The sequence below is a fragment of the Mycobacterium sp. E342 genome, from assembly GCF_001667665.1.
In the GTDB taxonomy this organism is placed as follows: Bacteria; Actinomycetota; Actinomycetes; order Mycobacteriales; family Mycobacteriaceae; genus Mycobacterium.
This window is the reverse complement of the sequence record NZ_LZJM01000250.1, coordinates 110,195-164,921: the sequence shown is the minus strand read 5'-3', so window position 1 is coordinate 164,921 and position 54,727 is coordinate 110,195. Positions and strand designations below refer to the sequence as shown.

The window sequence follows — 54,727 nt, the reverse complement described above, 5'->3', positions numbered from 1 at the left end:
TCCGGCGCCCGGGTGGGCGCTCGGGCACCGTGGTCCGAATTGGGTGGCGCTCGGCAACGCCGACGGCAGCGCGCAGCTGCGAGTGGCGGTCAAGCAGGCTGGCAGTACCGATATCGGCGCGGTCCTGCAGGACGACATGAACCAGTACGCATCCGCGTCCGGGCTGGGCAATCTGAGGAACCTGGCCGCGCCCGATATTCAACCGCTCGAAAGCGCCAACTTTCAGCAACAGGCCTCGGTGAATTACACCGCGGACGTGCCGACAGCAGAGGGACCGATTCCCGTCCTCGGCACCTTCACCGAGTTGCTGAACACGTCCAACCAACGGTCGGTCTTCATCGATTTCAGAGAAAACAACAACGCGACTCCGCAGGCCGTCGACGACGGCGGGATGATGATCCGGTCGATGGAGTGAACGCTGAGGCTCGCTGAAACATGAACGGGCGCAGCATCAGCCGAGATTCTCCTCTCTGCCCGGCACCGACGCGTCGAACGCGTTCAGCGTGACGCCGACCATCGAGAAACATCCCACCAGAAAGGCGATCTCGGCGACGCCCTCCGCGCCGAAAGCCTGGCGCGCTGCCTGGTACGTCGTCTCCGGAAGCGGGCCACCCCGGTTCAGCGCGGCCGCCATGTCGTAGGCCGCACCCTCGTCGTCGTCGAGGTCGTGGGGGCGTTCGCCCGCGGCGATCGTCGCGATCTTGCGCTCGGCCAGACCCGCTCGCCTGGCGAAGTGCTCGTGGCCATAGATCTCGTAGCGGGCGCCGAGTTTTGCGGCGGTCACCAGGATCACCAACTGATGGATGGTGTCGGGCAGCACCCTGTGTTCCCAGAGCGCCTTGTTGAACGCCCAGGCCGGCTTTCCGAACTGCGGAAAATGCAGCCAGCCGTTGAAGGGGCCGATCAGGGCGCCGTCCTCGCGCCGCGCGACGAGGCCGCCGAAGTTGCGTTCGATCACCACCGCCATGTCGTCATAGAGACACTTCTGCTCCGGGGTCAGGCTGGGCGGTGGCAACAGCGGCAGACGCGTCGTCTCGGGCATAGCCTGATCGTGCGCCGACGCCGGTGCGCGCGCCAGGACTTGTTGGTGACCACTGGTAGGCGGAGGCTCCCAGTCAAACGGAGGGCCGACGTGGCGTGCGCGGACGTGACCGCGTATCACATAGTGGAGCAAATCGAACTCGGAGGGGTTTCATGCCACCAGCCGACACCACGGCGAACACGACCGAGACACTGGCCGGATTCGTCGACCGGCACGCACAGCAGCGGCCCGACGCCGTCGCGGTCCGCTACGGCGAACGGCACTGGTCCTGGGCCGAGTGGGCCGCGCGGATCCGTCGCGTGGCCGGGGCGCTGCGCGCCGCCGGTGTGCAGCGGGGGCAGTGCGTGGCGTTTCTGGACAAGAACCACCCCGCCTGCCTCGAGGTGCTGTTCGCCGCCGCGTCGATCGGAGCGGTGACGACGATCGTCAACTGGCGCGTCATCGGCGACGAACTCGTGCACGTGCTCGACGACAGCGGGGCGCGGCTGCTGTTCGTCGGCGCCGAGCTGCAGTCGGCGGCCGAGGCGGCCGCCGCACGGGTGCCGGGCGTTGAACGCATCGTCGTGGTGGCCGACGAGTACGAATCCCTGCTCGCCGCGGCGGCGCCCACCGAGGGCGACGCCGGCGTCGACGAGAGCGAGACCGCGCTGGTGATCTACAGCTCGGGCACCACGGGGCGACCCAAGGGCGTGCTGCTGAGCCAGCGCGCGCTGGTCAATCACGCGGCGAACCTGGCGCCGGCCTTCCCGTTCGGCGACGGGGACGCGAACCTGGTGGCCATGCCTCTTTTCCATGTCGGCGGAATCGGCTACGCGCTCTTCGGAATTCGTGCCGGTGTCCCGACCATCATGACCCGCGAACCCGACGCCGCCGCCCTGATCGGCGCAGTGCGGGCCGGCGCCACCCATGCGTTCTTCGTCCCGCCGGTGATCGCCCGGTTCCTCGATGCCGGTGAAGCGGCCCACGCCACGGTCGCGGGCCTGCGCTACATCGTGTACGGGGCGGCACCCATGCCGCTGCCCCTGCTGCACCGGGCGCTGTCCACCTGGCCCGACACGCGCTTCGTTCAGGTGTACGGGCAGACGGAACTGTGCGGCGCGGTCACCGCGCTCAGCGACGCCGACCATCGCGACCCCGCCCGCCCGCACCTGCAGCTGGCGGCCGGAAAGGCGGTGCTGGGCACCGAGATCCGAGTGGTCGATCCCGAAACGGGTGTCGAGGTGCCCGCCGGGGAGCCCGGCGAGATCTGGGTGCGCAGCAATCAGAACATGAGCGGCTATCTGAATCGGCCGGAGGCGACCGCCGAGACGATCACCGGCGACGACTGGGTGCGCACGGGTGACGTGGGGCGCCTGGACGCCGACGGCTACGTCTACATCGAGGACCGGCTCAAGGACCTGATCATCACCGGCGGGGAGAACGTGTACGGCCCCGAGGTGGAAAGCGTGCTCATCGAGCACCCCGCCATCGCCGACGCCGCGGTGATCGGGGTGCCCGACGACTTCTGGGGCGAATCGGTCAAGGCGATCGTGGTGGCTTCCGGCGAGGTCGACGCGGAAGACGTCATCGAGTTCTGCCGCCGGCACCTCGCCGGCTACAAATGCCCGCGAACCGTGGAGTTCGTGGAGGCGCTGCCCCGTAACGCGAGCGGAAAGATCCTCAAAACCCAGCTGCGCGAACCGTACTGGCGCGACCGGACCCGAGCGGTATGAGCGCGCTGGTGGACGCGCACCGGCGCGACTGCGCGATCAGCGTGCTGGGCGGCCCGACCACGGTGGTGGACATCGCGGGCCACCGGCTGGTGATGGATCCGACGTTCGACCCGCCCGGCGTGCACGCCTACCTGACCAAGCTGACCGGGCCCGCGGTGCACCCCGAGGCGCTCGGCCGGGTGGACGCGGTGTTGATCAGCCACGACCAGCATCCCGACAACCTCGACGACGACGGCCGCCGGATGGCCCTGGCCGCCCCGCTGGTGCTCACCCACCCCGGCGCGGCGGGCCGGCTGGGACCGCCGGCGGTGGGGGTGGCACCCTGGCAGACCCACGAACTGTCCGGATCGCTTGACGTGCAAGCCGTTCCGGCCGTGCACGGCCCGGCCGACGGACAGCGCGACGAAGGCGGCCACGTCAACTGCGAGGTGACCGGCTTCGTGCTGTCCGGGCCCGGCCTGCCCACCGTGTACCTCAGCGGCGACAACGCCTCGATCGCGGCGGTCAAGGACGTCGCCGACCGGGCGGGCGTCATCGACGTCGCGGTGCTGTTCGCGGGGGCGGCCAGCGTGCCGGCCAAAGAACGCGGGCGACCGCTGACCCTGACCGCGGCCCGCGCGGCGGCCGCCGCCGAGATCCTGGGCGCCCGCATGGTGATCCCGGCCCACGTCGATGGCTGGGCCCACTTCACCGAGGGTGTCGACGAGTTCGCCGCGGCGTTCGATCAGGCCGGGATCGGCGAGCGGTTACGGGTCGCGCCGCACGGGGAGTGGATCGACCTGTGGTGATCTAGAGCCGCCCGTCGACCCGCAGGCCCGGGTGCACCCAATCGGGCGAGCGGCGCTCCTTGAACGCGCGGAAGCCCTCGCGCGCCTCGGCGTCACTCAGGCTGCTGGTCATGCCGATGCGGTCGTAGAGGCCCAGATAGCTGTCGATGCTGGACTTGATCACGCCGCGGGCGCGCGGCGCGGTGCGACAGCATTGCGCCAGTAAGTCTTTCGCCTCGGTGAGTAGGTGGTCGTGCGCTACCACGCGGGTGACCAGGCCCCAGTCCAGCGCCTCGGCCGCAGTGAGCACGCGTCCGGTGAACATCAGGTCGCGGGTGCGCACCGGCCCGATGACGCGGGTGAGCATCTGGCTGTAATAGGTGTCGGCGTAGCCGCGGAACAGTTCGGGCACCCGGAAGGTGGCCCACTCGCTGACGACCGCCAGGTCGCTGCACAGCGCGATCTGGAACCCGCCGCCCTGGCACAGGCCGTTGACCGCGGACACGATGGGTTTCGCGGAGGTGCGCACCGCGTCGAACGGGGTGACGTCCATGCCCAGCGCGCCGCCGAAGGTGATCCAGTTGTCCGTGGCTCCCCCGCCGCCCATGTCGCCGCCGGGCGCGAAGACGTCCCCGGTCCCGGTGAGCAGCAGCCCGGCCAGGTCCGGGTCCTCGTTGACACGGCCCACGGCGTACCGGATTCCGAAGTACATCGCGGGCGTCAGGGCGTTACGCGCCTCGGGGCGGTCGATGGTGCACACCGCGATCGACCCCTGGCGTTCGAAGGTCAGATAGGGGGTGCCGAGCCAGTCGCCCTCCGGAGGCCGGGGCGTGCTCCGCGATGTCGGGGGGATCTGCGCCACGGGACTCCTCGTGTGTCGGTCGCTACTGTCGCTCTTACAGTAGCCCCGCCGGCCGGTCAGGCATACGGCAGCGTCGCCGTGGCGCTGGTGGTCGCCGCGTCGTCGAGCAACGTCGCGAGCGCGCCCTGCAGCGTGGCCGTGGCTTGCACCACCGGCCGTTCGCAGTATCTGCAGGTCGCCTTGAACTGCGGCTGGTCATCCTCGTCCGGCCAGAACCGGCGCGGCCCCGCCTGCGCGCCGGGGTCGTAGGCGACTGCCTGATGAGGGGCGTCCTTGAGCAGCCTGCCCACCGGATGGCCTTGCGGGCATTCGAGTTTGAGGATGCCGATGCCTTCTTGGTTTCCTGCCATCTCCACCGTCCTCGTCGGGATAGGTTGCCTACCGATTGTCACCCGCTGGTCCGCCCGCGGCGTCCCGGGGGTTCATTGCAGAATCTCGGGCACTCGACCGACAAGCGGCTCGGGAAGTGGGATGCTCGTGTCAGGCGAAGGATTGGGGGCGATATGCCAGCCGCCATGGCGGACACCGAACTCGTTGAGGACGCGGTGCGGTCAGCATGCCGCGCGCCGTCCCTGCATAACAGCCAACCCTGGCTGTGGATGGCCGGCCGCGGTCAGCTGCAGCTCTTTCTCGATCCAAGCCGGGCGATGGTCTCCGATCGGTCCGGCCGGGAGGCGCTGATCAGCTGTGGCGCGGCGCTCGACCACCTTCGAGTGGCGCTCGCCGCAGCGGGGCGGCAAGCCCGGATCTCCCGGCTCCCCGATCCGAAGGATCCCAACCATCTGGCAGCCATCGACTTCACCCCGGTGGGAAACGTCACCGACATGGAACGGCGGCGCGCCGGCGCGATCTGGGCACGCCGAACCGACCGATTGCCATTCATCGCACCGATGAACTTCGAAGCCCTGGAGCAGTCGCTGCGCGGTGCCATCGACAACGATGCGGTGCATCTGGACGTGATGGCCAACGACGTACGCGACAGGCTGGCGCGGGCCTCGTGGATGGCCGAGTCGCTGCGCCTGTATGACGCCGCCTACCACAATGAGCTGCATTGGTGGACAACGCCGTTCGAGGGAACAGAAGGCGTTCCGTACAGCGCTCTGGTCTCGCCGGCCGAGAGCGAGCGCGTCGACATCGCGCGGACGTTCCCGATGACGCATAACCGGGAACGGCGGACCGAGATCCCCGAAGACGAGTCGACGATTGTGATGCTGTCCACCGACGGCGACACTCGACTTGACGCGCTGTTGTCCGGCGAAGCACTTTCGGCGCTGTTACTGGAATGCACGACGGCGAACCTGGCGACGTGCCCGGTAACCCACGTGACCGAGCTCAAAGTCACGCGCGAGATGATCGCCGAACTCGTGGAAGAGGGCAGGAGGCCGCAGGTTCTGGTCCGGGTGGGCGTGGCGCCTCCGGCGGCCGAACCACCGAGGTTTACGCCTCGTCGGCCGCTCAGCGAGGTTTTGCGGTTCGCAGGTTGAACGCGGTCCGCCCGATCCACTACGTTCAGCGCGACGGCCGCGCCAGAATGAGGATCGCTTGTTCGGACAGCTCGCGTGCCGCAGCGGTGGTTTCGGCGCAGGCCAGCAATTGAACGCCCCGCCCGGCCTCGATCTCGACCGGGCTCAAAAGGATGATGCCCTGTCGCCCGCTTCCCGGTTTGAAGAGCAGACCATCAAGATCACGAACAGCATCGCCGAACGGCCGCGGCGGTTGACTCTCTCCAACGCGTTGTGCGACTACGACTTTCGCGTGGATAGGATCCCGGCTCAATCGGTTCACGATGGTCATCGGAATGGAGACACCGCCCCAGCGACCGTTGCACTCGATCCAATGTAAGGACGCGGATTCGAAGCTCTGCCCTACCAGTAGCGCGTCGAGACTGCATCGGCCGAAGTATCCGAGCAGTTGCAACACCGCCGCCAGCCGCATCGCCTCATTGGCCAGTTGGTTTCGCCAGCGCTGCGGAAGCTCCGCCGGCGCTGACCCCACAAACGTCCCCTCGCTACCCAGCAATTGCTGCTCGAACAGGCCCTCGATGAGAGGCAGGCCATCGCCGATAGCGGGGATCCACAACTGGATGGAAGGACTGCTCAACGTCGGCGCCTCCCATAACCCGACAAGCAGCGGATAAACGTCGTACCAGCCGAGCGCGTGCAGGGTGTCGACAATGTATTCCTTGATGTCAGACAGCGAAGCCTCAGCCACTCGATTTGCCGCAACACTCACATTCCCGGCCCCACCCGCGCTGTAGGGCACCTTGACTACCACTCGCGCCGCCGATCGGGCGAGCGCGCGAATGCGATTTGCCAGCGCGGCTGGACCATAAGCGGCGCACGTCGGAGGCAAGGCATTCTCACCAAGCACCTCGCTGATCAATGTTGCGAACCAGAGCTTGTCGTTCACGCACCGCGTGAGCCGTGGGGGCGGGCTCGCAACGTGAACGGCAACGTTCGCCGCCTCAGCGACGGCTGCGCCGAGTTGCCATGTGCTGCCCATGCCGATATGCGGGACGATGGTCAGACTGCCCTTGCGCATCGTCGCTTCCACGATTCGCTCGAACGCCTCGCCATCGAGTCGACAACGCACCGCCAGTGGGAGCAAAGGGCTGCCATCCCCGGAGGGCAAATTGAGGCTGACGACCGGTCCGGTCCCGAGGACATGCGAGCGGTAATGCTCGAAATCGGGGTGGGGCGCACCACCGAAAGCAACCAGGTCACCCCGCCGAGCGAGAAGTGAGAGCCGATATTCGTAAGTCGGGGCCTTCTGCGCTGTGGAAAGGCCGATTTCTCGCGTGTCACCGATGACCAGCCACGGGCCCGCCGCCAGACCCGGCCGCACACGGTCTCCAAACGCACTGGTTGCCGCCAGCGCCCCATCCTTCGCGGCTATCTTCTGCGCTACCACCTGGACATGACGCAACTCGAGCTCGCCCAGCGTTGCGGCGATCCGCGGGACCAACGGAAGTAGCTGCGTGTCCATTGCCGGTTCTGAGTCTACCCGCCGCGATTTGTTCGCATTCCGGTATCGTCTGCGCTATGGCTGCCGAAAGCCTTGGGAGCCAGCAATTTACAGTGGCTCACTGTGAAATCTGAAATCCTCGGTCACCCGATACACAGAACGTTCCGGGACCTGGCTCCACTGCTCATGGCTGATCGGTTCGGAGGCGACGACCACCGCTCGGTAGAGCCGATCGGTGTGATGGCGAATATGCGGGAAGCCGCAGATCTCGCAATCGTGCACGCCTTCACGCTGGACGTAGTAGAGCGTACGTCCGATGCGGCTGCCGACCATTTGTTCGCCGTCCGTCAGGATGACGTTGAGACCAATCGCTGCGGTCGGCTCGATTTCGCCGCACCACTGTGCGATCTGACGGATCCCTTGGCGTAGCACCTCCAGCAGTGGAAGGTCCGGCGAACGCGCTTGCAGAGTGCGCAGGTAGTGGAAGAAATGTTCGCTGTCCGTGTCACCGCGGATCGCGTCGCGTCGCTCTTCCGGCAAAAGCTCGAGCAGCCGGGGGCGCAGCCGGTCGAAGCCGGGAACCGTGCCGTTATGGATGAAAGACCAAGGGCCATCGACGAAGGGATGGGTGTTTTCGATCTTCGGAGCACCAACCGTTGCGCGGCGCACGTGGGCGAGCACCTGCTGTGAGAAGATTCGCGAGGCCGCCCGTCGGAAATGCTCTCCTTGATAGGCAGCCCAGGCTTGCCGCTCGACACGCGGGCAATGATCTTCATAGGTCGCAATACCCCAGCCATGTGCGTTCCCTCGGCCGGTCACGTCTTCGCGGCTCTGCACCATCAGCGCGTTTTGCGCATAGACGAGTGTGCACTCCACCTTCGTGGGCTCATTCGCGCGAAAACCGTACAGGCGACACATTCTTGTGATTGCCTTTCCCGAGCGCAACTATACTGTCGCCGATGTCGATGAAGAAGTTTGTTCGATGACAAACGCTTGGGGCCCATCGGATCTGGCCGATGCTTTCAAGGAGGACCATGCTGTCCTCGGCCGCGGCCTGCACGAGGTCTCCGAACACCTCAGGGCGGGCGACGATGGGGCGGCCAAGGCCCGTGGCGAGCGCCTCGACCGCGAAGCGGGCGCGCACATCGCCTTCGAGGAGCAATTCTTTTATCCGGCCTTGCGTCGCATGCTCAGCGATGCAGAGGTCGACGATCTTTACAAAGAGCACCGCGAAGGCCTGTCGGTCATCAAGGCCCTCGCGGAATTGCCAGAAGGCGCGGAGTTGACCGAAACCGACCGTCAGAGCCTGCTGCGAGCCTCCGAGTCAACCGAGGTCCACGTTGCCGAATGTGGCGAATTGTTCGGCGTCATGGGGCGCATTCCACTCGAGGAGCAGAAGGCGCTCTATCGCGAACTTGTCGCCTTGCGAGAAAGGGCGCCGCGCTGGACCGACTTCGCAGCGCGAGGAAGAAGTAGGTAACTCACGGCGCGTTCTGCCGTTAACCGAGGCCGGCGTCGGTGAGCAGCCGCGACAATCCGTGTTCGGTGCACAGGGCGCGCACCGCCGCGATGTCGTCGCGCGCGTCGGCGGCGCATCCCGCCGCGGTGAGTGTTTCGACGAACAGCAGGCGGGCCTGCAGGGCGGCCATTGGGCGGGCGGCCGGGTCGATTCCGGCCAGTAGGGCGCCGGCGCGTCGGCACGCCTCGTCCCGGTCGTCGCTGGCGTGGCTGCGCGAGAGCAGTCGGATGCCCGAGGCGGCGTCGAGCTCGGCGGTGAGGATGGCGATGCCGTCGCCGCCGCGGGGAATGTCGCCGTCGGCCCGCAGCCGGTCGGCCTCGGTGGGGTCGATGGGTAGCCCCAGCCTGACCCGCTCGTGGGTGATGGCGGCGGCCAGGCGCGGCAGCCGCAGCTTGTCGGCCACCGCCATGCCCGCGTCGAGGCGGTCCACCGCCGCCTCGCGATCGCCCTGCGCGGCTTTGATTTTCGCGCCGACGACGTAGCGTGCCACCAGGTAGTCGACCCCGCCCCCTTCGGGGCCCAGATGATAACTCTCCTCGAGCAGCTCGGCGGCCTCGTCCAATTCGCCGGTTTCGTAGAGCATTTCGCCGAGCACCGCGCCGGCGATCCGCGCCGCATACGAGTGCGGGCCCACCGCGGTGCCGGTCTCGAAGGCTTCGCGGAACCTGCGCAACGCGAGCGGGATGTCGAGCTGCTGGCGGGCGGCGATGCCCGCCCAGCTGCGGGCGTAGACGGCGCCGGTCGCGCCGACCTGCTCGTTGAAGGGCTCCGCCCACTCCAGGAGTTGTTGCGCGGCGGGGAGGTCGAAGCGCTGGATCGCCGCGAACGCCAGCGTGGTGGCGGCGGCCTGCGGCAGCACGGGACGCAGTTCGTGCGCCCGCGACATCACCTCGGCCAGCATCTCCTCGAGGCCTTCGGTGCGGTCGGCGTAGATCTCGGCCACCGCCCGCACCACGCTGGCTTCCAGGGTCAGATCCGCGCGGCGCGCCTCCGGAAGGTCGGACTTGGCGATGGCGGCGGCGAAGCGGTCGAGCGCCACCTCGGTGGCCTGGGCGCGGTGCAGCAGGATGTTGGCCCACGACATCGCCAGTTGCAGCAGCGGTCTGGTGGTCACGAGCTGCGGGGGCAGCTTCTCGACCAGGCCGAGGAAGGTCGTCATGCGGGACTGGTTGATCAGGGACCTCGTCTCGATGTCCTCGACCAGGTCCACCGCCCGGGCGGTCTCCCCCGCCGCCAGGGCGTGGTCGACGGCCTCGCTGATGTGGCCGCGCTCAGCGAACCACGCCGACGCGGCGCGGTGCAGGTCGTGGAGGCGGCCGGGGTCGTCGCGTTCGAGGCGGCGCCGGAGGAATCCGGCGAACATCTGGTGGTAGCGAAACCACTGCGGGTCATGGTCGATGTGGCGCAGGAACAGGCCGCGGCGCTCGACCTCTTCCAGCATGGCGTGTCCGCCGTCGACGCCGGCCAACACCGATGCCAGCTCACCGCAGATGCGTTCGGTGATCGAGGTCGCCATCATGAAGTCCACCAGTTGCGGGTCGAGGATGTCGAGGACGTTCTCGGCCAGGAATTCGCCGACCTCCTCGCTTTCGCCCGACATCCGACTCACCAAGGCGCCGGGATCGCCGCCGCCGCGCAGCGACAGCTTGGCCATCTGCAGGCCGGCGACCCAACCGTCCGTCGATGCGGTCAGGGCCGCCACGTCGCTGCCCGCCAACTGCAGCCCGACGGTCTCGTTGAGCAGCGACCGCGCCTCGTCGGCATCGAATCGCAGTTTCTCGCAATCGATTTCGATCAGCTCATCGCGAAGTCGTAACTTACTCAACGGCAATCCGGCGCGCGACCAGCTGGTGACGATGATCTGCAGGTGATCGCAACCGTGGTCGATCAAAAATCGCAGGGCGTCGATGGTTTGGGCGTCCGAGACCCGCTGCCAGTCGTCGATGACCAGCGTCACGGGTTCGCCGGCCTCGTCGATCGCGTCGATCAGCGAGGTCAACACGTAGCGGGTCGCCTCGTCACCGCGCTGCTCGATGATCTGCTCCAGCGGTTCGGCGAGCGCGGGACGCACCCGCCGGATGGCCGCGAGCAGGTGGGCCAGGAACCAGACCACGTTGTTGTCGTCGTCGTCGACGGTCAGCCAGGCCACCGTCACGCCGGAGGCGGTCAGTTCCGCGCGCCACTGGGCCACCAGGGTGGTCTTGCCGTATCCCGACGGCGCGTACAGCAGGATCAGCCGCCGCCGCCCGGCCGCGCGCAGCAGCGCCATCAACCGGTCGCGCGGGACCAGCGACTGAATCGATGCGGGGGGACGGTATTTCGTCGACGGCGCCGGGGGCGTCGTGGTGGCCTCGCGCCGATGATCCGACGATCCGGCCGGCGGCGAGCCCGCACGCTTGAGCTCGACCGGCACCACCATGTCGTCGACCGGGAGGTGGTGCCGGCGCTGGACCTCGCGCAGCTGCTCACCGTATTCCAGAGCCGACGCCGGCCGGCGCGACGGATCGCGAGTCATGGCGGTTTCGATGACGGCGATGACGTCCTCGGGCACGCGCTGCCTGGCCAGCATCTCGGGGATGGGCCGACCCATGGGCGGGTGGCCGGTCAGCGCGCAGAACAGCGTCGCGCCCAGTGAGTAGACGTCGGATCCGGTTGTGGGAGTCGCGCCTTCGAGGAGTTCGGGGGCGATGAACGCCGGCGAACCGATGACCACACCCGAGCGGGTCTCGAAGCCGCCGGCGATGCGGGCCAGCCCGAAGTCGGTCAGCTGCGGTTCCCCGTAGTCGGTCAGCAGGACGTTGCCGGGCTTCACGTCGCGGTGCAGGATGCCGGCCCGGTGCGCGGCCTCCAGCGCGCCGGCGAGCTTGACGCCGATGCTGAGCGCCTGGCGCCAGTCCAGGGGCCCGTGGCCGCTGACCTGCCCCCACAGCGACCCCGTGCCGTGGTAGGGCATCACGATGAACGGCCGGCCGCCGCGGGTGGTGCCGACCTGCAGGACGGTGACGATGTGCGGGTGTCCGGAGAGCCGGCCCATCGCGCGCTGCTCGCGCAGGAACCGGTCCAGGTTTTCGGGGTCGAGGTCGTTGGTCAGGACCTTGACGGCCACCATGCGGTCCAGCTCAGGCTGCGCGCAACGGTAGACGACCCCGAATCCGCCGCGTCCGATCTGCTCGACGCCCGCGAAGTCGAGTTCCGCGGCGACCCCGGCGATCAGATCCTGCTGGATCGCCTCTGCATCCACGTCGGCCATCGACGGTCACTGTCCTCGCGCGTAAAGAGGGTGGCCAACCCACCGGTCGTGTCACCATAGCGCGGAATGACCTGGGGCGATGGCGGTAATTTTTCGGGGGTCGTAGGGCGGAGCGATGATGAAGAGCGCCGCCGACAGGCCGGTTTGCGCAAAGCCGTATCCCGTGAACAAGGCGTAGCAGCAGTCACGAGGCGCTTAGAGCTTGGCACTGATCGGAGTGATCGGAGTGGAGCTTCATACCAGGTTCACTTGATCCGGTGATCCGACATAAAACCGGACACGGAGCTTGCACCCCGATGCTGGGCATCGGAATACCTGCTCTCCGGGAATCCCAACGTTGCTCATCTACGGACAAACAGCAGGCGAGAACGTTCCTTGAGGGGTCAGACTCACACTCTGACGTAGCGCGCAGCAACTTGGCTGGCCCGGCGTTTCGAGTTGGGATTTGAGAGCTTCCTGGCGGCGAGCTAGGGACTTTCGACACTAGGTGCATCGGGCCGTTTACGCGTTGGCTTTGCATAAGTATCGCGGCCGGTCTGCGTCGCAGCCGCCCACGGTCCTGAGGAGATCAGGGATGAACATCACGGACAGTTTCGCCGTAGCCGCCACCTTCGCCGCTATCACGGTGGCGGTTGGGTGTGCCGGCGGGAAGGGCGGCGGCCACAGCGCAACGCCGGCGGCACCAACGGGGACAACCACGGTGACAACCACAGCGCCACCTCCGCCTCCACCCACGATGGCGCGCACCAGCATCGACTCGCTGATCCTGGCGCCGGACACCGTCGGCGATATCGTCGGGACGAAATTCGACTATGTCGCCAAGCCTCCGCCGGGCTTTCTCTCCCCTCCGAAACCCGTTGCCGTCGTCGAGGGTAACCCCGAGTGCGGGGCGCTATACGGGCCGAACACCGACTCGTTTGGCGATTACACCGCATACCGGGGCAATTCTTATGAGCACGACATGACGCACCCTCCCCTGGTCAATCAGGACGTTGCGATGGTCGCCGACGCGAAAACAGCGATGCAGTTGCTGGACACCGCTTTCGCCAAGCCATTGAATTCCTGCGACAATGTTGTCACCAAGAATTCTTTCAATATGTACACGAAATGGCAAAAGATCGACGTCACCGCTACGGATGTGCGTTGGACGGCAACAGGATTGAAGAACGGTCAGGTCGTCGGTTCGGTCTGCGCCAAAGAGGCCAGGGCAAAGAACAATGTGGTCATCTATGCGCAGGTTTGCGAAGAGGGCAACGGCGCTCCGACGGCCCTAGCGACAATCGTGGACAAGATATCGGAGAAGATACCCGGGTAGGCCCGGCAGACAAGATATTCCGTAGGAGAGAGCCGCTGCCCTGCAACATTGGTCGCAGCGGCTGTGCATGATCCAGCGGGCTCGGTCGACGGTCAATCCGGTATCGAACCATGCGGCGACGACCCGCAATCGGGGACGCCAATTGGCGGATCTATCAAGAGAAGGACCGTGCCGCCCATCCCCGCGTCTACTCGCCCGCTTCAGGCAAGCCGCAGGAGTCGTGCCACCAATTTCCTGACCTTTTCCCCGACCGCGCAAAGCACTCACTCGACAAACACGACGAACTGCTCCAAGCAACCGCCGACCGCGACGTCCCAGCGTGCCCATTCCAGTGCCGAACGTCACGCGCTGCAAGCCGATCGGACCGTGCTCGTGCAGTTCAGAAGGGTGGTCCCGGCTGGGATCGAACCAGCGACCTTCCGCGTGTGAAGCGGACGCTCTCCCACTGAGCCACGGGACCGGCGCCAAGAGGCGAACGACGTCGAAGACTAGCACGAGCCTGGCCTCGACAGTACCGGCCCATATCCCCCTTCAGGGCCCTGCGTTAGCCTGGACACGGCTCGTACCGAGAAATTTGTATGTGCCCGCTCACGTGGACTATCGTCGTGCTTCGCACCGGACGACGATCTCGTCCGAGGCGCGCGGATGTAGCGCAGTTGGTAGCGCATCACCTTGCCAAGGTGAGGGTCGCGGGTTCGAATCCCGTCATCCGCTCGAAGGTGCAAGTGGCATCAATCCAGCGGTGGAGTGGCCGAGTGGTGAGGCAACGGCCTGCAAAGCCGTGCACACGGGTTCGATTCCCGTCTCCACCTCCAGCTTTTTGAACCCGGCGCGATTAGCTCAGCGGGAGAGCGCTTCCCTGACACGGAAGAGGTCACTGGTTCAATCCCAGTATCGCGCACCAGAGTTTCTGCAGATGAGAGCCGGTATCTAGGCAGACTTACCAGTGGTCATGCAATAGTCATGCAATAGCCACCCTCCGGGTAACTCGACCCGCGAGAGGAATCGTCATGGCCGCAAACTCCCCCACCCCCGACAACGCACGACGTCGCACGTTCCGTTTCCTGCCGACTACGAGTGGCTGATGCGCGCGATAGTCACGGGCGCGCTGGTTCCCGAAAATGCGGCGCAGGCCCGCCAGCTCGGCAAGGCGCTGATCGCGGCTGCCGATGAGCTGAACGACGTTGACGGGGCATCGAAATGACCAGCGATGCGCAGCTTTTGCACGCCACGCTTTGTTTTCTCGCCGACCGGATGGGCGCCGATCACCCGGATTTGTGGATGGCGCGTGCGGTTCTTTCGGCGACTGGCGGACCCCGGCCTACACAGGCCGGGGTGAGTGCCCTCTGCCGTGTGGCAGACGAGCAGCGACGCTTTGAGGAATTAGCGAGGGCCGATCTGGCCCTTCTCTAAAGCGCTGACCCCAGAGGCCACGTGGTAGAGGGCGGGCCGAGCGCCTGGCCGCGCTCATTTCAGTTGCGTGACGGGATGCGGCGACGTGAATCGTTCTGCACGACTGTGCCGTCGGGCGTCGCTACTTCAATCCATTCGTACTCGTTCAACTGACGGGCTTTCCGCCCTGGCTCGGTAATGGTTAGAAGCCAAGCTTCGTTGATGTTCACGCTGCTGTCCGCCGAGAAATGGGCTACCTCGCCATTGACACGTCTGACGCGTATCTCAGCTGGCCCGAACGGCTTCTTCTCGATCATTGCCCGGTTGTCGCACTCACCACCGACACCATGCATGGGGCGTGAATCGGCGAGTCGCGCGACAAGTTGCGCAGGTCGATCAGAATTCAAACTCACCAGAGTAGGGCGGGCCAGGCCGACAGCGCGACATTTACGGTTACTCGGCGTTTCTTACCGGGGTATGTCGGTGCGCTGGTCTACGTTCGAACCGGCATCCCTTTGGGCGCCCCCGGACGGGGAAGTCCGGGTCCAAGTATCTCGGAGGTAAGAGAGATGGCAACAGGTAGTAAAGATGCGAGCAAGGCCGGCAAGTTGCTCAGCAACCCGAAGACGCCGAAGGCGGTGAAGAGCGTTGCCGCCAGCGACTTAGCCCAGACGCCCAGGAAGAGAGGCAAGTAACCTGACCGGCAGAAACGGCCCTCAGTGGGAAATTCTGGGGGCCGTTTTCCCGTGAGCGAAGCGTCCGAGAACACATCGGCCGCGCAGCCCGAGCCGTCGCGCAACTGGTATCAGCGGGCAGTGTCGTGGTGCTCGACCAACGCGACTTGGCTAGTCCCAGTATCCGCGGTCCTGGCGCTGATCTTGATCCTGATCGTCGTGAAGCAGACCGTCGAACTCCACGGGCAATACACACAAACCAACTGGGGCAACGTAGCTGAAGCGTTTGGCGCAGCCGGCACGCTGCTCGCGGTCGTGGTTGCCTTGTGGCAATCGCTGGTCATCCGCCGCCAGGCCGAGCAGGCACGGATCGATGCGGCCGAGCAATTCGAGAGAGAGCTAAAGTCGGCACGCGATTTGCACGCCGCGGAGATGAAAGCCGCCGACGATCGACACAAGGCCGAGCTAGACGCCCAGCGTGAGATCGCCCGAGTCCAGCGCCTCAGTCTGCGTGAGCAGGAGTTCAAGCTTGCCCTCATCAGGGTGTCGCGAGCCGCCAACGCCTACGCGCACGAACTGGCAACCCTGGTCGCGGAGACGCCGCGCATCCTAAGTGGAACCAGTCGACAGGATCGCGACGATGTGCTCAAACCGATTAGCAAGCAGCTCGCCGTGCTCGCAAGTGATCTCTCCGCGGAAATCTCAGGTGCACACATGCTCACCAATAACAACCAGCTACACGACGCCCTGGACCGAGTTACCGCGGCCGCGCTGAATGGCCCAAGAGCTGAGAGTGACTTCCGGAACACCGCCGTCATGGCGGGCCAGCAGCCTAACGAAGCCCCCATCTTCATGGTGATGGAAGAGTTGCAACGAATTATCGGAGACGCACGCCGTCTCGCCGGGACACTGCTCGTCACTGGATTTGACTAACATTTCACGCAGTACACCCGGTAGGAACCCGGTCGGCTAGCTGTGCCGCCGGCTCGGGCACGGCTCTGGTGGCGCGTCAGGACAGTCGCGGCGTCGCCGCTCCCAGCGCTGCACGCGGATCGGCCACAACCGGCACTCAAAGCAATCGCAGTCCCGTGGTGGCCCACCGCGCAGCCTCGCCATCACGCACACCCGGCGTCACGGCCCCATCGGGCACCGGCCGCCGCCTTCTGCTGCGGCGACCGGCGCCGGCCCACCTGCTCGCCGGGCAACGGCAACGCCAGCTCGGCAACCAGCCGGCTCACTGTCTTCTGCGCCTCGGTCAGCGCGTAGAGCAACGGGTGCGCTCGCGGTAGTTGCCCACGGCTGCCGGTAAGGGTCAGGCCGTCGCGAGCCAGCTCGGCCTCGATGGCGTCGATGCGGTCGAGAGTCTTACAAGCCTCCGTGAGGAGGACGCATTCAGCCGGGTCTAAGGCATAAATCGCCATAACTTCGCGGAAAAGTGCCTTTCCTCGCGCTTTTAGTCCGTTTGGTGCGCGGGGTGGTTTGGATTGACTCATGCTCTCTCTGCTTCACGAATTATATTGGCTACCAACATGTTTCGATGCCATAATGATGTTGGCGCGCAGGGCTTTTCCGATTCCGCGCCCGATCGCTTGAAATAGCCTGACCAGCGCAAACGCATTTTCGGCCCTCAGCGCATCGCGGGGGGTTCCGTCGCTGACAGGTGTCACCACGGCTAACGGCCGCGCGAACTTTTGAGGGGGCCTTAGGGCTGGATGGCCATAACCTCGATATTACGGTAATGAAGTTGCCCTACAACGGATTTCGACGTATGACCAAGCATGTCGCCAGAGCCGCGCCCCCTACCATGCGATGTTCAACTACGCAGAGCTGTTGCGTAGCAGGTCACTGAATCCTGTCGCGCTTCGCAATGTTGTGGCGTGCGCACATGAGTTGGATGTTCGCCGCGACGAGCGAGGAGCCGCCGCGCGAGTACGGGATGATGTGGTCGAAATGCAAATTTTCGGTGCTTCCGCACTCGACGCACTTTCCTTGGTCTCGTTTCCACACGGCCAACTTCACTTCAGTTGGGATAAGCCGGTTCTGTTCGAGGCGCGGCTCTCGTGAGTCGACAACTGGTGTTGCATCGGGGTCGACCTCCAGCCGAAACTTGAACACACGTCGCCGATTAGACTCTTCCGGCCAGCCATCGACAAGCTTGAATGTGCCATTGAAGGTCCAGATACCGTCACGCATTTTCTCGTAAACGCGGACACGCTCGGCTGGCGCCCCCAGTTCGCGGTGTTGTGCGGCCGCTTGGAGGAACAATCCGTTCTGGGTGAGCTTCCCCCGAGGGGTGCGCTCAAGCTGGTCGACCGTCTTCGGGTCCGGGCCGCCGCGCGCTTGTGGCCTATTGTGTCCCTCATAGATCAGGACCCGGCCATCATCTTCAACACGATCGTCGTAGGGTGCGCCCGGGCGACGGCTCATTAGAATTACGCTCCGCCGACCGCTACTGGCAAAATTCATACCTTGCTGCAGGCTCACTCCCTCCTCGCTGCACATTTCGAAGTAGGAGATCACTTCCCCGGGCACCACCACACGAAAGATCCTATCCGCGGCGCACAGACCAGAGCGTAGCCACCGCGGACCCACCTCGAATGCTCGAATAAGCTGCGGCACCGATTGGGTGAGCTGGCGATCGACTGGGAGTTTCACAAATCCTGATGTAACTAACGGCGCGAGTGCTTATGCTCCCGTCGACGAATCAGGCCACGTCACCAAAACACGGAGGTTTGGCGGCATGTTGTTCCGTGCAGTGTTTGTCGCAACGACTATCGCGTTGACCGCCGTTGGCTTACCCGTTACCGCACATGCCGACCCATCGTTCTGCGACTTCAATAGCTTGGATTACGACCCTGGGCGCTGCGCCGATGTGCAAGACATCCCATATTCGTGCGACCCGGCATACCCCGGATACAACTCAGCTGTCTGCGAGGGCGACATGGGAGCCCTCAGGGGGTGATGGCTCAAGTGTGCGAAAGCGACGGGCCATGCATATCCGTATAGCCGCTTTCATGGCGGCAATCATCGCCACTACTGGCATCATGGCCATTATTCTGGCGCCGCCGGCAAGCGCGTGCCCGTCAGGTTATTACCGAGCTGCCTCAGGCAACTGCGTCCACCGCCCGGTCTGCAATGTACCCACACGACCACCGGGTTCCACCGTTCAATGCCCTGATGGCTGTTGGTCATTCAGTGAACACCCCGACGATGATTACACGTGCCATGGGCATACCAACGCTGCCTAGCTCTCTTAATTGCGATTGCGGCTGCTGTCGCTGGGATCGCGTTCGGGACCTCTGCCCGGACAATTTGCACTGATGATGCCCGGCCTACGCCAGCTAAAGCGGCGATTGCCCCTAAGCGAGCAGGCACGGGATCGACCGGCGCGGATAGTGGCCTGGTTGTTGGTCGCCGTCATTGTTGTCTGCGTGGTCATCCTAATCGTGGCCCTGGCCGAGCGAGGTGTGTCCCTTCCGCGATCCACCCACCCGCCCACTACCCAAACTCGGCCACGGGTCATCTACAAAAACTGCACCGAGGCGCATAAAGATGGACGATGGAACATTCCCGCGGATGACCCGGCCTACCGGCCTGCCCTGGACAAGGACCACGACGGCATAGCGTGCGCGTCCGCGCCCGGCGATGAGCCGGTCGGCAGGCCGGGATGCGGTGAGCCCTCGCAGTTGACTCTCGCTGCGCCAACGCCGTTCAACGCTCTGCATGCTCGCTGCGTGGGCGCGCCTGGTTGACGGGCATGCGTTCCTGTCGATGTTAAGGGCCGCCGCGGCCCCGCCGACAACGGGCGCGCTCCCTACAGACGAAGCGCTGCGAACCGCTGGCACTGTCGGCGGGCTGGCCGGGTCAATGGCCCCGGCCCACTACCGCGGCGGCTGTGGTCCGGCGGAACGGAGATAAACCGCCGGACGTTGAATTCGTGACCGGGGTCCGGCCCTGGCATCGCAGGACCCCGGCCACGAAGTTCTTACTTGCTGGGCGTCGTTACGGCGCCGTGCAGAATCGCCGGTTCGACGAGCAGCTCACCGGCTGCCACCGTGCACCGCAGGGCGTGAATGCGGACCAGTTCCATGACGGCGGCCTTGCTCAGATTCATTCGCCGTGCGGCCTCATCAAGGTCGACAAACGCAGGCTCGTCGTTGAACCCGCGCTCGTCGTCGAATTTCACCCAACTGTGCCGTGGTTCGCGCTGCATCACGAAAGAGCAATTACCGCAAAGGCGCTCGGACGCAGCAAGCCCATGCCGATGCGCATCTCCGACCGCAAGCGGGTGGTGTTGGTCGCGAATCCAGAGAAGGGATCGAGCTGGGTCATGACACCGCCGCGGGTGAACAGCCGAACCTTGGTCCAGTCCGCAAGCAACGCCTTTCCGGCCGGAACGCGCGGGCTCACCAGGCGCGGGATGGTGCCAAACACGTTGTTGCTGTCTGCAGGTCCGTTCTGGTAACCACCGCCCAGGACGAACATGTCCGGCGTGCCACCTTCACGCAGAAGGTCAAGCGCGGCAGCGTCCGTGGGGTTGAGCACCCAGCCCGTCGGCTGGACACCGGCCGTTTCGAACGTCGACAGTGCACCCCGCAAGGTGGTTGGGACGTCGGTGTTGAATGCGACTGCGGTGGTGCCGGATGCGTGCAGGATGCCGGTGAAGTTTTCCCCGGTGCCGTCACCGTTGAGGACCTGTCCCTCAAGAGCATCCAACAAGCCCTCGTAAAGTTCGGTGATTAGGAAAGCCCGCAATTCGTCATAGTCGAGCCACAGGCGGTTCGGAATTTCCTCGGATAGATGCGCCAGCACCCGCAGGCGGTCTTCTACCGGCGTCACGGTGAGCACGCTAGTGGGCTTGGTGGCGAAGTCAGCGACCATCGCGGCGTTGTTGGTGCGCGTGGTCTGAGTCCAGTATTCGAATGCGTTGGACGGTGATTCGGCGCGATCCACCAAAAGATCGATGATCCGTTTTGGCCGTTCCATCGGGACGACCTGCGGCAGCACCAGGGCGGGCAGATCGATGGAGCTGGCGGTGATCGCGCGGGTTTCCCCGTCGAAGCTGTTGGCCTTCCAGATGGCGTCGGCCGCCCGCGAGGCCCAATCGCCAGCGCCAGCGTGATCGCCGATTCGGGTACCCGGGTCGGCGCCGGGTCGGTTGCAGTTCGTCGCCCGGGCTATCGCCCCGGCGACCGCCCGGGATGTCGGGTTGTCCTGGCCGGCGCGCACGGCCTCCTCGATCTTGTCGTTGAGGGTCTCGATTTGCTCCGTGAGCCGTCGGAACATCTCGGATTCCTTGGGATTGGCGTGGGAAGCGCCTCGTGCCTCCACTGCGCTGGTAATCGCTGTCCGCGCGGCCGCGAGCTTGGCGCGCGTTTCACGCAATTCGGTGATGTCTTGCATTTGAGAAATTGAATTCCTTGCGTTTGTGTGATCGGGGAAATGCGCCCGGTGCCGGGGCGTGCCGCCTCGCGGTGCCAGCGAGTCAAGCAAATGGGTTCCGCGCTTCCGCTGTGCCAGCGGAGCGGATAGGGGTGTGGGGCGTCGTCGGTGCCGGAAGACGCGGGTGTTCGATCCCTCGCCAACGGTGGGTGACTGAGGGGCCCACCGTGGCGTGGGAAGCTTCTATTGGTTACCTGACCTCGTGAGCGCAATCGACAAGGGTGCGACCTAGGTGCGCGGCCAGTGGTGCGGGCATCGAGAATATCTGTCCATCATCAAAGCGCAGGCCAATATGGCCATCATTATCGAACATAATGTCTGCGTACGTGACATTGTTCAAGGTCTCCTACTTTCAAACTGCTCCACTCCGCCAACGAAACGTTGGATGCGGGGCACGGTTAAATCTGTCAACTCTGCGGCCAACGAGGCGGCCTCGGCGTCGGTCAATAAGATATGCCTGCGGTTTCGCCCGATGCCCACCTCAATCGCGAAGCCGCCATTCGGGCGGCTCGCAACAATGATGTCGCTATCCCTGATTGCCCTAATCATTCCAGTTCCCTAGTTGAACGGTGCTACCGGTTGTAACTTGTTCCCATTGTTGGCATTGCGCTCGCGCCATTCGGCTTGACGCTCCTTGTTCTTGCGACGCGTCACGGCCATCCGCTCGATTTGTTCGCGGGTACTCTGCCACTGCCAAGACTCGCCAGTCATCAGACAATTCGCGTCATCGTCTGCCTCAATTAGGCCAAGCGCAATAAACCTGTGGAGCGTGGGCCGGCCCAAGTGCGGGACCAGCAACTCGGCCTGATGACCGTTAAACGACCCATCGCTCACTAGGGACACGACCCAACAGGTGAGATTCACGAACGCGCGGAACTCGTCGCCAGTCAGCTCCGCCTGCAGAACCGGATCGGTCAGCACGGAGTGCTTAATTCGGGTGTCCAGTGCGGTTCCCTTGATACCCGCAACTTCTGTCATTTTCTTCTTTCCGAACTTCTTTCCTTTGGCCTGGTCCTCGGCCTAGGCCTTGGGCCTAGGCCTGATTCACTTGGCCTGTGCCTAATCCTGAATAGCCTTAGCCTTATCCTTATCCTCCGTCACTGGTGATGTAACGCGTGACATGACAGCGGGCCGAGCCTTGAATGGACTGCCGCGAACGTCGAACATGCTCTTAATGGGATGTTCGTCATCCGCAAAGAAGAGCCTGTTATCGAGAGTGGGTCGGCGCCGGGGATCGTGGGGGCGGAGCTGCATAATCGTTTCGCAGCACCGCAACTCATGTTCGCGGGCTTCATGGTGGTAAGCCGGCACTCGTTTCAAGTTGGACCGCGAAAAGTCTCGGCGATCATCGTTTAGGTGGATTACCTCGGAATACTCCTGGCCGCAGATGACGCAGCAATGACTGTCTCCGGCTGCTGGCGGTCCGAAATATTCCATGGCGAGAATGTCACGTTTTGGAAGAATCTTCCGGCGGCTGGACCCGTACATCCTCAGAATAACGCGGGAGTCTGGGCCGTAGTCGCCAAGCACATTCCTGTGCTTGTCACGAATCCGTCCGTCGTCGGTGTATTGGTAATCCCGCGCCCATGATATGCGAGCAAACGGGGTCCAAATTTGTGGCCGTCCTGCCACCATTTTGTCCTTCTACTCTGATTCTAGAGAATCAGTATCCTTGAATTACGATAAATCCTGGACTGGCGGAAAAGGGGCGATCACTCCCTTTTGTCCTCGCACTCGTCGTCATCGAAGTCCTCGAAAAGGGGCCGGATCGCGTTCCACTGCTCGGGGCTCAGCATGAATTCGTCGCTGAATTCGTCGCTCATCGCGGGCCCCCCGACCGCCGCTGGCGCCGGACGCGAGCCGACGTTAAAGCCATGCGCGCCATGTGTTCCCGGCGTGCATGGTCGGCCCTTCGAGCGCGCTCCGCAGGATCGAGCACCCCGTCGGGGTCGACCTGACGCTCAAAACGTTCCGCCGCGACTCTGCGAGCCGGCGCTGTGCGTGCAGCGCGGTCCTCGGTTTTCTTCCATGAGGCATGAGCGGCGATTTCAGCGCGGAGCTTGCGCTCTGCCGGGGTCACCGCGCGCTCCCCACCGGACGGCCCATGTTGAGCACCGAGTCGCGGTCCAACCGGATGAGTCGCGGCCCCAAGCGACGACCCTTGACGAGTCCAGCTCGGAGCCACCGGCGCACGGTGCGAGGATCGACGCCGTACCAAACGGCCACTTCATGGATGGTTGGATGTGCCGAGAGTCCCGGCGTGTCATGTAGTTGCTGTAGTTCCATGACACGATTCTGACTCACGTTCTCCGGCTCGCGGCGGTTCTGAGAGACACGAATTCCGTTGCGGCACGTAGGCATTGACGCATACACGTCACGCTGACCTGCAGCTAGCCGTAGTGCATGTGCCGCGAAACACAACGATGCGGTGTAGCCGGCGATGTTGAACGGCAACGCCAGTTTCTTAACTCGCAGAGGCCGCCGCGAGTTTAGACAGCTTTTTGGCTATCTCGGCGTCGCGGCCCTGGGCCGCATGTTGGTATCGCATCGCGGCCTGCGGCGTCGAATGCCCCAAGCGCGCCATCAGCTCGGCAAGGGTGGCTCCGGTCTGCGCAGCCATTACGGCCCCGCTATGTCTCAGGTCGTGGAAGCGACCGGGCCACTTCGCCTTATCGCGACCCTTGTAGAAATGTCGATACAGGGTTGACGGCTGTAAGTGCTTACCGTTCTTCGCCGGAAACATCAGCGCATTATTTTCGGGCGCAACGTGTTTGGCCAAATGGTCTTCGATTGCCGGGATGATGTGCGGCGGGATGGCGACGTCACGCTTCCCCGCCTCCGACTTGGGATCGCCGACTTGCCAACCCTTGTCAACCCGAACGGCTGCGCGGCGAATGTGGATCACCCCACCCTCTAGGTCGCAATCGCGACGCTGAAGCTCCACCAGCTCACCGAAGCGCAGGGCGAGCCACGAGGCCAGCAACACGATGAGCTTCAAGTTCTCGGGCATCTCCCCCGCGATGATCCCAAGCTGCTCAATAGTTGCCGGCTTCGGCTTGATGGTTCGCGTGGTGGTCCCTGCACCACGGATGGCACAGGGGTTTGCCTCAATGATCCGGTCGCGCGTCCGCGCGGTCTCCAAGATCGTCTTGAGGAGACTGTAGGCGTGTGCCCGCATGGTCGGGTGCTCTGGCAGCGTCTTGGCGTACCAGCGATCCACCGCAGCCATCGAGATATCGCGCACCGGCGTGCTGCCGAACGTCGGGTAGATGTGGTCCTTCAGCAGCTTCTTGTAGTGCTCACGGGTGCGCGGCTTCAAGGGGCGACCGCGGATCATCCTCGACTCAAGCCAACCCTCGGCATATTCGCGAAACCTGACTTCGCGCTTGCGCTTCGCGACCTTCTGTTCGGTGGTCGCGGGCGGCGACCACAACTCTCTGTCTATCTCGCGGCGCCGGTCGGCAAGCCAACCCTCGGCATCTTCCCGCGCGTCGAACGTGTCAGGCGCCTTATGCAGCTGGTCGTCGGGACCGACGTACGACGCCTGGAACCGCCCGGACGGCTGGCACTGGCGTATCCGGCCGAAACCTCGCCTGCGCCTGGTGGTGCTCATTTCATGCAATATACATGCAATAACTATGCCGGGACATAGCTAGCTGATGCCCCTTGTGTCCACTAGTCCATGAGGGTACTGTTTTATGTATTGGCCCGTAAATCGCCTGTCAATGCAGTTCAGTACGTTACTCGGAGAGTTTGCTGGTACAAGTTCAATCCCAGTATCGCGCACCAGAGTTTTTGCAATGCTCAGAACAACAATCTGAGATGAGAAGCGGGTCACGTGAACTGCATGTGAACTGGCCACCCGGGCCGCTAGCGACCAGATATAGAGGTAGCTAGCCATGACGAACGGTCCAATCATTCCCGACGAACCCGACTGGCTCATTCGGATGCGCGCCGAGGGGCAGTCCATGTCGATGCTGATCGACGAGATTGTGCGACGGCGCGGCGTCGACGGGGGGGTCAAGAAACTCCGAAAGTATGGGGTGCTGACGGCATACGCCGCACGGTATGGGAGGCGGACCGACGGAGGCCGGCGACCACGCATATCGACGAGTTATTGGATGAACGGGCCCAACACGAGCACATTTGCCGATACTGGACCCCATGACCAATGCGGACGCCGCCGAGTACAAGCGCGCGACGGATGACTTGCTCGAACTCGCTCGTGCCATAAGCCTTCACCAGGAGGTCTACTTGGTCACCGATGACATGGAGTCCGAGTAGTTCTGCACTGCTGGCAACACGGTCCCGTTAACGCGCCGATGACGGGTTTCATCTTCTCGGCCAGCTGCTGACCGAGAACGGTCAGGTATTGAGTACTGCGGGGTACGCGTCTTTTCGTCGAGGTCTTTCCATTTCGTCACTGGCCTCTTGTCGGCCCACGCAGGATCTGAAGTGTGTCCCGGTTCGCGCTCCGTCCATCCAGCTTAAGGAGACACGGCCGCCAGCGGCACGAGCGGGCGTTCCTCGACTGAGGAGAAGTGCGGCGCGACATCACCAATGCCAAAGCGTTTACCCAAGTTGACGTTCACAGGCAGCTCCTGGCAACACCTACAGGTTGTTCGAGCGCACTATGCCTTGCTTGGTGGCCACGATCTGCTGATTGACTGCTTCTCGCTCACGGTGCTACACCGGCGTATGAAGGGTGCGGCGATTTCGTCGGTGCTGGCCAGCCGCTTTATGGTGCGATGCAGTTCGAGAATCTGAGCTTTGCGGAGCTTGTCGGCGCCGCAGGCGGTGGTCCGTGGGCGGTCAATCAGAGCTTGCAAGCGGGCAGCCCTTTCCAGATTTCTCAGCTCGCGGAGGCATTCCACGCCGCGGGCCGATGCTCCGCGGAGGCCGAGCACTCATTCGAGCAAGCCCGCAAGCGTTTCGATGCGGCGTGGAATCACCAGGACGGCGACCATCCGATCAATGGCTCCGCTGAGGTCGAGCGACTCACCAATCGCTTGGGCTGCAGACGGAGCAGTTGCCAAAGATCGGCGACGACTTGGAGAACATCGCGGGAATGCTGGCTGCGGCGCAGAAGGAGGGCGCTGCGGAGATCGCCTTATTGGAGCGGCAGCTGCGGCTTCTGGACAAGCTCATCACTGCGGCGAAAAAGGATCTGCAGGAACCACTCGACGCGAAAAGTCGGGCTCAGCTGGAGGCGTTGATCCGCGACGCGCACGCGGACGCTGACGACGACACGCGCGACGCCTTGAAGCAGATGAATTCGATTCGGGACGTCTACGCGAGGTCGCTGCATCAGGCGCAGGTCAATGGCAACCTGACCCCGCAGGACGCGCAGGCCGTGAGTGAGTTCAAGCCGGCCGGCTTCGGGGACGGGCAAGGCCCTGCCCCCGATCCCAGGATCACCGGCCCCGCCGGGCCACCTCAGCACGAGCAGAACACCTACGACCTACAGGACCAGTTCCAGGACGGGCAAGGCCCCACGTTTGGCGGCGATCCGCGCGACGGCTTCCCCCGCAGCCCAGCCTCAGAATTGGCACAGGGTCCGCCGGGCACCCGGCCACTGCCGACGGGAACCGCGCTCGGGCCTGACGGCCACCGGTACGCGTTCTTCAGCCACCCCGACGGCAGCGTTCAGGATGGGGTCAACGAGTACGCGACCAACGGCAGCGTCTGGGACTACACCGACCCCGGCCACCCCGTCAAAGTCGGCGACCTGCCGGGCATTTATCAAGCCTCCGGCGTGTACGACCCGGCAACCAAACAAATGGTGATCATCGGGAACACAAGCAACAAAGTCGGCGACACTAACCGCGGCCTTTGGGTGTCGGGACCGATCGACCCGGCCAAACCCAATGCGTGGGTCAACTCCTTGCAGCGGGTGGGCAATGTCAGCCTGCCCGGTGACCGTGAAAGCCAAGTGGTTTCGCTGCAAGGCGGCGGGTTCATGCTCGTCGGCGCCACTAACGGAGGCCCGGTGCAAGCCATCACCGCGGCCACCCCGCAAGGACTGATGGGGGCCACACCCCAAACATTGATCGCGCCGAACCAACTTCCAACTGTCTACGGCCCTACGGTGATCGGCACATCCCTTAATCCGGCGACGGGGCTCGAAACGGTACAGCTGCGGGTGAGTACGTGGCCGCCAGGGCCGATCTATGACCCGAATACCTGGACGACGAGCTTTGGCGTCCAACATTAGGGAGGCGAGACGGCGTGTCAAGCAGAGCGGCCATAGCGGTTTCAACCGTAGCCATCGCGGTGTTGGGGATGGGGTGTTCCCGCTCAACTCCCGGCGTCGCTACGGCGGCACCGCCAAAGTTTCCCGACCTCAACGCTTTTCAAGCTGTCGATCCCGGACCGTATACCTCGGCCGCCCGCGCGGGCGGCGCCGCCTATTTCGCCACCCCCGACGGACTGCAATGCATCCTGCCCAATCCGGCCAAGCCGGGTGATCACGTGAGTGCGAGCTGTGATGGACCGCTTCCGGGGTTGCCTGAGAACGCCCCGGTGGGCAGTGACGGCTGCTCGGTGGTGGGATCGCCGACGTCGCTTCCGACCGATCTCGGTCCGTACACATTTCAGAAGGGCACGGGGTGCCCGGTCATCACGTCTCCGCTGCTCAACGTGGGCCAAAAGATCACCAAAGCCGACATCACCTGCCTTGTGGGCGCTGACCGGCTCACCGCCTGCATCGACCCAACCGTCAACCGGGGGTTCGTCCTTCAACCTTCCGGCTCATGGACTTTCTAAAGCAGCTCACAGCTCCCACAAAACCTGCGACTGCGGCAAAGAGGTACGATTTCACCGTGAGTTACCGCCGCGGATTGGGCCTGGCAGCGCTTATGAGCGCCGCCGCCTTCGTGTTCACGCCTGTCGCGGCGGCCGATCCTGACTCGCCCTCTTATGGGCAAGGCAAACAGGCGATTGACGAACAGGTTCAGCAGTACCACGTCCAACTGAGCCCCACTACCGACTGGGCCCAGTACTGCCAAAGAGTCCTGAACAGCGATTTGAAAAGCGGAAAGATCAACCGAGTGGACTCCCCCGCTGATTTCGTCGCCGGCTGCCAGGACGAAGGCCGCACGCTCATCGCCCCGCGCTAAACACTTATACGGTGACCGGCGGACGCGTCACATTCCGCTTCAGCTGTGCCGATTTGTCCATGGGCGTACGACCGCTGTTGTCATCCTCCCGAACACGCTGTGCCGCCTCTCTTCTCGTCCTAGCTTGGAACGTTGCTCCGTCTCCTATCCGGCCTGCGGGCTGCTCAAGCCAACACAGCACGGCATCCCACAAATCGAACGCACATCGGTGTAACCGTGACGCACGAACGATTGGTTCGCTGAACCGAAAGCCACGCGGCCAATCGCGCCACGTGCCGAGCATCGCCAGCGTTGATCGGTAACGGGCGTCGCGGCATCCAACGGCAGCCGATCGAACGCCGTCAGGAACGACTCGGCGGTGCTCACATACGGGTCAATCGCCAGCATCACCGCCCACGCTCAATACCGCCGTCGACGCCACCCATCCACGAACGCGACGAGCGCCGCGAGATCATCAGACACAAGACTCAGGTAACGCCGCGACCACGGTAACCGTGTTCTTTGAACTCTGCTGCTGTTGACGTCGTGCTATGAGCAGCGGCTAGCGAAAGGAGCGCGACGATGATATCCGCATTTATTGCTGCGGCGTTGGTCTTGGCGCCGTTATCGCCGGCGCCGGGGGATCAGTGTCCGTTGGGGGCGCCTCCCACGACGGATGGGCAAGGCAAGACGATGGTGTGTGTACATCACCATGAGTTGAACCATACGAACATTTGGGAATACCCCGCTGAGTGACCGTTCAGGTGAGTCACGAAATAGCGCTTGGATCCGCTTCTGTGGCTTTACACATCCGCTCGAAGTGCTCAGGATGTGCGAACTCGAAGAGCTCCATGCACCGCCAGGTCTGCGCGTGAATCACCCGAGCATCAGCACGTCGACGCTTTCGCTGCGTTCGCCGTGGGAGTAGCGATTGCGGGTGCTCAGAGTTCGGTCGCCGGCATCTGTTGGGTGGCCGCCCACGACGCCAGTAGCGCTAGACCGTCGGCGGTCGGCGTACCGGCGGCAGCGGTGTAGACGTTGAGGCGCAGGTTGGGTTCGTCGGGCAGTTCCAGGGACTCGACGTCCAGGTCGAGTTGGCCCACGACCGGATGGTGCAGACGCTTGCGGCCGGACCGGTGCAGCCGCACGTCCTGAGATGCCCACCGTTGCCGGAATAGCTCACTGCACGTGGACAGTTCGCCGACTAGGGCGATCAGCTCCTCGTCGTGCGGATTGCGGCCGGCTTCCATGCGTAGCTTCGCGGCCGCGTCCCTGACGATTTGGTCGTAGTCGACAAAAAATTCTCGGGCCGCCTCGGGGTGCAGATAGACGAACCGCGCTGTGTTCGCGGGCCGTCGCGGGTCGGCCAGCACCGGTGAATACAGCGCGCGGGCCAGTTGATTCATGGCGAGCACGTCATAACGGCCGTTATGGATACAGGCCGGCGCATCGGAGATGGCGTCGAGCACCTGCTGCAGTGTCGAGCGCACCGTCACGGCCGGCTTGTGCCGACGTGGGCGGTTGGGCGCACCGGATTGGCGTGCGAGGTGGAACAGGTGGTCGCGCTCGGCCTCGTCGAGTTGTAGGGCAGAGGCCAACGCGTCGAGCACGCCGTCGGAGGCGCCAGCGAGGCTGCCGCGCTCCATGCGCACGTAGTAGTCGACCGATACCCCCGCCAGAAGCGCTACCTCTTCGCGACGCAGACCTTTGACCCGACGATTGCCGCCGTAGGCGGGCAGGCCCGCCTGCTCGGGTGCGATGCGGGCGCGACGCGAGCTGAGAAACTCCCGGATCTCGGTGCGTGGATCCATCGTGGGCATCCCCTCACCGTAGGCGCGCCGCGCAGGCAAAGGGAGGCACTGCTGGTACCCCGACGACTGCATTGCCCATCCTCGCGGTGTCCCGGAGGGAGCGTTGACCGCCGCTAAAGCCGCGCACCGACGCCTAGGGCGTACCCGACGCGGTCGTGGCGATGCCGCCGTCGACCGGGATGATGGCGCCCGTGAGGTAGGACCCGGCCCGGCTGGCGAGAAACACGGCGGTCCCCGCCATGTCGTCGTCGCGGCCGAGCCGGCGCAGCGGGGCCGCCGCCGCGATCGTGTCGCCGATGGCATCGAGCGTGGCCGCCATCATCTGCGACGGGAACACTCCCGGTGCTATCGCGTTCACCGTGACGTGCTGTGGGCCCAGCTCTCTGGCAAGCACTCTGGTGAGTTGATGGAGTGCCGCTTTGCTGCTGGCATACGAGTAGTTGGGCGACTGGGCGACGTGGATGGCGGCGATGCTGCCGATGTTGATGATCCGCGCGGGATCATCGGCGGTGCCCGCTCTGCGAAGCGCGGGCAGCAGCGCTTGCACCAGCCAGAACGGCGACTTGAGGTTGAGGTCGATCACAGTGTCCCAGGCCTCGTCCGGGAACGTCGCCAGCGGTTCGCGCCACATCGCTCCCGCGTTGTTGACGAGGATGTCCAGGCGTTCCGAGTTCAACGTCACGAGGTCGGCGAGGCGCTGACACTCCTCGTGGCTGGACAGATCGGCGGGGATCGCCTGCACGTCACCAAATTTCGACAGCTGCCGCTGCGCCTCCGCGCACGCGTCTGCACTGCGTGAGCTGATGACAACGCGGGCGCCTGCCTGCAGAAGGCCGCGCGCTATCATCAGCCCGATGCCCCTGGTGCCACCGGTGACCAGTGCGTACTTTCCACTCAGATCGAAAAGTCCTGTGTGCGAGGTGAATTGGTTGTCCGCCATCTCCACCAGCTTGACAGGCGTGCGGGGCCCCCGGGAGACCCTGGCGATACAGGTACTGAGACAGCCACCCTTGAATCCCCACGGGCGTTACCCAGGCAGCGACATCCGCATCCCCACTCAGCTGAGTCTTATCGCGCGGCCAACTGGTCGTTGATGTTGGTCCACTGACCTTCGCCCTTGTGGTTGCCCATGTTTCGGCATTGGCCATCGAGGATGATCTGCCCGTAACTGTGGTCGGACGGCATGAAGCTGATGCTGGCGGCCACGCCGTCTTTGTTGAGCGTCGCCCCGTGGTAATGCTGGCCGGGCGGCGCACCGTCGTTCCAGCCGTGCGCGATCATCGCCGTTCGTACTTGCTGGAAATAGGCGTCGGGGTCGCCGTGGATCAGGAAGCTGAGCGTGACGGTGCCCTGAAACGGCGGGTCGCCTTGGTCGTTGCAGGAGGCGAAGGAGAACGCGCCGCTGACCCCGTCCAGGTTGGCGGCGGCGACGATTTGTCTGGCCGGCTCGATCACCTGGGCCTTGGTCTGGTCGTCGCTCATGGGGTGGGCGGTGTCTTCATACGGGTTGGTAGATCCGCTTGCTGGTGGTTTGTGTTGCACTGGCGCGCATCCTCCTAACAACATGGCGACGACCAATACGGAAGTGAGCAGGGCTTGGCGCAACGGCACGCGTTGTTCCTTAATGGTGGTGTTGAGCATCGAACACATGGTTGTCGGTGATAGATCCTGGCGACCGCTCCCATTCCGGGTCAATGACGGCCGGCGTGTGCGGGCCGATGGTGACCGGGGGCAGGCCCGGGATTCGGACTTGTACTCCCCCGAACGAATGGCGGTGTTCGGCCGTCATGCCGTCGGCTTGGAGTTGGTCGCCGTGGCCGGAGACGATGTCGGCCATGCCATAGAGGGCTTCGCTGCCGCGGTGGTAGTAGTACGAGTGGTCGTGGGGGTTGATGCCGTCGGACCCGGGAACCTCGGCGCGGAACCGCACCGACCCGAACCCGTCGACGGCGGGGTCGGCACCCAGGCTGGGGTTGGTTCCAAAGAAGTTCTCGCCGAACAACTTCTTGCTCGCCCCATCGAGATGGCCGAGCATGCCGACCGGATCGGTGGATGCGTCTCCCACGAAGACGTGTCCACCGTCAAGGTGAAACTGCGCCGCGGATTGGGCCGCGTCGGTGCCCGGGCAACCCAGAAGCACAGCGTCATTGGCGTGCATGCCATGTAACGCAAAGGCGTCGGCGACGGTGGTCGAACCGTAGGAGTGCCCCAGCACCGTGACATGCTGGCCGGCGCCGAGGTGCGTCGCCCACAGACCATTGACGTCCTGCGCCAGGGCCGCGCTGCCCGTGCGGGCCAGTGCGGGTGTCGAGATGCGCTGAACGTCGTCGAAGCCGTTCGGGGCGTCGTAACCCATCCACGCGATAACCGCCGTCGGGTTGTTCGGGTCGGCGGCATTGGACTGTTCGAACAGGTTGATCGCGTCATTGTGGCCGTCGTGCAGCCAGCCGCCCTTGACGCTGCTGCTGGTGCCGGGCACGATCACCGCGGTGTTCTTCGCGGTGTCGGGGTTGCCGATCGCGATCGCCGCCCTGCCCTTGCCGCCGAACGCCGTTGGGTCGTAAGCGAACAGGTAGACCGGGTTCGGATGAAGCGGGTCTCCCGCGTCGTGGTCGAGGCCCAGCTTGGTCTCGTTGGCGTTCTGGTATCGGGTGACGTCGGTGGCCGACAGCCCGAATTTCGCGGGGTCGCGCAGTACGTCGTCGACCGAGACGCCCTTGCGGCCGGCGATGTCGCGCACCCGGCCGAGGTCTTGGTTCATCACCGCGAGGTTGGCCTGATTGCGCGCCAGGATGGGGACGCCGTTGAGGTTGCCGATCTGGTCGGGGTGCTCGGCGATGAATCGTTGGCGCTGCTGCGGGGTCAGCGAGGTCCACCAGCGGTTCACGTCTTCGGGTTTGGTGCTTGGCGGTGGGATCTGGCTGTCGGCGTCGACGGGCTGGAGGATGTTCGGGTCGTAGCCGTCGGTGCGCAGATTGCCCAGGCAGTTCTGCAGCGTGGCCGAGTAGCCGTCCCGGATTGACGCCATGTCGCGCAGAGCATCCCGGACATCGTCGGCGGCGTCGGCTTTCGCGTCCTCGATCAACATCTCCAGGAAGGCCCGGGACTTCGCGTCGAGGTTGCCGTGCTGCAGATCGTGTTCCGCGGCGTCGATGAGGTTGTCGAGCCCCTGCAGCTCATGTTCCAGCGTGGCGATCCGCTGCGCGCCGGCCTTCTGCGCCTCGGCCAACGCGGCGGCGATGTTCTCCAAGTCGGCACCGATCTTGGGTAACTGCTCCGACTGTGCGCCAAGGGATTTGACCACCCGCTGCACTTCTTGGGAGTCGTTGATGGGGTGGTCGCCGTTCTGGTGGTTCCACGCGGCGTCGAAGCGCTTCCGGGCTTGCTCGAACGCGTGGTCGGCTTCCGCGGTGTGCCGGCCCGCGCCATGGAACGCCTCGGCCAGGCTCGAGATCTGAGACGGGCTGCCGGCCTGCAAGCTCTGATTGATCGCCCAGGGATCGCCGCCGGCTTTCGCGATCAGGTCGGCGACGTTGAGCCATTTCAGCTGCATTGCACCGCCCCCAAAAAGCCCCAGTCCTTCAACCGCCTATGAGGCTACCTCCGCAGCCCCCGCGGCGACGTCGATGTTTGTCGTGGCCGTGGACAGATCGGCCGGCTGACGGGAGACGCCCGCTGAGGGCTTTTACGGGCGCTCCTGGATCACGCACTCCACGATCCGATTGGCCAAACGCGGGTCGAATCCCATCCGCGACACCTTCCGGGCTTCGGCGGCGGGTGAAACACCGGAATTGAGGTCCTGCTCAATAGCCCCGATGAGCTGCTGATTCTGGGTGTCGTGCTCCCACAGCGGGACCTGCGTAATGCTTCCCACGCAATTTCCGTAACCACTCAAGTCGGCGCGCGCCGTTGGGGCCACCAGCATGCCGATGGCCATGCCGACCGCACCAGCAACGGAGAAGACCCGCACGATCTCACGAATACCCAGCCGTAACGCTGAGTAATCAGCAAACGGTTTGAATTCGAGCAGTGGTGTCGTCGGGACGAATTCAGACGCGCTCGGCCTTCATGTCCATATCGATCGTGCCCTGGCACGCGCCGCTCAAGATCTCGGTGTGCATCAGGCCGTCGAGCGACCCGTCGGGTTGCGGCGTGTAGCGCACGGTCGCTCGCGCCGGGTTCCACTGGATCGAGGTGTCGGGCATCATGCAGTCCCACTGGAAGTCGTTGGTTTGCGACCAGGACTTCCCATCCCACGTGAACTGGATCGGCTGCGGAACCGTCGGGTTGGTCGGCGGCGGGCCACTGACGATGGTGGCGACGCACTTGCCGTTCGTGCAGCTCGAGCGGAAACCGTAGGTCTCGGTGTGCTGCCCCTCGGGATTGCCGACCGCCATGCTGGTGCCGGCCTTGGGACCGACCATGAACGTGATCGCGTACTGGCCGTTCCACGACGGGTTGTCGGCGACCGCGGTCGGGGGAATCAACATGGCGATCGGCAGCGACGCAGCGCACAGCCCGACGAAGCGTTTCACGCGGTCCGACGTCATCGCTTCTCCTTGAGGCCGTACCCCTTCATAGTCATACGCCGGTCCGTCACGAGCAAGAGTCTGGCCGGTTGCCTCACCAACCCCACTCATCATCGGCGAGGACATCCACGGTGAGGGCGTTGTCGGCCGCGTGTTGGGTCCCGTAGTAAAAGGTCAGCAGGGTGCGGTCACCCTCGAGGGCTTCGGTCGCGACGACGGTGGCGTGCCCGATCTTCATGCGGATCTTGTCGCCGGGCTTCAACTCGTCAACACGCTTAAGGGGCACGCTTCACCCATCGGCAGCGCTGAAACTGCCAACTGCTACAGACGCTCGTGTCATCCATCGCCGTCCCGTCGACCAGCGAACTACTTCGAGGCTTCCTCGTAGCGGACTGAGGCCACCAAGGCCGCGCCGAGCAGAACCAGCAAGGGCACGAACACCAGTGGGTAGGTCGCCACCGCGGCTATGGCGATGATGACGCTCGGCACCGTCAGCGCCATCGCGGCCGTCGGATGCCGTTCGCTGAGGGCGACGATCCGTGCCGGCGCCGCAAAAGCCGCCGCGGCCTGCGGCTGCCAATCCGGTCGATCACCATACGAGCGGTGGGTTTTCAGGCCGCACCCCATGCAGGCACGCCCATAGGAGTAGCGGGTTTTCAGCCCGCAACCCAGGCAGGTGTGGGTGGTCATCCGCCCATGATGTCATCGCGGCGACCGGCCGACGCGTTCGACGTTGCGCCGGCTGTCAATTTCTAAGTCGGGCGCGAGCTGCTCGCAGACGCCCGCCCACCTAGTCCTTGTCGTCGTCCTCGTCGTCTTCGTCCTCGTCGTCTTCGTCGTCCTCGTCGTCGTGGTCTTTGTTCTCGTCGTCCTCGTCGTCCGAATCCTTGGACTTCTCGGAGCGATCGAGCTTGTCCGCGAATTTCGTCAGCAGCTCAGCCAAGTCGCGCGCCTCGTCAGACGCCAACGACTCGTCGAACAACCGCTCGTCGTCCTGCGATACGCGCTCGAGATAAACCGCGTCGTCCTTGATGCTGACGTCCCACCGGCCGCCCTCCTCACGAACCATCCGATGCCGCCTTCCGAGTAGTGACCTGATCGCTGGAATCGGCGCGTCCCGGCGCGCTACTGGCTTGGTTACCCACTTGCGCCGCTCGCTCCTCAGCGGAGTCCGCGCCGCCACTGCGGCCGGGTCACGGCGCGATCGGCCGCTTGAAGAAGCATGCGACGGAAAAGGCGCCCCGGTGGTCGGCGTCGAGTCCGACCATCTCCCACCCCTGGCGGCCCAGTTCGTCGGCCTTCAGTTTCATCTCGTCCATGGCGGTGTCCCCCTCGCGGTAATCCCACGTGTACTCCCACTGCTGCGGATACCACTTGCCGTCGGATGCCAGCCACCATCCCGGGCCCGGTGAAGGATTGTTCATGGGGTCGTACGTACCACAGGACGCGAGGGCAACCTATGGCGCGTAGGCCCACCCGAGGAAGATGTTCTGCGAATCGTAGGGACTTGGTCGAAGTTCCCGGATGTGCGGCGGGGTGAAGTAATTGGCGGTGAGGTATTGGCCGTTGCCCTCGCTGAGCATCACGTGCCCGGTGCCGTGATCGAATCCCGGATTGCTCGTAAAGACGAGCGCCCCCTCCGGAATGTTGTCGGCGTTGGTGTGAATCAGCCCGTTGCGGTTGAAATCGTTGAAGGCGTCCATCGCCGACGGGTATCTGAACGCGTGGTTGTACGCCTGCTCGACGAACGTCTCGCATTGCACCGTGTTGTCCGGATCCGCGGCCATCTGGCCACGCGCCCACGCCATCGCCCGAGCCGCCTTGTCTTCGCCGGTCGCCGCCGCCGGGGCCGCTCCCCCACCGCCGCAGTCGGGGCCCAGGGCGTCGAGGGTGCGCGTGTCGATGTCGACGTCGGCGACGTAGTGACCGTCAGATGTCTTGTACCACAGGCTGTCCCAACCGCCGTCGCCGATCTGGTAGCTGAAGAAGCCCTTGACCGGCTCGCCCGCGGCGTGGCACACCAGGGTCAGGACCTGCCCGGCGTTGTATACGCCCTCCTGGCCCGCCTTCAGGTTGGCGGCATTCATGCGCGGGGTGGTCGGCGCTTTCACGGTGCCGGTGGTCTCGGCACGGGCCGGCGCGGCACTCGGCAGACCCAACGCAAAAACGGCTGCCGTCATCGCCGCCATTGCTGCTTTCATTGCCCGGTCTTTCCGCCACGCCCCTATGAAATTGATCGGGACGCTACACCGGAAACAATGGCCGTGTCTTAGAAATGGCCCTAAGAATTCAGCGTCAGCAGTGGTCGGTCCAGCACCGCTGCAGCGGGCAATAGGTCGAGTGCGCCAACGTCACCATGGTGTGGACGTCCCCGAGCGTGACGTTTCTCGGGTCCAGGTTGGCGTGGATGTTTTGGGCGATTTGGTCGTACGTCCAGCCCCACCCGAGATCGTCGCAGATGAGGCGCCCCATGCCGATGAGCGCGGCGTCGTGGTCCGGCGGCCAGTTGAAGCCCTGAGCGCGCAGTTGAGCCAGGTAGGCGTCGTCGTTGGCATCGGCGGTCGCGATCCCCGTGCTGGCAATGAGGGCGGCACCAACCATGACGGGGACGGCCAGTCGCGCCGGCCAGCGAGATGAGGGCATTTGATCCGCTTCCTTTCTTCGTGCCGTTGACGGCGCCCGCAGGATACGGCTCCAATGCGGCAGGATTCGAAGACTAGGAAAACTAGGGAAAATACAGCTTATCGAAAGTTGAATAATCGGCTTCGCGGGCGCCGAATGCGCAATCCGGCCGTGGGCACAGTCACGGCCCGGGTGGAGGTGGCGGCGGCGGAGTCCAGCGCTTGCCATCCGTGGTCCATCCGCACGGCAGCCAGTTCAACTGCGGCCCATCGAAGCTCAGGCATTTGGGCGTACCCGGTGGGGGCGTCGGGCCCGGCGACCGCGAGTCACCGTGAGCGACGGCGCCGCTGAGCATTACGGCCCCAACGGCCAGAAATATGGCTGCGGGCTTTCTCATCGCCGGAGTACCCACCGAAGCGATCGCCGCTAGCCTTCGGCCCGCGCGTTCACCCTCCGAATTTTAGTCGTCCGGCCCTGTCCAAGACCTGCAGAATTCCTGCGAATCGGCGGTGACGACAGGGCACCCCGACGACGGGATCGCGCGGGCGGCAGTCGATTTGCGGCGGGTCAGCGGCGGCTAATCGTTCGCCCCCGGATATGACCAAGTAGACGCGCAGTTCTGCAAATTTTTCTGCCCCGCAATGACTTTCGCCGCCGGGGTAGAGTCGCGGGCATGAATTTCATCGAGTGGCTGAAAACCCCGCACTACCTGCGGACCCGTTTGATGATGGAACGGCAGCCGATCAGGAACCTCGAGATCGAGACCGTGTTCCTCGAAATCTCCCACCGCGACGCGCTGCTGCGGTTCCCGGTGATGCTCATGTTCCTCCCGAGGCGCGCCCGCCCGTCGCGCGACCGCACCCCGCGCCCCGATCAGGACAAGTGACCGCGCGTCAGCTCTGCGTGGCTTTGCTGACGTACTGCGGGCAGTAAGACTGCGTCGCCGCACCGATGAAGTAACCCGAATTGTGGTCGCTCAACCCGAGCGCGCCTTGTACGTCGGACAGGGTCTGCGCCAGAGTCGCACCATTGGCCCAGTCCTGGCAAACTCCATGTCCGGCGTTGACGACGGTCTGGTCCGACAGGTTGGTAAAGGTGATTCCCTGCTTCGTAAGCGCCTGCAGGAAAACGTCGTCCGTCGAGTCGGCGTTCGCGATCGGGGTGGCGACGACGGCCATGGTAGCCACAACGGCAGCGAACGGGCCGGTCAGACGTGTCGGGTTCTTCATGATGACTCCTCGGTGGGCCTATCTTTCCGCTGGACCGAAATGTGCACATCGGTCGACGCGCTGACGAGTTGACGCTTCGATCCGCCAATACTGTTACACACGTGATGCATTGGTGCTCGGCAAACTCGAAAACATTCGCCTGGGCGCCGCGGAACCGCTTTCTAATTGACGGGAAAGCCATTTATGCGGGAATGGTTGTACGCGCTCCACGGCAAGTGCATTGCGCGACGAAACTGCGGGTGCGCGACGTCGGGCCCGGTAACCGGCCGGCGCCGGCCCTACCGAGCGCGTAACCGGGTTGGGCGCCGGCGACCGATCGGGCATGCTTGCCCTATGCACATCGTGAACGGCGTCCGTGACCCGGCGGCAAGCTTCCCCCTCGACACCGTCACCGACGATGCGGCCGAACGTCGACAGGCCAACCGGGCCGTCGCCGTCAGCGCCGTCGGACTCGCACTGACCGGGCTCATCGAATTGGCCATCGCGCTGCTGTCCGGCTCGGTGGCCCTGCTCGGCGACGCATTGCACAATCTGTCCGACGTCTCCACCAGCGTCCTGGTGTTCGTCGGGTTCCGGGCTTCGCGCAAGGTTCCCACCGAGCGCTATCCCTACGGTTACGAACGCGCCGAGGACCTGGCCGGAATTGGTGTGGCCCTGGTGATTTGGGGCAGCGCCGCCGTCGCCGCGTACGAGAGCATCAACAAGCTGCTCCGGCACGGCGGCACCGGATACCTGGGCTGGGGCATCGCGGCGGCGATCGTGGGCATCGCCGGCAACCAACTGGTGGCGCGCTACAAGTTGGTGGTGGGCAGGCGAATTCGCTCGGCCACCATGGTGGCCGACGCGAAGCACTCCTGGCTGGACGCGTTGTCGTCGGCGGGGGCGATGCTCGGTCTGATCGGCGTGGCACTCGGCTGGGGCTGGGCCGACGCCGTCGCCGGGATCGTCGTCACCGGATTCATCTGCCACGTCGGCTGGGAGGTGACCGCCGACATCGCCCACCGACTGCTCGACGGCGTCGACCCCGAGATCGTCACAACCGCCGAGGCCGTCGCCGCCGCGGTCCCGGGCGTCACCCACGCGCACGCCCGGGCCCGGTGGACCGGGCGGACCCTTCGCGTCGAGGTCGAAGGCTTCCTCGATCCCGGCACTCCCCTGGCCGCGGCCGACCGGATCGGTCGCCAGGTCGCCGCCGCGCTGGCACCGCAGATCCCGGAGATGCACAACTTCACCTGGACGGCGCGGGCCGCCTGAGTCACGGCCCGGAGGTCAGCCCCGGCGGAACCGCTCGCGCAGTTGCGGGTCGTTCTCCCACCACAGGCCCGACGGTGCGACGCCCCCGTCCTCGGCACCCTCCGCCGTGTCCAGTTCGGCGTCGACCCGCACCGCGTGCGCCTTCTCGTCGCGGGACAGGGTGCGCATCAACAGCAGCACGAACGGCCACCCGACCAGGTCCCCGAGAATCCACAAGACGCCGGCGCCGATGGTTTGATCGAGCCGCTGATCGGGGCCCCAGGTCCGGTGCAGATCCGCGTAATACGCCGAGCCGATCAACGCGCCCTGCCAGATGACCAGCCCCAGGACGCCGTCGCCGAGGGCCTCGCCGACGGTGATCAGCAGCGAGATCGACTGCGGGTACCTGCGCGGCACCGGGTCTTCCTGCAGCCGGGCGTAGAAATACCCAAAGCCGATGGCCACCAGCACAATTCGAGTGGGCGTGCCCACCCACTCGTTCTCCAGGGCCGCGGTGTACCAGGACGTCAGGTAGAGCAGCCACGGCGTGGCCAGCATCGCCACCGACGTGGTCGCGGGGTGCGCGACCACCCGGGCCAGGCGCGTCGCCAGCAGCCGATCGAGCCGGTCGCGGCCACCGGGCCCCAGCGCGGCCCGCAAGACCGTGACCGGCTTGCCCTGGGCGATCAACAGCGGCACGACGTAAAGCAGCAGCACCACCTGCAGCGCGCGCACCCAGAACAGCGCGTACGCGTAGGCGCCGATCGCGCTCGTCGTCGCCAGCAACCACACGACCGCACCGGCCGCGAAACACCCGGCTTGAGCGCGGCCGACCGACGGCTCGGCGCTCCGGGCCCGTCGATAGCACCAGAGGTATCCGGCGGCGAGCAGGGCGATCACCGCGACGCAGACCAGGTCCGGCCGCCACGTCTGGACCGCGGCGCCCCACGTCAACGGCCCGAGATCGGCACGCACAGTGACCAGAGTATTGCCGGGCACAACCCCGGCAGCGCTCAGTTGCCCGCCGCACCGTCGGGCTTGGGCCCGCGGTCGTCGCCGGTGATGTACTTCGGGCAGTAGTGCGCCGCGGAGAGGTAGGTGAACTTGGCCGCGCTGGCCCCCTGGAACCCCGGATTCTGGTTGCGCAGGTCGGTCACGATCTTCGCGTCCGACTGCCCGTCGTCGAGCAACTCGCACACCGACTTGCCGATCGTGATCGCGTTGCCGCCGTCCTGGTAGGTGATGCCGGCGTCGCGCAGGTCCTTGAGGAAGTCCTGATCGTTGTCGACGTCGGCGTTCGCGGGCGCGGCCAGGCCGATCACGGCGGCGGCGCTCGCCAGAACCAGTAGGAATCGCATAACGCAGCGATTCTCGCAGACCCGCCGGCGAATGGCATCTCGTCGGGCAAACGGCGGGTGAACACTCTGACCGGCCGGCGCCGGCTATGCCGCCGGAGCCCGGGAGAATCGCAGCGCCGGGCGGCGCAGCGTCAACGACTCGGGCAGCGCCCCGACCTGCCGGCGCTCCGCCGGTTCCCAGATGTCGCCGTCGAGCACACCGGGCAGGCCCGCCTCGCTGGCGACGAAAACCGGTGCCCGGCCCTGCGCGAACTGCCGGTGATAGTCCTTGAGCGCCGCGAACGCCCACTTGCCCAGCAGGCAGATGGTGAGCAGGTTCGCGATGGCCATCACCGCCATCGTCAGGTCGGCGAGCGCCCACACCAGCGTCAGCTTGGCCAATGCGCCGAAGACGATGGACAGCAGCGTGACCACCTTCAGCACGTTGGCCGCCAGGCGCCGGCCGCCCAGGTAGAACAGATTGGCCTCCGCGATCACGTAGTTGCTCAGCACCGACGCGAACGCGAAGACGAACACCACGGCGGTCATCAGCACCGTGGTCCACGACCCGAGATCGGCGGCGATCGCGGACTCCGTCAGGCTGGCTCCGGCGACCGCCCCCAACCGGGCCGGGTTGTAGGTGTCCGGACCCGACAGCAGCACGATGAACGCCGTCGCCGTGCAGATCACCATGGTGTCGACGAACACTGCGAGCGACTGAATCATGCCCTGCTCCACCGGATGTCTGACGGTCGCGGCCCCGGCGATGTTGGGTGAGCTGCCCATCCCGGCCTCACAGGCGAACAGCCCCCGTTTGACGCCGGTGAACATCGCGGCGAGCACACCACCGGCGAAACCGCCTGCCAGTTGCCGGATTCCGAAGGCCCCGCCGATGATCTCCCTGATCACCGTCGGCAGCTCGGTGATGTTGACGGCCACGATCCCCAGCGCGAGCAGCGTGTAGGCCAGCGCGACCACCGGGAGCACCGACCCGGCGAATTGGGCGACCCGGCGCACGCCGCCGAAGAGCACGGGCGCCGCCAGGACCGCCAAAACGACTGTGGTCCAACCGACTCCGATACCATGCGACGACTGCAACACCCCGCTGATCGCGTTGGTCTCCACCATGTTGAACGCGGTCGAGAACGTGATCACCAGCAGCATGGCGAAGGCGACGCCGCCCGCCCGTGACCGCAGCCCGCGTTCGATGTAGAACGCGGGACCGCCGCGGAAGGCGCCGTCGTCCGAGCGGACCTTGAAGATCTGCGCCAGGGTGGCCTCGATCACCGCGGTGGCCATGCCGACCGCCGCGACGACCCACATCCAGAAGACGGCACCGGGCCCGCCGACCGTCAGCGCGATCGCGACACCGGCGATGTTCCCCGTGCCCACGCGCGACGCGAGACCCACGCAGAACGCCTGGAACGACGAGATCCCACCGTCGTAGTGGTGCGCCCGGCGGAGCTGGCGGACCATGCGCCCGAAGTAACGAATCTGAATGAAGCGGGTGCGCACCGTGAAATAGGCGCCGCCACCGATCAGCAAATAGATCAGGACGTGCGTATTGAGGATGTTGCTCAGGGGTTCGACTAACTGCTGCTGAAGGAAGTCCAAACCCTGCTTCCTTTCGACTGCGGGCGCTGTCCGTAGCCGAAATGGTATGGAGGAATTGTTGATTACACGTTTCGTTCACTCGCCGTTAGGGGGCGGGTATGTAAAAAGCGGATCACATTGTCAGCGCGACGCCGCCGCTAGGAGGCGACTTGGGGCGCCGAAAGCGCCTGGGGGCAATACGAGTTGGCCGCGATTGCCGCGAACCGGGTAGCGTCGTCCCCCTGCAGCCCACGATTGAGCATCTGGATCATCCGGACGACATCCCCCAACTGCGCGCCCTCGCTCACCAACTTGCACACCGACCTGCCGGACGTGATCGCCTGATCCGGATCCGAATAGGTCAGGCCGGCCGCCTGAACCGTGGCGAGGAAGGCGTCGTCGCTGCCGTCGGCGCGGGCCGGACCGGCCAGGCCGATCGCGGCGCCGAGGGCGAGCAGTACCAGGAATAGCCTCACGGCTCAAAGATCGTTCCAGAGCTGCCGCCGGCCCGCATCTCGTGGAGCGAATCGCGCGATCAGGAGCTGGCGGTGGTGGTCGCCGGGGTCGACGACGAGATCGCGTCCGGGCAATAGGCGCTGGCCGCGATCGCGGTGAACTTCTCCGCCTTCTCCTCGGTCAGCGCGGCGGCCTTCGACGTCATCGCCTTCGCGATGTCCGCCATCGCCGTGCCACTGCTGGCCGCCGAGCACACGTAGTGGGCGGCCTGGATGACTTGGCCCGGATCGTTATAGGTGAAGCCGGCCGAATTCAGCGAAGCGAGGAATGCGTCGTCGGTGTCGTCGGCGTGCGCGGGCACGGCCAAGCCGATAGCGGCCGCAACGCTGGCAATTGTCAGAACAAGCTTCATAAATTCGAAATATTCCAGACCCGGGGGCCTGAGCGCAGCCGGCGAAACAATTCTTAACGATCGTCAACCCAAGGTTGACATCCGGCAGGCGTCAACCTATCGTTGACGCCATGTCCGACCCGACCCGCATCGCCTATCCCGTCCGCCTCGACGAGCTGATCAACGCCATCAAATCGGTGCACACCGACGCGCTTGATCAGCTGGTCGACGCCGTGCTCGCCGCCGAGCACTTGGGCGAGGTCGCCGATCACCTGATCGGACACTTCGTGGATCAGGCCCGTCGCTCCGGGGCGTCGTGGACCGACATCGGCAAGAGCATGGGCGTCACCAAACAGGCGGCCCAGAAGCGGTTCGTCCCGCGCGCCGAGCCCACCACCCTGGACCCCGAGCAGGGTTTCAGCCGCTTCACCCCGCGGGCGCGGGGGGCGGTGGTGGCCGCCCAGAACGCCGCGCACGACGCGGGCAACGACGAGATCACCCCCGACCACCTGCTGCTCGGCGTCCTCAGCGATCCGGCCGCCCTGGCCACGGTGCTGCTGCACCTGCAGAAGGTCGATACCGAGGCGCTGCGCGCGGCTGTGCAGCTGCCCGCGCCGGGCCCCGCGACCCCCGACCTCATCCCGTTCAGCGGACCGTCGCGCAAGGCCCTCGAGCTGACCTTCCGGGAAGCACTTCGCTTGGGCCACAACTACATTGGGACCGAGCATCTGCTGCTGGCGCTGCTCGAGTTGGAGGACGCCTCGCCCGACGAAGGTCCACTGCGCCGCTGCGGCGTGGACAAGGGCCGCGTCGAGGCCGATCTGCTCAAGGCGCTGGAGTCGCTGGCGGCAGGCGCAAGCGTCCGCGCGCAGGGCTGACCGGGTCCGGTCCGGTCGACCCCTCCCGGCCGCCTGACCGGGTGTGCGATCATTCGAAGGTCCCCTTCCCAGGGTGCCTAGGAGGCAAGACATGGCGAAGATGCACCGGTGGTCGATCGTCGTGTCCGCGTTCCTCGTCGCCGCGGCGAGCGTCACCGCCGTCGCCGTTCTTCCCGCTCCCCGCGCCTGGGCCGGTGACGCCCCGATCGGCCACATCGGTGACACGCTGCGGGTGGACACCGGCACCTACGTCGCGGACGTCACGGTCGCCGGGGTGTCACCGTGCGATCCGCCGCCGGGCTTCGGCTACACCCGCGAAGGCACCTACAAGGGCTTCCCGGGCAGCACCGTCGAACGTGCCGACGTAGTCGTCCATGCCGTCCGGGTCCCCAACCCGTTCATCATGGCGACGAACTTCAGCTTCGACGGGGTGACGCCGTTCGCCGACGCCTACAAGCCGCGGGCCACCGACGCCCCCGACGCGCTGGACAACGTGCTGACCAACGCGCCCAACGGTGCGGTGGTGCGCGGCGAAGTGTATTGGGACGCCTACCGCGATCCCGTCTCCACCGTGGTGCTGCTGGACAAGAAGACGGGCTACCACCTCGCGCAGTGGAACCTCTGACAAGCACCGTCCGCGTCGTCACCAAGGACTCCGTCGACGTTCGGCGGCTTGCCGATATCGCCGCGCGCACCTTTGCGTTGGCCTGCCCGGCATCCGTGACACCGGAGAACATCGCGGCCTTCGTCGACGCCAACCTCTCGGCCGGGCGCTTCGCCGAGTACCTGGCCGACCCGCGTCGCGCGATCATGATCGCGGAACACGACGATCGAATCACCGGCTACGCCATGCTGATTCGCGACGCCGGCGACGATGACGCCGCCGAGCTGTCCAAGATCTACGTCGCGGGCGAGTACCACGGCACCGGGGTGGCGGCCGCGCTGATGGACCTCGCGCTGGCCACGGCCGGGGAATGGGGGGCGCGCCGGGTCTGGCTGGGCGTCAACCAGGCCAACCAACGGGCGCAACGCTTCTACGCCAAGAGCGGCTTCACGGTCAGCGGCACCCGGACCTTCCGGGTGGGCGCCAGTCTCGAGAACGACTTCATCATGACCCGCCCGGTTCGTTGACCGTCAGCGCCAACAGCCGAGACATGGCCCGCAGGTACTTCTTTCGATAGCCCCCGGCGAGCATCTCCGCACTGAAGATGGAATCCAACCTGTCGCCCGAGGCGGCCACCGGGATGCCGGCGTCATACAACCGGTCGGTCAGCGCCACCAGCCGCAACGCCACGTTCTGGTCGTCGATCCCGTGCACCCCGGTCAAGAACACGGCGGTCACGCCCTCGATGAGGGTCAGGTACCGCGACGGGTGCATGGTGGCCAGGTGCGCGCACAACGCATCGAAATCGTCGAGCGTCGCCCCGTCGACCAGCGTGGCGCGCGCGGCGACCTCTTCGTCCGACAATGGCTGCGGCGCCGGCGGCAGTCCCCGATGCCGGTAGTCGGGCCCGTCGATCCGCACCGTCGTGAAAATGCTTGCCAGCGTGTTGATCTCACGCAGAAAGTCCTGGGCGGCGAACCGGCCCTCGCCGAGCTGCTCGGGCAGCGTGTTGGAGGTCGCGGCCACCGACACCCCACGCTCGACCAGCGACGAGAGCAGCCGCGAGATCAGCGTGGTATTGCCGGGGTCGTCCAGCTCGAACTCGTCGATGCACACCGCCGTGTAGCCGGCCAGCAGGTCCACGCATTCGGCGAAACCGAAGACGCCGGCCAGCTGCGTCAGCTCCCCAAATGTCGCGAACGCCTTGGGAGTTGACGACTCCGGCCCGTCGCCGGGCAACTCGTAGTAGGCCGACGCCAGCAGATGTGTCTTGCCCACGCCGAACCCGCCGTCCAGATACAACCCGACACCGGGCAGCACTGCCCGTCGGCCCAACAACTTTCGCCGGCCCGCGCGGCGTTGCACGGCCTGACGGCAGAAGTCCCGGCATGCCACGACGGCGGCCGCTTGCGTCGGTTGGGCGGGATCGGGCTCATAGGTCGCGAAGCTCACGTCGGCGAACGTTGGGGGCGGCCTCAATTGGGCGATCAATCGCTCCGGCGACACCGTCGGATGCCGGTCCACCAGGCGCGCCACCGACCGCGAGGGGGACCCGTGCATGCCAGAACTGTAGCGGCGTGTTGCAATCAACCTCATGGGCCTTCCCGAGACGCCGCTGTCGCTGCTCGGATCGGTACGCGAACTCAGCGACGGTGAACTCCCCCGGTTTTACGACTATCCCGAATGCGACGGGACGTGGGTGCGGGCCAATTTCATCGCCAGCGTGGACGGCGGCGCGACCTCCGGCGGCAGCAGCGGGACAATGGGCGGCCCCGGCGATCGGTTCGTGTTCAACCTGCTGCGCGAGCTCGCCGACGTCATCGTCGTCGGCGCGGGCACCGTGCGGGTCGAGGGCTACTCCGGCGCGCAGCTGAGCGCCGCCCAACGGCAGCGGCGGCAGGCCCGCGGGCAAAGCGAGGTCCCGCCGCTGGCGATCGTCACCAAATCGGGTCACCTGGACCGCGACATGGCGGTGTTCACCCGGACCGAGGTGCCGCCGCTGGTGCTCACCTGCGCGGCGGCCGCGGCCCCGGCACGCCAGATGCTCACCGACCTGTGCGAGGTGATCGACTGCTCCGGCGATGACCCCGCCGAGGTCGACGAGGCCGCCATGCTGGCGATCCTCGGCGATCGCGGACTGCGCCGGATCCTGACCGAGGGCGGGCCGATGCTGCTCGATTCGCTGATCCAGCGCGACATGCTCGACGAGCTCTGCCTGACCATCGCGCCCTACCTGGTCGGCGGCCTGGCCCGGCGCATCGCGACGGGCCCCAGCCAGCTGCTGACCCGGATGCGCTGTGCCCACGTTCTGACCGATGACGCCGGTTACCTGTACACCCGCTACGTCAAGGCCTAGTTTTGCGGCGACCCGCTGCGCCCGGCTTCGCGGGGGTACCCCCAGCGCCCGGCTTCGCCGCGCTTGCGATCGCCGCTAGCTACTGTGGTCGGCATGAGTCGGCAGATCACGCTCGCCACGGTCTTGGTTGCGGTGACCACCGTGGTCGCTGGCTGCGTCCCCGGCCTGGCCGCCGACCCGCGCTTCGCCACCAATTCCGGTGCCCGGCCGCAAGGGGCGACCACCGCCAAGCCGCCCGCCAGCGGGCCGCCGCCGATCGCCGCCCCCAAGAACGACCTGCCATGGCACGACTGCACGGCGAAGGTGTTCGGCGACGCCGCGGTTCCGCCCGCCGCCGGTGTCCAGCTGGACTGCGCGAACTACGACGCCGACCTGGACCCGAACGGCGGCGGCACCGGCAACGTCAGCGTGGGCGTGGTCCGGGCCCGTTCGAACCAGACGCCGCGCGACGCGGGCCCGCTGGTGTTCACCACCGGCTCGGACCTGCCGTCCTCGGCGCAGCTGCCGGTCTGGCTGTCGCGGGGCGGCGCCGACGTGCTGCAGGCGCATCCGATCGTCGCCGTCGACCGTCGCGGCATGGGGATGTCGAACCCGATCGACTGCCGCGACCCCTCCGACCGCCAGATCATGCGCGACCAGGCGCAGTTCCAAACCGGCGACGACCCCGTCGCCAACCTGTCCGACGTCGCGAACACCGCCACCACCAACTGCACCGACGCCATCGCGCCCGGCGCGTCCGCCTACGACAACGCCCACGCCGCCTCGGACATCGAGCGACTGCGGACGTTGTGGGACGTGCCGGCGGTCGCGCTGGTCGGGGTCGGCAACGGCGCCCAGGTGGCGCTGGCCTACGCCGCGGCGCGCCCCGACAAGGTCGCCCGGCTGATCCTTGACTCGCCGGTCGCGTTGGGGGTCAGCGCCGAAGCCGGCGCCGAGCAACAGGTCAAGGGCCAGCAGGCCGCGCTCGACGCGTTCGCCGCCCAATGCCTGGCGGTGAATTGCGCGCTGGGACCCGACCCCAAGGGCGCCGTCAGCGGGTTGCTGGCCGACGCCCGCGCCGGCAAGGGACCCGGCGGTGTGTCGGTGGCGCAGCTGGCCGACGCCATCACCGTCGCGCTGGGCTTCCCGTCCGGCGGGCGCGTCAACGCCACCACCACCCTGGCCACTGCCCTGGCGGCCGCGCGCTCCGGGGACACCAACCAGCTGACCAACCTGATCAACCACGCCGACGCCACCCAGGACACCGACGGCCAGTTCGTCAACACCTGCAGCGACGCCGTCAACCGCCCGACCCCGGACCGGGTGCGCGAACTGGTGGTGGCGTGGGGCAAGCTGTACCCCCAGTTCGGCACCGTCGCAGCCCTCAACCTGGTCAAGTGTGTGCACTGGCCCACCGTCTCGCCGCCGGCGCCGCCGAAATCGCTGAAGGTCGACGTCCTGTTGCTGGGCGTGCAGAACGACCCGATCGTCGGCACCGAAGGGGTCGCCGCGACGGCGGCCACCGTCATCAACGCCAACGCGGCCAGCAAGCGGGTGATGTGGCAGGGCATCGGCCACGGCGCCAGCATCTACTCGAATTGCGCGGTCCCCCCGCTCGTCGGCTACGTCAACAGCGGCAAACTGCCCGGCACCGACACCTACTGTCCCGCCTGACTTTCCGCGCCGCTCCCGGTGTACGGTGCGCTGGTGACCGCAGCTGAATCGACCCGAGCCGGCTTGCGCGACTGGATCCTGGCCGCCTTCGGTCCCCGCAGCGGCCCGCCGAGCACGGCAACGATCGTGCGGTCGGCGCTGTGGCCGATCGCCATCTTCTCGGTACTGCACCGCAGCATCATCCTCCCGCTCAACGGCAACATCACCGACGACTTCAAGCCGGTGTACCGGGCGGTGCTCAACTTCCGGCACGGCTGGGACATTTACAACGAACACTTCGACTACGTCGACCCGCACTACCTGTATCCGCCGGGCGGCACGCTGCTGATGGCACCGTTCGGGTACCTGTCCTTCACGCCGTCGCGGTACCTGTTCATCCTGATCAACGCGATCGCCATCCTGATCGCCTGGTACCTGCTGCTGCGGCTGTTCAAGTTCACGCTGTCGTCGGTGGCGGCGCCCGCCCTGTTGCTGGCCATGTTCTGCACCGAGAGCGTGACCAGCACGCTGGTCTTCACCAACATCAACGGCTGCGTCCTGTTGGCGGAGGTGCTGTATCTGCGGTGGTTGCTGGACGGCCGGGCCAGCCGCCAGTGGTGGGCCGGGCTGGCGATCGGCCTGACACTGACCCTCAAACCCGTCCTGGGGCCGTTGCTGCTGCTGCCGCTGCTCAACCGCCAGTGGCGCGCCCTGGTTCCGGCCGTGGCGGTGCCCGTCGCCGTCAACCTGGCCGCGTGGCCCCTGGTCAGCGATCCGATGGACTTCGTCACCAAGACGGTGCCCTACATCCTGGGCACCCGGGACTACTTCAACAGCTCGATCGAGGGCAACGGCGTCTACTTCGGCCTGCCCACCTGGCTGATCGTGTTCCTGCGGGTGCTGTTCACGCTGCTGGCGATCGGAGCCATGTGGCTGCTGTACCGCTACTACCGCACCCGCGACCCGCTGTTCTGGTTCACCGGTTCCTCGGGTGTGCTGCTGTTGTGGTCGTGGCTGGTGCTGTCGCTGGCCCAGGGCTACTACTCGATGATGCTGTTCCCGTTCCTGATGACCGTCGTGCTGCCCAACTCGCTGATCCGCAACTGGCCGGCGTGGCTGGGCATCTACGGGTTCATGACGCTGGACGACTGGCTGATTTACCGGTGGATGAGGTATGGCCGCGCGCTGCACTACCTGAAGATCACCTACGGCTGGTCGCTGCTGTTGATCGTCGCGTTCACCGTGCTGCTGTTCCGTTACCTCGACGCCAAGGCCGAGAACCGGCTGGACGACGGCATCGATCCGGCGTGGCTGACGGCGCGTCGCGATTTTCGCTAGCGTGGATGCATGACAAGCCCGAAGCTGCAGCTGACCGAGGCCGAGTGGCGGCAGAAGCTCACGCCCGAGGAGTTTCACGTGCTGCGTCAGGCCGGCACCGAACGGCCCTTCACCGGTGAATACACCGACACCAAAACCGAAGGCGTCTACCAGTGCCGGGCCTGCGGTGCCGAATTGTTCCGCAGCACAGAGAAATTCGAATCGCATTGCGGCTGGCCGTCGTTCTTCGACCCGGCGAGCTCCGATGCGGTGATCCTGCGGCCCGACCACTCGCTGGGCACGACGCGCACCGAGGTGCTGTGCGCGAACTGCCACAGCCACCTGGGCCACGTCTTCGCCGGTGAGGGTTACCCCACCCCGACGGATCAGCGCTACTGCATCAACTCGATCTCGCTGCGGCTGGTGCCGTCGGGGTCGTAATCCCCGTTCGATCTCGCGACACTTAAACCACGCACACGACACGCCGGAAGGCGACGCCGTGGTTTAAGTTTCGCGGAAGAACGCCAAGGCCAGAGGTGCTGCGGGATCAGTCCACGCGGGTGGCGTGCACCTCCCAGAACGGGGCATGCACCCGGCCGCCCTGAAGCCACGGCTCCATCGCGCGGAATCGCTTCAGAAAGTCCTGCGCCTGATCGGCCATGTCGGGATTGCGCTCGGCCATCATCTCGATCTGCTCGACGCTCATGTTCACCAGGTAGGTCGTCGGCCCCAGATAAGTGATCTCCCAGCCGCCGTGCGGCAGCACGTCACGAAAATCGTTCTCGGACAACGACCGCATCATCTTGAACCCGTTGACGTCGTGTTCCCCGAACTCGAACATGTACAGCCGCGCACCGGGCTTGGTGGCCCGGCGCAGCGCCTGCACGTAGGACCTCTGCAACTCGGGATCGGTGCTGAAGGTGTGGTAGAAGGCGCAGTCGACGACGGTGTCGAACCGGCCTTCCAGGCCATCCAGCTTGGTGGCGTCGGCCAGCTCGAAGTTGACCGAAACACCTGCCTTGCGGGCGTTTTCGCGGGCCCGCTCCAGCGCGGTCGCCGACCCGTCGATCCCGGTGGCCGAGTAGCCCTTGGCGGCGTAGTAGATCGCGTGGTGGCCCGGCCCGGTGCCCGGGTCGAGGACCTCACCCTTGACCGCTCCCATGGCGACCAGCCGCTGGACCACCGGCTGCGGGCCGCCGATGTCCCACGGCGTGGCGGCGGGCAATCCGTGCGACAGCCGCTCGTCGCGGTACATCTCCTCGAAGCGGGCCGGATCGGTGGGGTCGAACTGCGGCTGGGTCATGGCAGCGAGTTCACCAACTGCTCGACCGGCACGCGCGGGCCGGTGAAGAACGGCGTCTCCTCGCGGGTGTGCCGGCGCGCGTCGGTGGCGCGCAGCTCCCGCATCAAGTCGACGATGCGGTGCAATTCGGGGGCCTCGAAGGCCAGGATCCACTCGTAGTCGCCGAGCGCGAACGCCGGCACCGTGTTGGCCCGGACGTCCTTGTACTCGCGGGCGGCCATGCCGTGTTCGGCGAGCATGCGGCGGCGCTCTTCGTCGGGCAGCAGGTACCACTCGTAGGACCGCACGAACGGATAGACGCAGATGTAATTGCCGGGCTCCTCGCCGGCCAGGAAAGCCGGGATGTGGCTCTTGTTGAATTCGGCCGGCCGGTGCAACGCCACGCTGCTCCACACCGGCGCGCTGACCCGTCCCAGCGCGGTGGTGCGCCGGAAGTCGGCGTAGGTGGCCTGCAGCGCCTCGACGCGTTCGGCGTGAGTCCAGATCATGAAGTCTGCGTCGGCCCGCAGGCCCGCCACGTCGTAGAGGCCGCGCACCACGACGCCGCGCTCCTCCTGCTGCTTGAAGAATGTCGATGCTTCATCGATGACGTCGGCGCGCTGGTCACCGAGCTCACCCGGCTCGACGGAGAACACCGAGAACATCAGGTAGCGGATCGTGGAGTTGAGCGAGTCATAGTCGAGCTTGGCCATGGAACCTATCGTGCCACTTCCAGTTCGAGGGCCTCGACCGCGCGGCCGGCCGCCCCGACGCACGCCGGCACGCCGATGCCGTCGAGATAGCTACCGGCCACGGCGAGCGTCGGCGGCAGGCCCGCACGAATCTCGGCGACCAGCTCCGCGTGGCCCGGACCGTACTGCGGCATGGCCTCGATCCAGCGCTGCACGCGCGCATCCACCGGCTCGACGTCCAGACCGAAGACGGTGGCCAGGTCGTCCACGGCCCATCCCAGCAGCTCGTCATCCGACGCCGTTTCGGCCAGGCCGTCACCGCACCGGCCGAACGACAACCGCAGCAGCTGCGTGTCGCCGCGGGCGCCCCACTTGCGCGACGACAGGGTAATCGCCTTGTCCCGCAAGCTTTCCCCGGTGGCCACCAGCACTCCGGAACACTGCGGGAACGCGGTGTCGCCCGGCACCGCCAGAGCCACCACCACCGACGACGCGCTGGTGATCCGCCCGGCGGCAGCGGCGCTACCGGGGGCGACGTCAGCGACCAGGCGCGCCAGCCGCGGGGCGGGGATGGCCAGGATAACGGCGTCGGCGTGCCAGCGGGTGCCGGTGTCGTCCAGCAGCGACCACCTCGCCCCGGCGGGCTCGAGCCGTTGCACGGCGGCCCGGACCCGGCGCGGCCGGGCGCGCTCGACGAGCGCGTCGAGCAGCACCTGGTAGCCCCCGTCCAACGCCCCGAACAGCGGCCCGCCGGTCGCCGGGGGCAGCGCCTGTCGGACCGCCTCGGTCAGGCTGGTGGCGCCGCGGTCCAAGGCCGCCGCGATGCCCGGGGCCGCCGCGCGCAGACCGATGGTGGCCGCCGAACCCGCGTACACCCCGCTCAGCAGCGGGTCCACCGACCGGGCCACGACCTGCTCGCCGAACCGCTCGCCCACCAGGTCGGCGGTCGCGGGATCGCTGCCGGGCCGCCAGTCCAGTGGGCGGCCGGGCTCGGCTTCGATGCGCGCGACCGTCGCCTCGTCGACCAGCCCGGCCATCGACGCGGCCGTCGACGGAATGCCGACCACTGTGGCGGTGGGCAGCGGATGCAACGTTCGCCCGCTGTAGATCAGCGGCCGGGCGCCGGTGGACTCCAGCCGGCGCCCCGACAGGCCCAGCTCGGCCAGCAGCGCCGGCATCTCCGGCCGGCGCAGGATGAACGCCTCGGCGCCCAGGTCCATGGTCTGCCCGCCGACATGCTCGGTGCGCAGGATCCCACCCAGCCGGTCGCCGGGTTCGAACAGCGTGATGGCCGCGTCGTCGCCCACCGCCGCCCGCAGCCGGTACGCCGCCGTCAGCCCCGAAATCCCGCCCCCGACAACGCAATACGAGGGGGGCGTCATAACGAGTGGACCAGTGACACCAGGTCGGTCAGCACGCCCGGGTCCGTGTCGGGCAACACACCGTGGCCAAGGTTGAAGACGTGACCGGTCGCGCCCGCGTCGACGGCGCGGCGCCCGTCCTCGACCACAGCCCGGGCGGCACGGTCCACGGCGGGCCATCCAGCCATCAGCACCACCGGATCGAGGTTGCCCTGCAGCGCCGTGCCCGGCGCGACCCGGGCGGCCGCGTCGGTGAGCGACGTCCGCCAGTCCACCCCCACCACCGTCGCTGTGGCTGGTTTCAGGACCGTCGACATGGCGCCCAGCAGCTCGGCGGTGCCCACCCCGAAGTGCGTCATCGGCACGCCGTGCTCGGCCAGCGCGCCGAAGACCCGAGCGCTGTGCGGTTGCACGTAGGTGCGGTAGTCGGCGAGCGACAGGGCGCCCGCCCACGAGTCGAACACCTGAACGGCGTCCACCCCGGCCTCCAGCTGCGCCCGCAGAAAGCCCACGGTGATGTCGGTGAGCTTTGCCATCAGCGCGTGCCAGGTGTCGGGTTCGGCCAGCATCATCGCCTTGGTGCGCGCGTGGTGGCGGCTGGGGCCGCCCTCGATCAGATACGACGCCAGGGTGAACGGCGCGCCCGCGAACCCGATCAGCGGGACGTCGCCGAGCGCGGCCACCAGCAGCGTGACCGCGTCGGACACCGGCTGAATCCGTTGCCGGTCAAGGGGTTTCATCGCATCGACGTCGGCGGCGGTGCGCACCGGCGACGCGATGACCGGCCCTACCCCCGCGACGATGTCCAGGTCGACGCCCGCGCCGAGTAGCGGCACCACGATGTCGGAGAACAGGATCGCCGCGTCGACGTCGTGGCGGCGCACCGGCTGCAGGGTGATCTCGCAGACCAGCTCGGCGTCGAAGCAGGCCGCCAGCATGTCGGTCTGGGCCCGCAGCGCCCGGTATTCCGGCAGCGAGCGACCCGCCTGGCGCATGAACCACACCGGGATCCGGTTGGGTTTCGCGCCGGTGACGGCGGCCAGATACGGCGACTCGGGGAGGTCGCGGCGAGTACTCATTGTCCTCAATGCTGCCACGACGGCGGCCTCCGTCCCGCGCTGCGTACTATCACGACCGTGCCAGTCAGCCAACCGCCCGTGAATTACGACGAGTTCCCCAGCCTGCGGTGCGACGTGGGCGATGACGGCATCCTGACCCTGGTTCTCGACGCTCCCGGCCTCAACTCGGTCGGGCCGCAGATGCACCGCGACCTCGCCGACATCTGGCCGGCGATCGCCCGCGACCCCGACGTGCGCGTCGTGCTGGTCCGCGGCGAGGGCAAGGCCTTCTCCTCCGGCGGCAGCTTCG

At 65.9% G+C, this 54,727-nt stretch carries 59 protein-coding genes and 4 tRNA genes (2 of these 63 cut by a window edge); 25 read left to right on the top strand and 38 right to left on the bottom strand.

Features of this window, described 5'->3' with window-relative positions:
• Positions 1–415 carry the 3' portion of a hypothetical protein gene (locus A5692_RS20340; protein ID WP_156766189.1) on the top strand. It extends 53 nt beyond the left edge of the window, so 415 of the gene's 468 nt are visible here — the last part of the coding sequence; its start codon lies beyond the left edge, outside the window; it ends in the stop codon at positions 413–415.
• 36 nt (positions 416–451) lie between these two features.
• Here A5692_RS20340 and A5692_RS20335 read toward each other — a convergent pair whose 3' ends face one another.
• Positions 452–1,042, bottom strand: coding sequence for a carboxymuconolactone decarboxylase family protein (locus tag A5692_RS20335; RefSeq protein WP_068059064.1), 591 nt, complete (start codon positions 1,040–1,042; stop codon positions 452–454).
• 152 nt (positions 1,043–1,194) lie between these two features.
• On the opposite strand from A5692_RS20335, the gene A5692_RS20330 reads away from it, so the two are divergent.
• Both A5692_RS20330 and A5692_RS20325 read left to right on the top strand, forming a co-directional pair.
• Positions 1,195–2,754 (top strand): long-chain-fatty-acid--CoA ligase, encoded by a 1,560-nt coding sequence (locus A5692_RS20330; protein WP_068059062.1) that lies wholly within the window; start codon positions 1,195–1,197, stop codon positions 2,752–2,754.
• Positions 2,755–2,762: 8 nt separating this feature from the next.
• The gene (locus A5692_RS20325) at positions 2,763–3,542 is read left to right on the top strand and encodes an MBL fold metallo-hydrolase (RefSeq protein WP_068059112.1); all 780 of its coding nucleotides are present in this window, start codon (positions 2,763–2,765) and stop codon (positions 3,540–3,542) included.
• Between the two features lies 1 nt (position 3,543).
• Here A5692_RS20325 and A5692_RS20320 read toward each other — a convergent pair whose 3' ends face one another.
• Together A5692_RS20320 and A5692_RS20315 are read right to left on the bottom strand one after the other, a co-directional pair.
• Positions 3,544–4,383, bottom strand: coding sequence for an enoyl-CoA hydratase/isomerase family protein (locus A5692_RS20320; RefSeq protein ID WP_068059060.1), 840 nt, complete (start codon positions 4,381–4,383; stop codon positions 3,544–3,546).
• 56 nt (positions 4,384–4,439) lie between these two features.
• Complete coding sequence (locus A5692_RS20315) at positions 4,440–4,733, bottom strand: hypothetical protein (protein WP_068059058.1); 294 nt, start codon at positions 4,731–4,733, stop codon at positions 4,440–4,442.
• 153 nt (positions 4,734–4,886) lie between these two features.
• Between A5692_RS20315 and A5692_RS20310 the strand changes: the two genes are divergently transcribed.
• A complete protein-coding gene (locus A5692_RS20310) occupies positions 4,887–5,867 on the top strand; it encodes an NAD(P)H nitroreductase (protein WP_068059056.1) in 981 nt (326 codons plus the stop codon).
• Between the two features lie 25 nt (positions 5,868–5,892).
• Here A5692_RS20310 and A5692_RS20305 read toward each other — a convergent pair whose 3' ends face one another.
• Together A5692_RS20305 and A5692_RS20300 are read right to left on the bottom strand one after the other, a co-directional pair.
• Complete coding sequence (locus A5692_RS20305) at positions 5,893–7,368, bottom strand: hypothetical protein (RefSeq protein WP_082962918.1); 1,476 nt, start codon at positions 7,366–7,368, stop codon at positions 5,893–5,895.
• Between the two features lie 87 nt (positions 7,369–7,455).
• The gene (locus A5692_RS20300) at positions 7,456–8,265 is read right to left on the bottom strand and encodes a class II glutamine amidotransferase (protein WP_068059054.1); all 810 of its coding nucleotides are present in this window, start codon (positions 8,263–8,265) and stop codon (positions 7,456–7,458) included.
• A 4-nt stretch (positions 8,266–8,269) separates the two neighbouring features.
• Here A5692_RS20300 and A5692_RS20295 point away from each other — a divergent pair, with 4 nt between their 5' ends.
• Positions 8,270–8,827: a hemerythrin domain-containing protein gene (locus tag A5692_RS20295; RefSeq protein WP_156766183.1), complete on the top strand. Its 558-nt coding sequence runs from the start codon at positions 8,270–8,272 to the stop codon at positions 8,825–8,827.
• Positions 8,828–8,846: 19 nt separating this feature from the next.
• Here A5692_RS20295 and A5692_RS20290 read toward each other — a convergent pair whose 3' ends face one another.
• Positions 8,847–12,116: a serine/threonine-protein kinase gene (locus A5692_RS20290; protein WP_068059050.1), complete on the bottom strand. Its 3,270-nt coding sequence runs from the start codon at positions 12,114–12,116 to the stop codon at positions 8,847–8,849.
• Between the two features lie 574 nt (positions 12,117–12,690).
• Between A5692_RS20290 and A5692_RS20285 the strand changes: the two genes are divergently transcribed.
• Positions 12,691–13,431 carry a sensor domain-containing protein gene (locus A5692_RS20285; RefSeq protein ID WP_082962916.1) on the top strand — a complete coding sequence of 247 codons (741 nt, stop codon included), beginning with the start codon at positions 12,691–12,693 and terminating at the stop codon, positions 13,429–13,431.
• Positions 13,432–13,819: 388 nt separating this feature from the next.
• Here A5692_RS20285 and A5692_RS20280 read toward each other — a convergent pair.
• Positions 13,820–13,891 (bottom strand) — tRNA-Val (locus A5692_RS20280).
• A gap of 181 nt (positions 13,892–14,072) precedes the next feature.
• On the opposite strand from A5692_RS20280, the gene A5692_RS20275 reads away from it, so the two are divergent.
• The 3 genes from A5692_RS20275 to A5692_RS20265 all read left to right on the top strand — a co-directional run bounded on the left by A5692_RS20275 (position 14,073) and on the right by A5692_RS20265 (position 14,335).
• A tRNA-Gly gene (locus A5692_RS20275) sits at positions 14,073–14,145 on the top strand.
• Between the two features lie 27 nt (positions 14,146–14,172).
• A tRNA-Cys gene (locus tag A5692_RS20270) sits at positions 14,173–14,246 on the top strand.
• A 14-nt stretch (positions 14,247–14,260) separates the two neighbouring features.
• Positions 14,261–14,335 (top strand) — tRNA-Val (locus A5692_RS20265).
• Positions 14,336–14,903: 568 nt separating this feature from the next.
• Here A5692_RS20265 and A5692_RS29200 read toward each other — a convergent pair.
• Positions 14,904–15,140 carry a hypothetical protein gene (locus A5692_RS29200; RefSeq protein ID WP_156766182.1) on the bottom strand — a complete coding sequence of 79 codons (237 nt, stop codon included), beginning with the start codon at positions 15,138–15,140 and terminating at the stop codon, positions 14,904–14,906.
• A gap of 429 nt (positions 15,141–15,569) precedes the next feature.
• On the opposite strand from A5692_RS29200, the gene A5692_RS20255 reads away from it, so the two are divergent.
• Positions 15,570–16,430, top strand: coding sequence for a hypothetical protein (locus A5692_RS20255; protein ID WP_068059044.1), 861 nt, complete (start codon positions 15,570–15,572; stop codon positions 16,428–16,430).
• 182 nt (positions 16,431–16,612) lie between these two features.
• On the opposite strand, the gene A5692_RS20250 is transcribed toward A5692_RS20255, so the two are convergent.
• Complete coding sequence (locus A5692_RS20250; protein ID WP_068059042.1) at positions 16,613–16,918, bottom strand: P27 family phage terminase small subunit; 306 nt, start codon at positions 16,916–16,918, stop codon at positions 16,613–16,615.
• 421 nt (positions 16,919–17,339) lie between these two features.
• Positions 17,340–18,035, bottom strand: coding sequence for an HNH endonuclease (locus A5692_RS20245; RefSeq protein ID WP_231984382.1), 696 nt, complete (start codon positions 18,033–18,035; stop codon positions 17,340–17,342).
• A gap of 272 nt (positions 18,036–18,307) precedes the next feature.
• Here A5692_RS20245 and A5692_RS30480 point away from each other — a divergent pair, with 272 nt between their 5' ends.
• Entirely contained in the window at positions 18,308–18,745 is a 438-nt protein-coding gene (locus tag A5692_RS30480) for a DUF3761 domain-containing protein (RefSeq protein WP_082962911.1), read from the top strand.
• A 72-nt stretch (positions 18,746–18,817) separates the two neighbouring features.
• Positions 18,818–19,249: an excalibur calcium-binding domain-containing protein gene (locus tag A5692_RS30475; protein ID WP_369830313.1), complete on the top strand. Its 432-nt coding sequence runs from the start codon at positions 18,818–18,820 to the stop codon at positions 19,247–19,249.
• Between the two features lie 233 nt (positions 19,250–19,482).
• Here A5692_RS30475 and A5692_RS20240 read toward each other — a convergent pair whose 3' ends face one another.
• From A5692_RS20240 to A5692_RS20220, 4 genes are all read right to left on the bottom strand, one after another.
• Positions 19,483–19,683: a hypothetical protein gene (locus A5692_RS20240; protein ID WP_156766181.1), complete on the bottom strand. Its 201-nt coding sequence runs from the start codon at positions 19,681–19,683 to the stop codon at positions 19,483–19,485.
• 26 nt (positions 19,684–19,709) lie between these two features.
• Positions 19,710–20,900: a phage major capsid protein gene (locus tag A5692_RS20235; protein ID WP_068059038.1), complete on the bottom strand. Its 1,191-nt coding sequence runs from the start codon at positions 20,898–20,900 to the stop codon at positions 19,710–19,712.
• 597 nt (positions 20,901–21,497) lie between these two features.
• On the bottom strand, positions 21,498–21,917 hold the full coding sequence (locus tag A5692_RS20225; RefSeq protein ID WP_068059035.1) for a hypothetical protein: 420 nt from the start codon (positions 21,915–21,917) through the stop codon (positions 21,498–21,500).
• Positions 21,918–23,403: 1,486 nt separating this feature from the next.
• Positions 23,404–24,552, bottom strand: a complete 1,149-nt coding sequence (locus tag A5692_RS20220; RefSeq protein WP_068059033.1) for a site-specific integrase — start codon at positions 24,550–24,552, stop codon at positions 23,404–23,406.
• Positions 24,553–25,968: 1,416 nt separating this feature from the next.
• Here A5692_RS20220 and A5692_RS20215 point away from each other — a divergent pair.
• The 3 genes from A5692_RS20215 (at position 25,969) to A5692_RS20205 (ending at position 28,057) form a co-directional block, all read left to right on the top strand.
• Positions 25,969–27,153 carry a hypothetical protein gene (locus A5692_RS20215; protein ID WP_231984381.1) on the top strand — a complete coding sequence of 395 codons (1,185 nt, stop codon included), beginning with the start codon at positions 25,969–25,971 and terminating at the stop codon, positions 27,151–27,153.
• 68 nt (positions 27,154–27,221) lie between these two features.
• A complete protein-coding gene (locus A5692_RS20210) occupies positions 27,222–27,704 on the top strand; it encodes a hypothetical protein (RefSeq protein ID WP_231984385.1) in 483 nt (160 codons plus the stop codon).
• 56 nt (positions 27,705–27,760) lie between these two features.
• The gene (locus A5692_RS20205) at positions 27,761–28,057 is read left to right on the top strand and encodes a hypothetical protein (protein WP_231984380.1); all 297 of its coding nucleotides are present in this window, start codon (positions 27,761–27,763) and stop codon (positions 28,055–28,057) included.
• A gap of 144 nt (positions 28,058–28,201) precedes the next feature.
• Here the strand turns inward: A5692_RS20205 and A5692_RS20200 are convergent, their stop codons facing one another.
• The 13 genes from A5692_RS20200 to A5692_RS20145 all read right to left on the bottom strand — a co-directional run bounded on the left by A5692_RS20200 (position 28,202) and on the right by A5692_RS20145 (position 36,977).
• Positions 28,202–28,444 (bottom strand): hypothetical protein, encoded by a 243-nt coding sequence (locus tag A5692_RS20200; RefSeq protein WP_068059027.1) that lies wholly within the window; start codon positions 28,442–28,444, stop codon positions 28,202–28,204.
• A gap of 533 nt (positions 28,445–28,977) precedes the next feature.
• Positions 28,978–29,847: a helix-turn-helix transcriptional regulator gene (locus A5692_RS20195; RefSeq protein ID WP_369830312.1), complete on the bottom strand. Its 870-nt coding sequence runs from the start codon at positions 29,845–29,847 to the stop codon at positions 28,978–28,980.
• A gap of 133 nt (positions 29,848–29,980) precedes the next feature.
• Positions 29,981–30,787 (bottom strand): SDR family oxidoreductase, encoded by an 807-nt coding sequence (locus tag A5692_RS20190; RefSeq protein WP_068059106.1) that lies wholly within the window; start codon positions 30,785–30,787, stop codon positions 29,981–29,983.
• A gap of 128 nt (positions 30,788–30,915) precedes the next feature.
• Complete coding sequence (locus tag A5692_RS20185) at positions 30,916–31,488, bottom strand: hypothetical protein (protein ID WP_068059023.1); 573 nt, start codon at positions 31,486–31,488, stop codon at positions 30,916–30,918.
• Positions 31,469–33,400, bottom strand: a complete 1,932-nt coding sequence (locus A5692_RS20180; protein WP_068059021.1) for an alpha/beta hydrolase — start codon at positions 33,398–33,400, stop codon at positions 31,469–31,471. Before A5692_RS20180 ends, A5692_RS20185 begins: the two co-directional genes overlap by 20 nt.
• A gap of 132 nt (positions 33,401–33,532) precedes the next feature.
• A complete protein-coding gene (locus tag A5692_RS20175; RefSeq protein ID WP_156766180.1) occupies positions 33,533–33,817 on the bottom strand; it encodes a hypothetical protein in 285 nt (94 codons plus the stop codon).
• Between the two features lie 79 nt (positions 33,818–33,896).
• Entirely contained in the window at positions 33,897–34,397 is a 501-nt protein-coding gene (locus tag A5692_RS20170) for a hypothetical protein (protein WP_068059016.1), read from the bottom strand.
• A 73-nt stretch (positions 34,398–34,470) separates the two neighbouring features.
• Entirely contained in the window at positions 34,471–34,662 is a 192-nt protein-coding gene (locus A5692_RS29195; protein WP_156766179.1) for a hypothetical protein, read from the bottom strand.
• 80 nt (positions 34,663–34,742) lie between these two features.
• Entirely contained in the window at positions 34,743–35,066 is a 324-nt protein-coding gene (locus A5692_RS20165; RefSeq protein ID WP_068059014.1) for a hypothetical protein, read from the bottom strand.
• Between the two features lie 100 nt (positions 35,067–35,166).
• Entirely contained in the window at positions 35,167–35,445 is a 279-nt protein-coding gene (locus A5692_RS20160; RefSeq protein ID WP_068059012.1) for a hypothetical protein, read from the bottom strand.
• Between the two features lie 124 nt (positions 35,446–35,569).
• Complete coding sequence (locus A5692_RS20155) at positions 35,570–35,800, bottom strand: hypothetical protein (protein ID WP_068059010.1); 231 nt, start codon at positions 35,798–35,800, stop codon at positions 35,570–35,572.
• A 33-nt stretch (positions 35,801–35,833) separates the two neighbouring features.
• Positions 35,834–36,556: a hypothetical protein gene (locus A5692_RS20150; RefSeq protein ID WP_156766178.1), complete on the bottom strand. Its 723-nt coding sequence runs from the start codon at positions 36,554–36,556 to the stop codon at positions 35,834–35,836.
• A 115-nt stretch (positions 36,557–36,671) separates the two neighbouring features.
• The gene (locus A5692_RS20145; protein WP_082962904.1) at positions 36,672–36,977 is read right to left on the bottom strand and encodes a DUF732 domain-containing protein; all 306 of its coding nucleotides are present in this window, start codon (positions 36,975–36,977) and stop codon (positions 36,672–36,674) included.
• 694 nt (positions 36,978–37,671) lie between these two features.
• On the opposite strand from A5692_RS20145, the gene A5692_RS20140 reads away from it, so the two are divergent.
• Positions 37,672–37,884, top strand: coding sequence for a hypothetical protein (locus A5692_RS20140; RefSeq protein WP_068059003.1), 213 nt, complete (start codon positions 37,672–37,674; stop codon positions 37,882–37,884).
• 7 nt (positions 37,885–37,891) lie between these two features.
• On the opposite strand, the gene A5692_RS20135 is transcribed toward A5692_RS20140, so the two are convergent.
• Positions 37,892–38,227, bottom strand: a complete 336-nt coding sequence (locus A5692_RS20135) for a DUF732 domain-containing protein (RefSeq protein WP_082962900.1) — start codon at positions 38,225–38,227, stop codon at positions 37,892–37,894.
• 333 nt (positions 38,228–38,560) lie between these two features.
• Between A5692_RS20135 and A5692_RS20130 the strand changes: the two genes are divergently transcribed.
• Complete coding sequence (locus A5692_RS20130) at positions 38,561–39,481, top strand: cation diffusion facilitator family transporter (protein WP_068059002.1); 921 nt, start codon at positions 38,561–38,563, stop codon at positions 39,479–39,481.
• 15 nt (positions 39,482–39,496) lie between these two features.
• On the opposite strand, the gene A5692_RS20125 is transcribed toward A5692_RS20130, so the two are convergent.
• The 5 genes from A5692_RS20125 to A5692_RS20105 all read right to left on the bottom strand — a co-directional run bounded on the left by A5692_RS20125 (position 39,497) and on the right by A5692_RS20105 (position 43,258).
• Positions 39,497–40,435 (bottom strand): cytochrome c oxidase assembly protein, encoded by a 939-nt coding sequence (locus A5692_RS20125; protein ID WP_068059000.1) that lies wholly within the window; start codon positions 40,433–40,435, stop codon positions 39,497–39,499.
• Positions 40,436–40,473: 38 nt separating this feature from the next.
• A complete protein-coding gene (locus tag A5692_RS20120; protein WP_068058998.1) occupies positions 40,474–40,818 on the bottom strand; it encodes a DUF732 domain-containing protein in 345 nt (114 codons plus the stop codon).
• An 84-nt stretch (positions 40,819–40,902) separates the two neighbouring features.
• Positions 40,903–42,411 carry a sodium:alanine symporter family protein gene (locus A5692_RS20115; protein WP_068058995.1) on the bottom strand — a complete coding sequence of 503 codons (1,509 nt, stop codon included), beginning with the start codon at positions 42,409–42,411 and terminating at the stop codon, positions 40,903–40,905.
• Positions 42,412–42,548: 137 nt separating this feature from the next.
• Positions 42,549–42,866, bottom strand: coding sequence for a DUF732 domain-containing protein (locus tag A5692_RS20110; RefSeq protein WP_068058993.1), 318 nt, complete (start codon positions 42,864–42,866; stop codon positions 42,549–42,551).
• A gap of 59 nt (positions 42,867–42,925) precedes the next feature.
• The gene (locus A5692_RS20105; RefSeq protein ID WP_068058991.1) at positions 42,926–43,258 is read right to left on the bottom strand and encodes a DUF732 domain-containing protein; all 333 of its coding nucleotides are present in this window, start codon (positions 43,256–43,258) and stop codon (positions 42,926–42,928) included.
• Between the two features lie 110 nt (positions 43,259–43,368).
• On the opposite strand from A5692_RS20105, the gene A5692_RS20100 reads away from it, so the two are divergent.
• The 3 genes from A5692_RS20100 (at position 43,369) to A5692_RS20090 (ending at position 45,246) form a co-directional block, all read left to right on the top strand.
• Positions 43,369–44,115, top strand: a complete 747-nt coding sequence (locus A5692_RS20100) for a Clp protease N-terminal domain-containing protein (protein ID WP_068058989.1) — start codon at positions 43,369–43,371, stop codon at positions 44,113–44,115.
• Positions 44,116–44,215: 100 nt separating this feature from the next.
• Positions 44,216–44,740: a hypothetical protein gene (locus A5692_RS20095; RefSeq protein WP_067927392.1), complete on the top strand. Its 525-nt coding sequence runs from the start codon at positions 44,216–44,218 to the stop codon at positions 44,738–44,740.
• Positions 44,728–45,246 carry an N-acetyltransferase gene (locus A5692_RS20090; protein WP_068058987.1) on the top strand — a complete coding sequence of 173 codons (519 nt, stop codon included), beginning with the start codon at positions 44,728–44,730 and terminating at the stop codon, positions 45,244–45,246. The genes A5692_RS20095 and A5692_RS20090 overlap by 13 nt, the downstream gene beginning before the upstream one ends.
• Here the strand turns inward: A5692_RS20090 and zapE are convergent.
• Positions 45,224–46,315 (bottom strand): cell division protein ZapE, encoded by a 1,092-nt coding sequence (zapE, locus tag A5692_RS20085; RefSeq protein ID WP_156766177.1) that lies wholly within the window; start codon positions 46,313–46,315, stop codon positions 45,224–45,226. The genes A5692_RS20090 and zapE overlap by 23 nt on opposite strands.
• On the opposite strand from zapE, the gene A5692_RS20080 reads away from it, so the two are divergent.
• The 4 genes from A5692_RS20080 (at position 46,314) to msrB (ending at position 50,465) form a co-directional block, all read left to right on the top strand.
• Positions 46,314–47,075, top strand: coding sequence for a pyrimidine reductase family protein (locus tag A5692_RS20080; protein WP_068058983.1), 762 nt, complete (start codon positions 46,314–46,316; stop codon positions 47,073–47,075). The genes zapE and A5692_RS20080 overlap by 2 nt on opposite strands.
• 93 nt (positions 47,076–47,168) lie before the next feature.
• Positions 47,169–48,728, top strand: a complete 1,560-nt coding sequence (locus tag A5692_RS20075; RefSeq protein WP_082962928.1) for an alpha/beta hydrolase — start codon at positions 47,169–47,171, stop codon at positions 48,726–48,728.
• An 18-nt stretch (positions 48,729–48,746) separates the two neighbouring features.
• Positions 48,747–50,045, top strand: coding sequence for an arabinofuranan 3-O-arabinosyltransferase (gene aftC, locus A5692_RS20070; RefSeq protein ID WP_068058979.1), 1,299 nt, complete (start codon positions 48,747–48,749; stop codon positions 50,043–50,045).
• Between the two features lie 9 nt (positions 50,046–50,054).
• On the top strand, positions 50,055–50,465 hold the full coding sequence (msrB, locus tag A5692_RS20065; RefSeq protein ID WP_068058977.1) for a peptide-methionine (R)-S-oxide reductase MsrB: 411 nt from the start codon (positions 50,055–50,057) through the stop codon (positions 50,463–50,465).
• A gap of 106 nt (positions 50,466–50,571) precedes the next feature.
• Here msrB and A5692_RS20060 read toward each other — a convergent pair whose 3' ends face one another.
• The 4 genes from A5692_RS20060 to hemE are packed head-to-tail and all read right to left on the bottom strand — an operon-like array spanning position 50,572 to position 54,438.
• Positions 50,572–51,327: a class I SAM-dependent methyltransferase gene (locus tag A5692_RS20060; protein ID WP_068058975.1), complete on the bottom strand. Its 756-nt coding sequence runs from the start codon at positions 51,325–51,327 to the stop codon at positions 50,572–50,574.
• On the bottom strand, positions 51,324–52,019 hold the full coding sequence (gene hemQ / locus A5692_RS20055) for a hydrogen peroxide-dependent heme synthase (RefSeq protein ID WP_068058973.1): 696 nt from the start codon (positions 52,017–52,019) through the stop codon (positions 51,324–51,326). The genes A5692_RS20060 and hemQ overlap by 4 nt, the downstream gene beginning before the upstream one ends.
• 5 nt (positions 52,020–52,024) lie before the next feature.
• A complete protein-coding gene (locus tag A5692_RS20050) occupies positions 52,025–53,380 on the bottom strand; it encodes a protoporphyrinogen oxidase (RefSeq protein ID WP_068058971.1) in 1,356 nt (451 codons plus the stop codon).
• Positions 53,377–54,438: a uroporphyrinogen decarboxylase gene (gene hemE / locus A5692_RS20045; RefSeq protein ID WP_068058969.1), complete on the bottom strand. Its 1,062-nt coding sequence runs from the start codon at positions 54,436–54,438 to the stop codon at positions 53,377–53,379. The genes A5692_RS20050 and hemE overlap by 4 nt, the downstream gene beginning before the upstream one ends.
• A gap of 57 nt (positions 54,439–54,495) precedes the next feature.
• Between hemE and A5692_RS20040 the strand changes: the two genes are divergently transcribed.
• A protein-coding gene (locus A5692_RS20040; RefSeq protein ID WP_068058967.1) for an enoyl-CoA hydratase/isomerase family protein crosses the window boundary here: on the top strand, positions 54,496–54,727 show its 5' portion. Its footprint extends 590 nt past the window's final position; the window shows 232 of its 822 coding nt (coding positions 1–232); it begins with the start codon at positions 54,496–54,498; its stop codon lies off the right edge, out of view.

Excerpts from the sequence above, each read along its gene's own strand:
- msrB (WP_068058977.1), top strand. The coding sequence starts at position 50,055 with ATGACAAGCCCGAAGCTGCAGCTGACCGAGGCCGAGTGGCGGCAGAAG.
- A5692_RS20140 (WP_068059003.1), top strand. The coding sequence starts at position 37,672 with ATGAATTTCATCGAGTGGCTGAAAACCCCGCACTACCTGCGGACCCGT.
- A5692_RS20145 (WP_082962904.1), bottom strand. The coding sequence starts at position 36,977 with ATGGTTGGTGCCGCCCTCATTGCCAGCACGGGGATCGCGACCGCCGAT.
- A5692_RS20190 (WP_068059106.1), bottom strand. The coding sequence starts at position 30,787 with ATGGCGGACAACCAATTCACCTCGCACACAGGACTTTTCGATCTGAGT.
- A5692_RS20155 (WP_068059010.1), bottom strand. The coding sequence starts at position 35,800 with ATGAACAATCCTTCACCGGGCCCGGGATGGTGGCTGGCATCCGACGGC.
- A5692_RS20200 (WP_068059027.1), bottom strand. The coding sequence starts at position 28,444 with ATGCTGGCGATTGACCCGTATGTGAGCACCGCCGAGTCGTTCCTGACG.
- A5692_RS20135 (WP_082962900.1), bottom strand. The coding sequence starts at position 38,227 with ATGAAGAACCCGACACGTCTGACCGGCCCGTTCGCTGCCGTTGTGGCT.
- A5692_RS20290 (WP_068059050.1), bottom strand. The coding sequence starts at position 12,116 with ATGGCCGACGTGGATGCAGAGGCGATCCAGCAGGATCTGATCGCCGGG.
- A5692_RS20130 (WP_068059002.1), top strand. The coding sequence starts at position 38,561 with ATGCACATCGTGAACGGCGTCCGTGACCCGGCGGCAAGCTTCCCCCTC.
- A5692_RS20285 (WP_082962916.1), top strand. The coding sequence starts at position 12,691 with ATGAACATCACGGACAGTTTCGCCGTAGCCGCCACCTTCGCCGCTATC.
- A5692_RS20080 (WP_068058983.1), top strand. The coding sequence starts at position 46,314 with ATGGGCCTTCCCGAGACGCCGCTGTCGCTGCTCGGATCGGTACGCGAA.
- A5692_RS20310 (WP_068059056.1), top strand. The coding sequence starts at position 4,887 with ATGCCAGCCGCCATGGCGGACACCGAACTCGTTGAGGACGCGGTGCGG.
- A5692_RS20180 (WP_068059021.1), bottom strand. The coding sequence starts at position 33,400 with ATGCAGCTGAAATGGCTCAACGTCGCCGACCTGATCGCGAAAGCCGGC.
- hemQ (WP_068058973.1), bottom strand. The coding sequence starts at position 52,019 with ATGGCCAAGCTCGACTATGACTCGCTCAACTCCACGATCCGCTACCTG.
- A5692_RS20050 (WP_068058971.1), bottom strand. The coding sequence starts at position 53,380 with ATGACGCCCCCCTCGTATTGCGTTGTCGGGGGCGGGATTTCGGGGCTG.
- A5692_RS20305 (WP_082962918.1), bottom strand. The coding sequence starts at position 7,368 with ATGGACACGCAGCTACTTCCGTTGGTCCCGCGGATCGCCGCAACGCTG.
- A5692_RS20160 (WP_068059012.1), bottom strand. The coding sequence starts at position 35,445 with ATGGTTCGTGAGGAGGGCGGCCGGTGGGACGTCAGCATCAAGGACGAC.
- A5692_RS20100 (WP_068058989.1), top strand. The coding sequence starts at position 43,369 with ATGTCCGACCCGACCCGCATCGCCTATCCCGTCCGCCTCGACGAGCTG.
- A5692_RS20105 (WP_068058991.1), bottom strand. The coding sequence starts at position 43,258 with ATGAAGCTTGTTCTGACAATTGCCAGCGTTGCGGCCGCTATCGGCTTG.
- A5692_RS20225 (WP_068059035.1), bottom strand. The coding sequence starts at position 21,917 with ATGACAGAAGTTGCGGGTATCAAGGGAACCGCACTGGACACCCGAATT.
- A5692_RS29200 (WP_156766182.1), bottom strand. The coding sequence starts at position 15,140 with ATGATCGAGAAGAAGCCGTTCGGGCCAGCTGAGATACGCGTCAGACGT.
- A5692_RS20185 (WP_068059023.1), bottom strand. The coding sequence starts at position 31,488 with ATGCTCAACACCACCATTAAGGAACAACGCGTGCCGTTGCGCCAAGCC.
- A5692_RS20075 (WP_082962928.1), top strand. The coding sequence starts at position 47,169 with ATGAGTCGGCAGATCACGCTCGCCACGGTCTTGGTTGCGGTGACCACC.
- A5692_RS20335 (WP_068059064.1), bottom strand. The coding sequence starts at position 1,042 with ATGCCCGAGACGACGCGTCTGCCGCTGTTGCCACCGCCCAGCCTGACC.
- A5692_RS20170 (WP_068059016.1), bottom strand. The coding sequence starts at position 34,397 with ATGACGTCGGACCGCGTGAAACGCTTCGTCGGGCTGTGCGCTGCGTCG.
- A5692_RS20095 (WP_067927392.1), top strand. The coding sequence starts at position 44,216 with ATGCACCGGTGGTCGATCGTCGTGTCCGCGTTCCTCGTCGCCGCGGCG.
- A5692_RS20150 (WP_156766178.1), bottom strand. The coding sequence starts at position 36,556 with ATGACGGCAGCCGTTTTTGCGTTGGGTCTGCCGAGTGCCGCGCCGGCC.
- A5692_RS20195 (WP_369830312.1), bottom strand. The coding sequence starts at position 29,847 with ATGGATCCACGCACCGAGATCCGGGAGTTTCTCAGCTCGCGTCGCGCC.
- A5692_RS20060 (WP_068058975.1), bottom strand. The coding sequence starts at position 51,327 with ATGACCCAGCCGCAGTTCGACCCCACCGATCCGGCCCGCTTCGAGGAG.
- A5692_RS30475 (WP_369830313.1), top strand. The coding sequence starts at position 18,818 with ATGATGCCCGGCCTACGCCAGCTAAAGCGGCGATTGCCCCTAAGCGAG.
- zapE (WP_156766177.1), bottom strand. The coding sequence starts at position 46,315 with ATGAGGTTGATTGCAACACGCCGCTACAGTTCTGGCATGCACGGGTCC.
- A5692_RS20210 (WP_231984385.1), top strand. The coding sequence starts at position 27,222 with ATGGGGTGTTCCCGCTCAACTCCCGGCGTCGCTACGGCGGCACCGCCA.
- A5692_RS30480 (WP_082962911.1), top strand. The coding sequence starts at position 18,308 with ATGCCGACCCATCGTTCTGCGACTTCAATAGCTTGGATTACGACCCTG.
- A5692_RS20330 (WP_068059062.1), top strand. The coding sequence starts at position 1,195 with ATGCCACCAGCCGACACCACGGCGAACACGACCGAGACACTGGCCGGA.
- A5692_RS20120 (WP_068058998.1), bottom strand. The coding sequence starts at position 40,818 with ATGCGATTCCTACTGGTTCTGGCGAGCGCCGCCGCCGTGATCGGCCTG.
- hemE (WP_068058969.1), bottom strand. The coding sequence starts at position 54,438 with ATGAGTACTCGCCGCGACCTCCCCGAGTCGCCGTATCTGGCCGCCGTC.
- A5692_RS20165 (WP_068059014.1), bottom strand. The coding sequence starts at position 35,066 with ATGACCACCCACACCTGCCTGGGTTGCGGGCTGAAAACCCGCTACTCC.
- A5692_RS20300 (WP_068059054.1), bottom strand. The coding sequence starts at position 8,265 with ATGTGTCGCCTGTACGGTTTTCGCGCGAATGAGCCCACGAAGGTGGAG.
- A5692_RS20315 (WP_068059058.1), bottom strand. The coding sequence starts at position 4,733 with ATGGCAGGAAACCAAGAAGGCATCGGCATCCTCAAACTCGAATGCCCG.
- A5692_RS20250 (WP_068059042.1), bottom strand. The coding sequence starts at position 16,918 with ATGGCGATTTATGCCTTAGACCCGGCTGAATGCGTCCTCCTCACGGAG.
- A5692_RS20235 (WP_068059038.1), bottom strand. The coding sequence starts at position 20,900 with ATGCAAGACATCACCGAATTGCGTGAAACGCGCGCCAAGCTCGCGGCC.
- A5692_RS20220 (WP_068059033.1), bottom strand. The coding sequence starts at position 24,552 with ATGAGCACCACCAGGCGCAGGCGAGGTTTCGGCCGGATACGCCAGTGC.